The 55,582-nt window shown below is 71.0% G+C and carries 53 protein-coding genes and 2 tRNA genes (2 of these 55 only partly in view); 24 read left to right on the top strand and 31 right to left on the bottom strand.

Translation table 11 applies throughout. The features are described 5' to 3' along the window. The 3 genes from AC59HU_RS12985 to AC59HU_RS12975 form a co-directional block, all read left to right on the top strand. Window positions 1-503, top strand: partial view of a nitroreductase family protein gene (locus tag AC59HU_RS12985; protein ID WP_497223844.1) — the 3' portion only. Its footprint begins 292 nt before the window's first position; the window shows 503 of its 795 coding nt (coding positions 293-795); its start codon lies beyond the left edge, outside the window; the stop codon is at window positions 501-503. A gap of 64 nt (window positions 504-567) precedes the next feature. Further along, on the top strand, window positions 568-1,041 hold the full coding sequence (locus tag AC59HU_RS12980; protein ID WP_497223843.1) for a hypothetical protein: 474 nt from the start codon (window positions 568-570) through the stop codon (window positions 1,039-1,041). A gap of 73 nt (window positions 1,042-1,114) precedes the next feature. Next, window positions 1,115-1,600 carry a Dps family protein gene (locus tag AC59HU_RS12975; protein ID WP_497223842.1) on the top strand — a complete coding sequence of 162 codons (486 nt, stop codon included), beginning with the start codon at window positions 1,115-1,117 and terminating at the stop codon, window positions 1,598-1,600. Window positions 1,601-1,687: 87 nt separating this feature from the next. Here the strand turns inward: AC59HU_RS12975 and AC59HU_RS12970 are convergent, their stop codons facing one another. From AC59HU_RS12970 to AC59HU_RS12955, 4 genes are read right to left on the bottom strand one after another with little or no spacing between them, the layout of a single operon-like run. Next, on the bottom strand, window positions 1,688-3,292 hold the full coding sequence (locus AC59HU_RS12970) for an amidohydrolase (RefSeq protein ID WP_497223841.1): 1,605 nt from the start codon (window positions 3,290-3,292) through the stop codon (window positions 1,688-1,690). Then, window positions 3,289-3,951 carry an FMN-binding negative transcriptional regulator gene (locus tag AC59HU_RS12965; RefSeq protein WP_497223840.1) on the bottom strand — a complete coding sequence of 221 codons (663 nt, stop codon included), beginning with the start codon at window positions 3,949-3,951 and terminating at the stop codon, window positions 3,289-3,291. Before AC59HU_RS12965 ends, AC59HU_RS12970 begins: the two co-directional genes overlap by 4 nt. 14 nt (window positions 3,952-3,965) lie before the next feature. Beyond that, window positions 3,966-5,024, bottom strand: coding sequence for an Fpg/Nei family DNA glycosylase (locus AC59HU_RS12960; RefSeq protein ID WP_497223839.1), 1,059 nt, complete (start codon window positions 5,022-5,024; stop codon window positions 3,966-3,968). A gap of 11 nt (window positions 5,025-5,035) precedes the next feature. Further along, window positions 5,036-5,524, bottom strand: a complete 489-nt coding sequence (locus AC59HU_RS12955; RefSeq protein WP_497223838.1) for a ribose-5-phosphate isomerase — start codon at window positions 5,522-5,524, stop codon at window positions 5,036-5,038. Window positions 5,525-5,561: 37 nt separating this feature from the next. Between AC59HU_RS12955 and AC59HU_RS12950 the strand changes: the two genes are divergently transcribed. After that, complete coding sequence (locus AC59HU_RS12950; RefSeq protein ID WP_497223837.1) at window positions 5,562-6,266, top strand: DUF4184 family protein; 705 nt, start codon at window positions 5,562-5,564, stop codon at window positions 6,264-6,266. Between the two features lie 8 nt (window positions 6,267-6,274). Here AC59HU_RS12950 and AC59HU_RS12945 read toward each other — a convergent pair whose 3' ends face one another. Continuing rightward, window positions 6,275-6,886 (bottom strand): mycothiol-dependent nitroreductase Rv2466c family protein, encoded by a 612-nt coding sequence (locus AC59HU_RS12945; RefSeq protein WP_497223836.1) that lies wholly within the window; start codon window positions 6,884-6,886, stop codon window positions 6,275-6,277. A 73-nt stretch (window positions 6,887-6,959) separates the two neighbouring features. Here AC59HU_RS12945 and pepN point away from each other — a divergent pair, with 73 nt between their 5' ends. From pepN to AC59HU_RS12925, 4 genes are all read left to right on the top strand, one after another. Further along, window positions 6,960-9,506: an aminopeptidase N gene (pepN, locus tag AC59HU_RS12940; protein WP_497223835.1), complete on the top strand. Its 2,547-nt coding sequence runs from the start codon at window positions 6,960-6,962 to the stop codon at window positions 9,504-9,506. Between the two features lie 146 nt (window positions 9,507-9,652). Beyond that, complete coding sequence (locus AC59HU_RS12935) at window positions 9,653-10,603, top strand: mechanosensitive ion channel family protein (protein ID WP_497223834.1); 951 nt, start codon at window positions 9,653-9,655, stop codon at window positions 10,601-10,603. A gap of 17 nt (window positions 10,604-10,620) precedes the next feature. Further along, on the top strand, window positions 10,621-11,028 hold the full coding sequence (locus tag AC59HU_RS12930; protein ID WP_497223833.1) for a globin: 408 nt from the start codon (window positions 10,621-10,623) through the stop codon (window positions 11,026-11,028). A gap of 18 nt (window positions 11,029-11,046) precedes the next feature. Further along, on the top strand, window positions 11,047-12,753 hold the full coding sequence (locus AC59HU_RS12925; protein WP_497223832.1) for an FAD-binding dehydrogenase: 1,707 nt from the start codon (window positions 11,047-11,049) through the stop codon (window positions 12,751-12,753). A gap of 67 nt (window positions 12,754-12,820) precedes the next feature. On the opposite strand, the gene AC59HU_RS12920 is transcribed toward AC59HU_RS12925, so the two are convergent. After that, window positions 12,821-13,489 carry a DUF8185 domain-containing protein gene (locus AC59HU_RS12920; protein WP_497223831.1) on the bottom strand — a complete coding sequence of 223 codons (669 nt, stop codon included), beginning with the start codon at window positions 13,487-13,489 and terminating at the stop codon, window positions 12,821-12,823. An 80-nt stretch (window positions 13,490-13,569) separates the two neighbouring features. Between AC59HU_RS12920 and AC59HU_RS12915 the strand changes: the two genes are divergently transcribed. Further along, window positions 13,570-14,439 (top strand): acyl-CoA thioesterase, encoded by an 870-nt coding sequence (locus AC59HU_RS12915; RefSeq protein ID WP_497223830.1) that lies wholly within the window; start codon window positions 13,570-13,572, stop codon window positions 14,437-14,439. A 91-nt stretch (window positions 14,440-14,530) separates the two neighbouring features. Here the strand turns inward: AC59HU_RS12915 and AC59HU_RS12910 are convergent, their stop codons facing one another. The 5 genes from AC59HU_RS12910 to msrA all read right to left on the bottom strand — a co-directional run bounded on the left by AC59HU_RS12910 (window position 14,531) and on the right by msrA (window position 18,599). Beyond that, window positions 14,531-15,046, bottom strand: a complete 516-nt coding sequence (locus AC59HU_RS12910) for an acyl-CoA thioesterase (protein WP_497223829.1) — start codon at window positions 15,044-15,046, stop codon at window positions 14,531-14,533. A 7-nt stretch (window positions 15,047-15,053) separates the two neighbouring features. Beyond that, the gene (ettA, locus tag AC59HU_RS12905; RefSeq protein WP_497223828.1) at window positions 15,054-16,736 is read right to left on the bottom strand and encodes an energy-dependent translational throttle protein EttA; all 1,683 of its coding nucleotides are present in this window, start codon (window positions 16,734-16,736) and stop codon (window positions 15,054-15,056) included. Window positions 16,737-16,738: 2 nt separating this feature from the next. Next, a complete protein-coding gene (locus AC59HU_RS12900; protein WP_497223827.1) occupies window positions 16,739-17,257 on the bottom strand; it encodes a DUF6993 domain-containing protein in 519 nt (172 codons plus the stop codon). 116 nt (window positions 17,258-17,373) lie between these two features. Next, entirely contained in the window at window positions 17,374-17,925 is a 552-nt protein-coding gene (locus AC59HU_RS12895; protein WP_497223826.1) for a single-stranded DNA-binding protein, read from the bottom strand. A gap of 146 nt (window positions 17,926-18,071) precedes the next feature. After that, complete coding sequence (gene msrA, locus AC59HU_RS12890; RefSeq protein WP_497223825.1) at window positions 18,072-18,599, bottom strand: peptide-methionine (S)-S-oxide reductase MsrA; 528 nt, start codon at window positions 18,597-18,599, stop codon at window positions 18,072-18,074. Between the two features lie 52 nt (window positions 18,600-18,651). On the opposite strand from msrA, the gene AC59HU_RS12885 reads away from it, so the two are divergent. The 3 genes from AC59HU_RS12885 (at window position 18,652) to AC59HU_RS12875 (ending at window position 20,009) form a co-directional block, all read left to right on the top strand. Continuing rightward, on the top strand, window positions 18,652-18,876 hold the full coding sequence (locus AC59HU_RS12885) for a hypothetical protein (protein ID WP_497223824.1): 225 nt from the start codon (window positions 18,652-18,654) through the stop codon (window positions 18,874-18,876). A 66-nt stretch (window positions 18,877-18,942) separates the two neighbouring features. Then, the gene (locus tag AC59HU_RS12880) at window positions 18,943-19,905 is read left to right on the top strand and encodes a hypothetical protein (protein ID WP_497223823.1); all 963 of its coding nucleotides are present in this window, start codon (window positions 18,943-18,945) and stop codon (window positions 19,903-19,905) included. A gap of 28 nt (window positions 19,906-19,933) precedes the next feature. Beyond that, window positions 19,934-20,009: transfer RNA gene (locus AC59HU_RS12875), tRNA-Arg, on the top strand. A gap of 50 nt (window positions 20,010-20,059) precedes the next feature. Here the strand turns inward: AC59HU_RS12875 and AC59HU_RS12870 are convergent. Next, window positions 20,060-20,278, bottom strand: coding sequence for an SCO4848 family membrane protein (locus AC59HU_RS12870; RefSeq protein ID WP_497223822.1), 219 nt, complete (start codon window positions 20,276-20,278; stop codon window positions 20,060-20,062). 71 nt (window positions 20,279-20,349) lie between these two features. Between AC59HU_RS12870 and orn the strand changes: the two genes are divergently transcribed. The 4 genes from orn to AC59HU_RS12850 all read left to right on the top strand — a co-directional run bounded on the left by orn (window position 20,350) and on the right by AC59HU_RS12850 (window position 22,832). Further along, on the top strand, window positions 20,350-20,970 hold the full coding sequence (gene orn / locus AC59HU_RS12865) for an oligoribonuclease (RefSeq protein ID WP_497223821.1): 621 nt from the start codon (window positions 20,350-20,352) through the stop codon (window positions 20,968-20,970). 48 nt (window positions 20,971-21,018) lie between these two features. Next, window positions 21,019-21,094, top strand: a tRNA-His gene (locus tag AC59HU_RS12860). 88 nt (window positions 21,095-21,182) lie between these two features. Then, a complete protein-coding gene (locus tag AC59HU_RS12855; RefSeq protein ID WP_497223820.1) occupies window positions 21,183-21,533 on the top strand; it encodes a metallopeptidase family protein in 351 nt (116 codons plus the stop codon). A 48-nt stretch (window positions 21,534-21,581) separates the two neighbouring features. Continuing rightward, the gene (locus AC59HU_RS12850; RefSeq protein WP_497223819.1) at window positions 21,582-22,832 is read left to right on the top strand and encodes a D-alanyl-D-alanine carboxypeptidase family protein; all 1,251 of its coding nucleotides are present in this window, start codon (window positions 21,582-21,584) and stop codon (window positions 22,830-22,832) included. Between the two features lie 152 nt (window positions 22,833-22,984). Here AC59HU_RS12850 and AC59HU_RS12845 read toward each other — a convergent pair whose 3' ends face one another. The 5 genes from AC59HU_RS12845 to AC59HU_RS12825 form a co-directional block, all read right to left on the bottom strand. Next, complete coding sequence (locus AC59HU_RS12845) at window positions 22,985-23,497, bottom strand: nucleoside/nucleotide kinase family protein (protein ID WP_497223818.1); 513 nt, start codon at window positions 23,495-23,497, stop codon at window positions 22,985-22,987. Between the two features lie 3 nt (window positions 23,498-23,500). Continuing rightward, window positions 23,501-24,298, bottom strand: coding sequence for an energy-coupling factor transporter transmembrane component T family protein (locus AC59HU_RS12840; RefSeq protein WP_497223817.1), 798 nt, complete (start codon window positions 24,296-24,298; stop codon window positions 23,501-23,503). Then, the gene (locus tag AC59HU_RS12835; protein ID WP_497223816.1) at window positions 24,295-25,875 is read right to left on the bottom strand and encodes an ABC transporter ATP-binding protein; all 1,581 of its coding nucleotides are present in this window, start codon (window positions 25,873-25,875) and stop codon (window positions 24,295-24,297) included. The genes AC59HU_RS12840 and AC59HU_RS12835 overlap by 4 nt, the downstream gene beginning before the upstream one ends. A 3-nt stretch (window positions 25,876-25,878) precedes the next feature. Beyond that, a complete protein-coding gene (locus tag AC59HU_RS12830; RefSeq protein ID WP_497223815.1) occupies window positions 25,879-26,517 on the bottom strand; it encodes an ECF transporter S component in 639 nt (212 codons plus the stop codon). A 222-nt stretch (window positions 26,518-26,739) separates the two neighbouring features. After that, window positions 26,740-27,105, bottom strand: a complete 366-nt coding sequence (locus AC59HU_RS12825) for a hypothetical protein (RefSeq protein WP_497223814.1) — start codon at window positions 27,103-27,105, stop codon at window positions 26,740-26,742. Window positions 27,106-27,193: 88 nt separating this feature from the next. Here AC59HU_RS12825 and glgX point away from each other — a divergent pair, with 88 nt between their 5' ends. The 4 genes from glgX to AC59HU_RS12805 all read left to right on the top strand — a co-directional run bounded on the left by glgX (window position 27,194) and on the right by AC59HU_RS12805 (window position 34,754). Further along, the gene (gene glgX / locus AC59HU_RS12820) at window positions 27,194-29,419 is read left to right on the top strand and encodes a glycogen debranching protein GlgX (protein WP_497223813.1); all 2,226 of its coding nucleotides are present in this window, start codon (window positions 27,194-27,196) and stop codon (window positions 29,417-29,419) included. A 48-nt stretch (window positions 29,420-29,467) separates the two neighbouring features. Beyond that, entirely contained in the window at window positions 29,468-31,825 is a 2,358-nt protein-coding gene (treY, locus tag AC59HU_RS12815) for a malto-oligosyltrehalose synthase (RefSeq protein ID WP_497223812.1), read from the top strand. A gap of 73 nt (window positions 31,826-31,898) precedes the next feature. Then, the gene (gene treZ / locus AC59HU_RS12810; protein ID WP_497223811.1) at window positions 31,899-33,683 is read left to right on the top strand and encodes a malto-oligosyltrehalose trehalohydrolase; all 1,785 of its coding nucleotides are present in this window, start codon (window positions 31,899-31,901) and stop codon (window positions 33,681-33,683) included. 93 nt (window positions 33,684-33,776) lie between these two features. Then, window positions 33,777-34,754 (top strand): NAD(P)-dependent oxidoreductase, encoded by a 978-nt coding sequence (locus tag AC59HU_RS12805; protein ID WP_497223810.1) that lies wholly within the window; start codon window positions 33,777-33,779, stop codon window positions 34,752-34,754. Here AC59HU_RS12805 and AC59HU_RS12800 read toward each other — a convergent pair. The 7 genes from AC59HU_RS12800 to dinB form a co-directional block, all read right to left on the bottom strand. Continuing rightward, the gene (locus AC59HU_RS12800) at window positions 34,751-35,641 is read right to left on the bottom strand and encodes an NAD-dependent epimerase/dehydratase family protein (RefSeq protein WP_497223809.1); all 891 of its coding nucleotides are present in this window, start codon (window positions 35,639-35,641) and stop codon (window positions 34,751-34,753) included. The two genes, AC59HU_RS12805 and AC59HU_RS12800, sit on opposite strands and share 4 nt — an antisense overlap. Then, a complete protein-coding gene (locus tag AC59HU_RS12795) occupies window positions 35,629-36,762 on the bottom strand; it encodes a mandelate racemase/muconate lactonizing enzyme family protein (protein ID WP_497223808.1) in 1,134 nt (377 codons plus the stop codon). Before AC59HU_RS12795 ends, AC59HU_RS12800 begins: the two co-directional genes overlap by 13 nt. Further along, a complete protein-coding gene (locus AC59HU_RS12790; protein ID WP_497223807.1) occupies window positions 36,759-37,916 on the bottom strand; it encodes a hypothetical protein in 1,158 nt (385 codons plus the stop codon). Before AC59HU_RS12790 ends, AC59HU_RS12795 begins: the two co-directional genes overlap by 4 nt. A gap of 121 nt (window positions 37,917-38,037) precedes the next feature. Next, the gene (locus AC59HU_RS12785; protein ID WP_497223806.1) at window positions 38,038-38,865 is read right to left on the bottom strand and encodes an ABC transporter permease; all 828 of its coding nucleotides are present in this window, start codon (window positions 38,863-38,865) and stop codon (window positions 38,038-38,040) included. Beyond that, the gene (locus AC59HU_RS12780) at window positions 38,862-39,599 is read right to left on the bottom strand and encodes an ABC transporter ATP-binding protein (protein ID WP_497223805.1); all 738 of its coding nucleotides are present in this window, start codon (window positions 39,597-39,599) and stop codon (window positions 38,862-38,864) included. The genes AC59HU_RS12785 and AC59HU_RS12780 overlap by 4 nt, the downstream gene beginning before the upstream one ends. A gap of 100 nt (window positions 39,600-39,699) precedes the next feature. Next, window positions 39,700-40,329: a helix-turn-helix domain-containing protein gene (locus AC59HU_RS12775; RefSeq protein ID WP_497223804.1), complete on the bottom strand. Its 630-nt coding sequence runs from the start codon at window positions 40,327-40,329 to the stop codon at window positions 39,700-39,702. 150 nt (window positions 40,330-40,479) lie between these two features. Continuing rightward, window positions 40,480-41,739 carry a DNA polymerase IV gene (dinB, locus tag AC59HU_RS12770; RefSeq protein ID WP_497223803.1) on the bottom strand — a complete coding sequence of 420 codons (1,260 nt, stop codon included), beginning with the start codon at window positions 41,737-41,739 and terminating at the stop codon, window positions 40,480-40,482. A gap of 139 nt (window positions 41,740-41,878) precedes the next feature. Here dinB and AC59HU_RS12765 point away from each other — a divergent pair, with 139 nt between their 5' ends. Beyond that, on the top strand, window positions 41,879-43,189 hold the full coding sequence (locus tag AC59HU_RS12765) for an alpha/beta hydrolase (RefSeq protein ID WP_497223802.1): 1,311 nt from the start codon (window positions 41,879-41,881) through the stop codon (window positions 43,187-43,189). A 4-nt stretch (window positions 43,190-43,193) separates the two neighbouring features. After that, window positions 43,194-45,701, top strand: coding sequence for a bifunctional lysylphosphatidylglycerol flippase/synthetase MprF (locus tag AC59HU_RS12760; protein WP_497223801.1), 2,508 nt, complete (start codon window positions 43,194-43,196; stop codon window positions 45,699-45,701). 39 nt (window positions 45,702-45,740) lie between these two features. On the opposite strand, the gene AC59HU_RS12755 is transcribed toward AC59HU_RS12760, so the two are convergent. Beyond that, window positions 45,741-46,262, bottom strand: a complete 522-nt coding sequence (locus AC59HU_RS12755; protein ID WP_497223800.1) for a GNAT family N-acetyltransferase — start codon at window positions 46,260-46,262, stop codon at window positions 45,741-45,743. Between the two features lie 123 nt (window positions 46,263-46,385). On the opposite strand from AC59HU_RS12755, the gene AC59HU_RS12750 reads away from it, so the two are divergent. Further along, on the top strand, window positions 46,386-46,985 hold the full coding sequence (locus AC59HU_RS12750; protein WP_497223799.1) for a TIGR03086 family metal-binding protein: 600 nt from the start codon (window positions 46,386-46,388) through the stop codon (window positions 46,983-46,985). 70 nt (window positions 46,986-47,055) lie between these two features. Here the strand turns inward: AC59HU_RS12750 and AC59HU_RS12745 are convergent, their stop codons facing one another. The 6 genes from AC59HU_RS12745 to mnmA form a co-directional block, all read right to left on the bottom strand. Then, complete coding sequence (locus AC59HU_RS12745) at window positions 47,056-47,571, bottom strand: hypothetical protein (protein ID WP_497223798.1); 516 nt, start codon at window positions 47,569-47,571, stop codon at window positions 47,056-47,058. A gap of 102 nt (window positions 47,572-47,673) precedes the next feature. Further along, entirely contained in the window at window positions 47,674-49,191 is a 1,518-nt protein-coding gene (gene gatB / locus AC59HU_RS12740; protein WP_497223797.1) for an Asp-tRNA(Asn)/Glu-tRNA(Gln) amidotransferase subunit GatB, read from the bottom strand. After that, the gene (gene gatA / locus AC59HU_RS12735) at window positions 49,191-50,705 is read right to left on the bottom strand and encodes an Asp-tRNA(Asn)/Glu-tRNA(Gln) amidotransferase subunit GatA (protein WP_497223934.1); all 1,515 of its coding nucleotides are present in this window, start codon (window positions 50,703-50,705) and stop codon (window positions 49,191-49,193) included. The genes gatB and gatA overlap by 1 nt, the downstream gene beginning before the upstream one ends. Window positions 50,706-50,731: 26 nt before the next feature. Further along, window positions 50,732-51,031 carry an Asp-tRNA(Asn)/Glu-tRNA(Gln) amidotransferase subunit GatC gene (gene gatC, locus AC59HU_RS12730; RefSeq protein WP_497223796.1) on the bottom strand — a complete coding sequence of 100 codons (300 nt, stop codon included), beginning with the start codon at window positions 51,029-51,031 and terminating at the stop codon, window positions 50,732-50,734. 40 nt (window positions 51,032-51,071) lie between these two features. After that, window positions 51,072-53,516, bottom strand: a complete 2,445-nt coding sequence (ligA, locus tag AC59HU_RS12725) for an NAD-dependent DNA ligase LigA (RefSeq protein ID WP_497223795.1) — start codon at window positions 53,514-53,516, stop codon at window positions 51,072-51,074. Then, the gene (gene mnmA, locus AC59HU_RS12720; protein ID WP_497223794.1) at window positions 53,516-54,694 is read right to left on the bottom strand and encodes a tRNA 2-thiouridine(34) synthase MnmA; all 1,179 of its coding nucleotides are present in this window, start codon (window positions 54,692-54,694) and stop codon (window positions 53,516-53,518) included. The genes ligA and mnmA overlap by 1 nt, the downstream gene beginning before the upstream one ends. A gap of 98 nt (window positions 54,695-54,792) precedes the next feature. Between mnmA and AC59HU_RS12715 the strand changes: the two genes are divergently transcribed. Beyond that, window positions 54,793-55,582, top strand: partial view of an endonuclease/exonuclease/phosphatase family protein gene (locus AC59HU_RS12715; protein WP_497223793.1) — the 5' portion only. The gene runs 191 nt beyond the window's last position; only the first 790 of its 981 coding nucleotides appear in the window; the start codon lies at window positions 54,793-54,795; its stop codon lies off the right edge, out of view.

Below are 55,582 nucleotides of genomic sequence, written 5' to 3'. Positions count from 1 at the left end.
GGATGCTCTTCGACAAGCTCCCGGCGCCGCTCCGCCCCTTCACCAAGCAGGTCTTCACCCCGCGCGGCCAGAAGCTGATGAACACCTTCCGCGTGCCGCAGACCCTCGGCGAGGAGAACCGCAAGCTCGTCGCCGGCTCACCCCTGCTGCTCGGAGTGATGCTCGACCGCTCCGAGTACCGGCCGGGCGAGCTCAGCTCCTTCTATTCCGTCTTCAGCATGGGCGCCGCGATGGAGAACGTCTGGCTCGCGACGGTCGAACTCGGGATGGGCATCCAGTTCGTCTCGTTCCCGATGGAGGTGCCCGGTCGCTGGGCCGAGATCGAGCGGCTTCTGGCGGTGCCCGACGACCTCGAGCTGATGGCGGTGTACCGGCTCGGCTACCTCCCCGCCGACCAGCAGCGGCCGGCGATCGACTGGTCGAGCCACGAGCGGAAGCGCCCCTCGCAGTACGTGTTCCGCGACAGCTGCGCGACCCCCGAGACGGATTGGGACGGGCAATAGGCCCCACGACGACCGCCCCGTCGATAGTGTCGACCTGACTCCGCTCGACGAAAGGCGCCGAACCATGTCCGACACCGCACTCTCCGGTCCTGAATTCACGGGCGAGACCGCCCTCCAGGCCGCTCCCTGGGAGGTGAAGCTCTCGTTCGGCCTCTGGCTGGCCGAGGCGATCCTGTCGATCCTCAGCGGCATCCTCGTGATCGCGGCCGGCGTGCTCGTCACGGTCGTCGTCGGCACCGAGGACGCGGCGGCCGTGGGAACCGTCGTCATCTTCGTGATCATCGGCATCCTGATCGCCCTGGTCGCGGTGTTCCGCATCATCGCGGCGGTGTTCATGCTCCGCGGGCGACCCTGGGCGCGCAACACGCTCACCATCCTCGGGGTGATCGGGCTGATCGGGCTGACGGTCGAGTTCCAGACCAACGTGCCGGTGGCCATCGCCCACGCCCTGGTCACCGTCGTCGCGATCGTGACCATGTACCTGCCGAACTCCAACGCCTACTTCCGGGCTCCGTACCCCGCCGTCGCGCCGGATTAGCCCAGCCTCAGCTTGCTTGCGGAAGTTTTTCGCCTGAGTAGCGTTGAGGCACAGGGAATCGGAAGGACACACCATGACCGAGTTGATCACCACCCCCACCAGCACCACGAGCCCGGATGTCGCAGCCGCGGCAGCCCAGTTCCTGAGCCCCGTCGTCATCGAGCTGCAGGCGCTCGCCGTCAACGGCAAGCAGGCGCACTGGCACGTGCGCGGCGCGAACTTCATCGGTGTGCACGAGCTGCTCGACCTCGTCGTCGACCACGCCCAGGAGTACGCCGACACCGCCGCCGAGCGCGTCGTCGCCCTGGGCCTGCCGATCGACGCGCGCATCCAGACCGTCGCCGCGAAGACCGGCACCGAGGCGATGCCCGCCGGCTTCCAGAAGTCCGACGCCACGATCGCGACGATCATCTCGCAGATCGACGTCGCCCTGGCCGTCGTCAACAAGGCCGTCAAGGAGCTCGGCGAGATCGACGCCTCGTCTCAGGATGTCGCGATCGAGATCGCGCGCGGCCTCGATAAGGACCGCTGGTTCCTCTTCGCGCACATCGCCGCGTAGTCCTTCCCTCCGCGAAAGGCGGGCTCACCCCTCGGGTGGGTCCGCCTTTCGCGTTCTCCGCGCGTCGGCGCCCGGCCAGGCAGGGCCTCAGAGCCCCGAGTAGGTCGCCCGCCCGGCCAGGAGCGTGAGCGCCACCCCCATCGCCCGCAGCTCCTCCGAGCTCGCGGCGAACGGGTCGCGCTCGACGGCGGCCAGGTCGGCGACCTCGCCGACGTGCAACGCGCGACGCCCCCGGGCCGACGCCGCCAGTGCCTCGGTGATCGGGATGCGCTGCTCCGGATGCCACGGAGTCCGCCCGTCGCGGTCGCGCCCGACCGCCGCCGACATCGTGATCCACGGATCCAGCGGGGCGACCGGCGCATCCGACCCCATCGCGAGCGTCGCCCCGGCCTCGAGCAGGCTCGCCAGCGCGAAGGCCCGGCCGGTGCGGCCGGCCCAGAACAGGTCGGCGACGTCTCGGTCGTCCATCGCGTGCTCGGGCTGCACGCCGGCGACGACCCCCGCGGCGGCGAACCGCCCGAAGTCGGCGTCGGAGACGAGCTGGGCGTGCTCGACCGACCCGCCGCAGCCGAGCTGCTCGAGGGTCTCCAGCACGAGGCGGTTGGCATGGTCGCCGATGGCGTGCACGGCCGGCACGAAACCGGCCCCGGTCGCGCGGTCGAGCAGAGCGCGCAGCTCGGCGGGCGGCACCGTGAGGAGCCCGCGCGAGTCCGCCCGGCCCTCCAGCCCCGGGTACTCGTCGAAGCAGTAGGCGGTGCGGGTGTTCAGCGAGCCGTCCGTGATGACCTTGAACGGCCCGACGTGCACGAGCGACCGGCCGGTCGCGTCGACCGCGCCGCCGACCGCATCCCCCGTCGACAGCCCCGCGGCGATCGCCCGTTCCAGGTGTTGCGGGTACACGCCGAACTCGACCCGCAGCAGGTCGTGGCCGGCCGCGGTGCGCCGGGACCAGTCGTCTGCGTTCCAGGCCATCTCGAGATCGACGATCCCGACGACTCCCCGCGCGGCCGCCGCCCGGGCGGCGTCGTGGGCCCACTCGTCGACGGTCTCGGGCGGCACCTCGTCGAGCGCCCGGTGCACCGCGAACGCGTCCTCCTCGCGGAGCACGCCATCCGGATGCCCGGCCCGGCCGAACCGAGCGAGCGCCGCCGAGTTCAGCCAGCAGCAGTGCAGGTCGCCGCTGATCAGCACGACCGGATGCGGGCCGGTCACCGCATCCAGCAGCGCCGCCGTCGGCCGGTCGGGCCAGAGGCCGTCGCGGAATCCCGTTCCCACCAGCAGCTCGCCCGACGCGGCACCCGCCAGCGCGTTCCGCACGATGGCCGCGGTGCCGGCGGCCGAGTCGGCACCTGAGACATTCAGCCGTCGCGATGCCCCGGCCCACTGGCCGAAGTGCACGTGGTTGTCCCAGAGGCCTGGCACGAGCCAGCGCCCGTCGAGCCCGGTTCGGGATGCTCCGCTCGCCACGAGGCGATCGGCGAACGGTGCCGAGCCGGTCGGCTCGAGCGCCGCGATCAGGCCGTCGACGATCGAGACGTCGACCGGCCAGTCGACGCCGGGGAGACGGGCGCCGACGAGGACCAGGGCCGCGCCGGCAGTGGCACCGGCACCGGAAGCGGCATCAGCACCTGAATCCGCACCGGCAGCACCAGCGGCACCGGCACCAGTCCCGGCACCGTCACGGGCGCTCATCGGCCCACCGCACTCGCGCCCCCTGCACCACCGAAGACACCGGGATTGGCCGACCGCACCTCCCCGGCGAGCTCCGCCGAGGAGTACGGCCCGCTGCCCTCCAGCTCCGCGACGATCCGCTCGATCGTCTCGGGCGGCCGGTTCTGACTCATCTTGCGCTTGGCCACGAACCGGCCGACCGGCAGACGGAAGCCGACGGTGCCGGCGCTGATGCGGTCGGCGTAGGCGGAGTCCTCGAGCGTGCCGCGCATCCGTCTCGGGGCGGGCATGGCGTCTTCGAAGTGGTCGACGAGCCGCTCGAGCACGCGCAGGTTCTCGGCCGGGTCGAGGATCTCGGGCACGCCGTACAGGTGCGCGCTGATGAAGTTCCAGGTCGGCACGGCGGGGGCGGCGTCGTACCAGCCGGGCGAGATGTAGCCGTGCGGGCCCTGGATCACGACCATCACCTCGTGGTCACCCCACTCGTGCAGCTGCTCGTCCGGCCGGCCGACGTGACTGACGATCGCGAGTCCGTCGCCGCTGTCGTCGAGGAGCACCGGGTAGTGCGAGGCGACGAGTCCGGTCGAGGTGGCGGAGACGATCGTGGCCCACGGGTTCTCGCGGATCAGCCGCTCGATCTCGGCGCGGTCGGTGAGGTCGAAGACGGGGGTGTGGCGCATGAGGCGACGCTACCTCAGGCCTGATCCTTCGGGCACCAGTAGAGCTTGCGGCCGCCGAACTCCTCGAGCACGATGTGCGTGCCGCAGATGCGGCAGGGCAGGCCCTCGCGCTTGTAGACCCAGTGCCGGTCGGCGCGGTCGGCCATCGCGGCGGCGTAGGCGGCCTGATCGAGGCCGTCCATCGTCATCATCTGCCCGGTGCGCACGCCGAGGTCGAGGAGGTAGGCCCAGTCGCGCCAGAGGGCGCGGGCGGTGTCGGTCGGCACGAGCTTGCCCGGGGTGTGCGGGTTGAGGCGGGCACGGAAGAGCATCTCGGCGCGGTAGACGTTGCCGATCCCGCTGACCACCGACTGATCCATCAGCAGCAGCCCGATCGGGGTGGCCTTCTTGGCGACGGCGTCGACGAAGCGCTGCTCGGCGGCCTCGGAGTCGTCCAGCAGCGGATCGGGCCCGAGCTTCGCGATCACCGCGTCGACCTGCGCGGCGTCGAGCACCTCGCACGCGGTGGGGCCGCGGAGGTCGGCGACCGCGGTCTCGGTGAGCAGCCGAACGCGAACCGCACCGACGGGCTCGGGCGGGAAGTCGCCCGTCTCCTCCCCCACCTTCTCCTGCTCGGCCATCCGGATGCGGGAGCGACGCGGGGCGCCGATCGAGCGCACCGAGTCCTCGCCGGCCGCGTCATCCAGGGAGGTGTCGCCGAGGGAGGTGTCGCCCGCGCGCTCGCCCAGGGCGATCTCGTCGAGGGTGCCCTCGACCTGCTCCCCCAGCACGGTTCCGCGCTGGTTGGTCTGGCCCATCCGGCCACCGGCAGAGCGGATCGTCTCGTCGGTCGTGATCTCGCCCGCGAAGTCCCAGGCGCCGTAGATGCCGAGGTGCACCCGCAGCCAGAGGATGCCGTCGAACTCGAGGAACATCTGCTTGCCGACGGCCCGCGACGCCGTCATGGTCTTGCCGTCGAGCTGCGCGGCTCCCTCGGCGAAGCGGCCCTGCGGCGAGCTCGCCGCGACCGGGTGGCCGACGAAGTTGCGGGCGAACTGACGCGCGATGCGATGGACGGAATGGCCCTCGGGCATGTCGTTCCCGCCTAGGCGTCGACGTCGTGGCCGGCGATCGCGCCGGTGGCCTCGAACTCGGCCAGCTGGGCGATCCGGCGCACGTGCCGTTCCTCGAACGAGAAGGGCTCGGCGATGAACCAGTCGATCAGGGCGATCGCCTCCTCGACGGTGTGCTGGCGGGCGCCGATCGCCACGACGTTGGCGTCGTTGTGCTCGCGGGCGAGCTTGGCGGTGGCCTCGTTCCAGGCCAGCGCGGCGCGGGCGCCCGGCACCTTGTTGGCGGCGATCTGCTCGCCGTTGCCTGATCCGCCGAACACGACGGCGAGCGCCTCGACGCCCGCGGCCTGGTCGCGCACGACGCCCTTGGCCGCGTTGATGCAGAAGGAGGGGTAGTCGTCGATGGGGTCGTAGCTGGTGGGCCCGTGGTCGACCACCTCGTGGCCGGCGGCCGTCAGGTGCTCGTTGATGGTCGTGCTGAACTCGAGGCCGGCGTGATCGGTGCCGAGGTGGATGCGCATGACGCCCAGTTTATGACGCACCCGTTAAGCTCGGCCGATGCCGTTCACCCTGAGTCACGCGATCGTCGCCGCGCCCTTCGCGCGCACGCCGTTGCCGGTGGCTGCGGTCGCGATCGGGGCGATGATCCCGGATGCGCCGCTGTTCGTCACGGGCGGGGCCGGCTACGTCTTCCTGCACTCGATCGTCGGGGCGCTGCTGGTCGACCTGCCGGCGGCGTTCCTGGTCTTCGTGCTGTGGCGCGCCCTCCTCCGGCCGGTGCTCCGGGGCGTCGTACCACGATCCCTCGGCGAACGGCTCCCGGCCGAGTGGGAGACCAGAATCGCCGGGGGCCTGAGGAGCGTCTGGCTGGAGCCCGGTCCGCGGTCGCTCGGGCGCGGGACGCCGTCGCTCGGGCGCGGGCCGGTCGCGACCGTGCTGCTCCTGGTCGCGGCGCTCGTCGTCGGGGTGCTCAGCCATCTGCTCTGGGACGGCTTCACGCATCCGGACACCTGGCTGACGCCGTTCATCCCCGTGCTCGACGAGGTCGTGGGCGGGGTGATCGTCGCGACCTGGGCGCACTACCTGAGTTCGGCCCTCGGCATCGTCGGCCTGGCCGCCTACGCGCTGTGGTGGTTCTGGCACGCCCCCGTCACCCCGGTCCGGCACCCCGCACCCCTGGCGCTCCGCGCCCTGTCCTGGCTGGTTGCGCTCGCGGCCGCCGCTTACGTCGTCTGGGTCACCCTCAGCATCCTGGCCGGGTGAACCAGCCTCTAGAACTGCGGTTCGCGCGTACGGGAGCGCTTCAGCTCGAAGAAGCCGTCGTAGGAGGCCGCGGCGACCACGCCGTCCCAGAGGGTCAGCGCCATCTCGCCCGTGGGGGCGGGGCTGATCACGGGGCCGAAGAACGCGACGCCGTTCACCGCGATGACGGGTGTGCCCACATCCTGACCGACCCGCTGGATGCCGTCGAAGTGCGAGGCCCGCATCTGCGGGTCGAACTCCTCCGAGTCGGCATAGGCCGCGAACGACTCCGGCAGGCCGACCTCGGCGAGCGCCTCGGCGATCACGGTGTCCGAGTCGGTCGAGCCGCCGGGGTGGATGCGGGTGCCGAGCGCGTCGTACAGCGGCTTCACGATCTGCTGCCCGTGCAGCTCGGCCGCGGCCGCGACCAGCCGCGTGTAGCGGAGCGCCCGCGGGAAGAACGCCTTGTAGGAGTCCGAGATGTCGTCGTTGTCCTCGTTCAGCACCGCCAGGCTCATGATGTGCCAGGTCACGTCGAGGTCGCGGTGCTGCGCCACCTCGTCGACCCATCGCGACGTCATCCACGCCCAGGGGCAGGACGGGTCGAACCAGAAATCCACCACGGTCTTCGTCTCAGTCATCCCGCCATCTTGTCACCCTCTCCGGGGAGCCCGATCGAACTAGGCTGGACGCGCAATCGACAAGGAGCAAACAGTGCCTGGAGAAAACCTCACCCGCGCAGAAGCTCGCGAACGCGCCTCAGTGGTCGACGTCACGAGCTACGACGTCGTCCTGGACCTCACCACCGGTCCCGAGACGTTCCGCAGCACCACCACCGTCGTCTTCACCGCCACGGAGGGGGCATCGACGTTCATCGACGCGATCACCCGCACCGTGCACGCGGTGACGCTGAACGGCGTCTCGCTCGACCCGGCGGCGGTGAGCGACGGCGTGCGCATCCAGCTCGACGGTCTCGCCGCCTCGAACACGCTGGTGGTCGACGCCGACATGATCTACACCAACACCGGCGAGGGCCTGCACCGCTTCGTCGACCCGGTCGACGACGAGGTCTACCTCTACAGCCAGTTCGAGGTGCCCGACTCGCGGCGCATGTTCGCCGTGTTCGAGCAGCCCGACCTGAAGGCCGTCTTCACCTTCACCGTCACGGCGCCCGACTACTGGGAGGTCGTCTCCAACTCCCCCACCCCCGAGCCCGTCACGGCGGTCGAGGGCCACTCGGCGACCTGGGCCTTCGAGCCCACCCCGCGCATCTCGAGCTACATCACCGCGCTGGTCGCGGGCCCCTACATCGTCGAGCGCAGCGAGCTGACCAGCGCCGACGGCCGCACCATCCCGCTCGGTGTCTTCTCGCGTGCCTCGCTGTCGCAGTACATGGATGCCGACTACATCTTCGAGAAGACCCGCGAGGGCTTCGAGTTCTACGAGAAGCAGTACGACTTCCCGTACCCCTTCGCCAAGTACGACCAGCTGTTCGTGCCCGAGTTCAACGCCGGGGCGATGGAGAACGCAGGCGCTGTCACGTTCACCGAGACCTACGTGTTCCGCTCGAAGGTGACGGATGCGGTGCGCGAGCGCCGGGTGGTCACGATCCTGCACGAGCTCGCCCACATGTGGTTCGGCGACCTGGTCACCATGCGCTGGTGGAACGACCTGTGGCTGAACGAGTCGTTCGCCGAGTACATGTCGACCCTCGCGACCGCCGAGGCCACGGAGTGGAAGGAGGCCTGGACCACCTTCGCCGCGATGGAGAAGAGCTGGGCCTACCGTCAGGACCAGCTGCCCTCGACCCACCCGATCGTCGCGGCCATCAACGACCTCGAGGACGTGCAGGTCAACTTCGACGGCATCACCTACGCCAAGGGCGCCTCGGTGCTGAAGCAGCTGGTGGCCTGGGTCGGCCAGACCGAGTTCATGGCCGGCGTCGCCGCGTACGTGAACAAGCACCAGTTCGCCAACACCGAGCTGACCGACCTGCTGGTCGAGCTCGAGAAGACGAGCGGCCGCGACCTCACCGAGTGGTCGCAGCTGTGGCTGGAGACGGCGGGCGTCAACACGCTGCGCCCCGAGATCAGCTACGACTCCGACGACGTGATCACCGCCTTCGCCGTGAAGCAGGAGGCGCCGCTGGACTACCCGACCATCCGCCCGCACCGCCTGGCGATCGGCGTCTACGACTTCGAGGGCGACGCCCTGGTGCGCCGCTACCGCGTCGAGCTCGACGTCGACGGCGAGCGCACCGAGGTGCCCGAGCTCGTCGGCCGCTCGCGCCCCGCGCTCGTGCTGCTGAACGACGACGACCTGGCCTACGCCAAGATCCGGCTCGACGGCTACTCGCTCGACACCGCGATCGAGAACCTCGCCGCGATCCGGAGCCCGCTGGCCCGCTCGATCGTCTGGGGTTCGGTGTGGGATGCGACACGCGACGCCGAGATGTCGGGTCGCGACTTCGTGCGCCTGGTGCTCGGCAACATCGCCACCGAGACTGAGTCGACCACCCTGCGCACGGTGCTCGGCCAGCTGGTGCTGACCGCGTCCAGCTACGTGGCCCCGGAGTTCCGGCACGAGACCATCGAGTCGGCGGCCGACGCGCTCTGGCACCTGGCTCTGGATGCGGAGCCCGGGTCGGACGCGCAGTTCCAGTTCGTGAAGTTCTTCGCCGCGCTGGCCGGCACGGAGGAGCAGCTCGAGAACGTCGCGCACCTGCACGACGGCACCGTGGTGCTCGAGGGGCTGGACATCGACACCGACCTCACCTGGGAGCTGCTCATCTCGCTGGTCGCCGGCGGCAAGGCCGGGCAGGCCGAGATCGACGCGACGCTCGCCGAGGACAACACGGCCTCGGGCCAGCAGTCCGCGGCGCACGCCCGGGCCGCCATCCCGACCCCCGAGGGCAAGGCGGCGGCGTTCGCGTCGCTGGTCGACACCGACGCGGCGCCCAACGCGATCGTGCGGGCCACCGGGCTCGGCTTCCAGCGCGGCACCGACCCCGCCCTGTTCGAGCCGCTCGTGCCGACGTACTTCGCCGCGCTGCAGAACCTGTGGGAGACCCGCAGCTACGCGATCGCCAGCTCGGTGATCAACGGGCTGTACCCGGCCGCTCTGGCGGACCAGTCGCTCCGCGACGCGACGCAGGCCTGGCTCGACGCCAACGCCGAGCCGCCCGCGCTCCGCCGCATCATCGTCGAGAACCTGGCCGGGGTCGACCGCGCCTTGGCGGCGCAGTCCCGCGACCGGCGCTAGCTCACCCCCGACTGCCCTCGATCCGTCACTTCTTGTCGCTATTTGAGACTCATGGCGACCACAAGTGACGGATCGGGGACAGCAGGGAAGGCGTGGAGGGGGCGTTGAGGCGGGCGACCTAGGGTTGGGGGGATATGGATTGGAACATGTTCTGGACGAACCTCGGTTCGTTCTTCGATACCTACCAGGTGCCCATCGGCATCCTCATCATCATCGTCGCCGCCCTGGTCATCCGGGCCATCCTGCTCTTCTCGGTGCGACGACTCGTCGACCAGGTCGTCAACGGCGTCAAGAAGAAGCAGAACGTCACCGACACCCAGGCGCTGACGGCCTCCCCGCTGGCCGCGGTGCGGATCGTGCAGCGCACCCGCACCCTCGGCTCGGTGCTGACCAACGTCATCAACGTCACCGTGGTGGTCGTGTCGATCATCATGATCATCACCCGGATCGACCCGAACGCCCTCGGTTCGCTGGCGCTGCTGACCGCGGCCCTCGGCGCCGGCCTCGGTTTCGGCGCGCAGAACATCGTGAAAGACGTGCTGAACGGCCTGTTCATGGTCTTCGAGGATCAGCTCGGCGTCGGTGACGTGGTCGACCTGGGCCCGGCCACCGGCGTGGTCGAGGGGGTCGGCATCCGGGTCACCCAGGTGCGCGACGTGAACGGCACGCTCTGGTTCGTGCGCAACGGCGAGATCCTCCGGGTCGGCAACATGTCGCAGGGCTGGGCCCGGGTGATCCTCGACCTCGCGATCCCCTACGACTCCGACATCGACCTGGTGCAGGACGCGATGCTCGCCACCGCCGTCGGCATGTCCACCGAGCCCAAGTGGCGCTCGCGGATCGTCGAGCGCCCCGAGATCTGGGGCCTGGAGTCGATCTCGGCCGAGGCCCTGGTCATCCGGCTCGTCGTCAAGACCCGCACCTCCGCCAAGGACGACGTGGCCCGGGAGCTGCGGATCCGGCTGAAGCGCGCCCTCGACGAGATGGGCGTGACCCTGCCGTCGCTGAACACCGTCGTGCTCACGGGCTTCGAGGGCGCCAACAGCGTCAAGGGCGCCCGCCCGCCGCGCACCAAGCCCATCCCCAAGCAGGACTAGCGAAGGCGACCACGGTCATGGAACTCACCCCGAAGCGGTCCGAGCCCGCGAACACGCTCTACGAGCAGATCGGCGGGCACGACACCTTCGTCGCGCTCGTGTCGCGCTTCTACGAGGGCGTCGCCACCGACCCGGTGCTGAAGCCGATGTACCCCGCCGACGACTGGCAGGGCGCGATCGACCGGCTGACGATGTTCCTCGAGCAGTACTGGGGCGGGCCCGGCACCTACAGCGAGCAGCGCGGGCACCCGCGGCTCCGGATGCGCCACAACCCGTTCAAGGTCAACCCCGACGCGCGCGACCGCTGGCTCGCACACATGCGGGAGGCCGTGGACTCCCTCGGGTTGTCGCCGCTCGACAGAGAAGTGCTGTGGGACTATCTCGAGCGCGCGGCGCATGCCATGGTGAATACGTTCGACCAGTAGCGCGACGAAGGAGTCCCCGTGCCCCGAGCCGAAGACGCAGCCTCTTCCCCTTCCGCTTCTGCATCCTCCTCCGAATCCGACGTGCTCGTCGTGGGGGCCGGGCTCGCCGGGCTGGTGGCCGCCTGCGAGGTGATCGAGGCCGGCCGCACGGTGACGGTCCTCGACCAGGAGCCGGCGGCATCCCTCGGCGGTCAGGCGTGGTGGTCGTTCGGCGGCATCTTCCTGATCGACTCCCCCGAGCAGCGACGGATGCGGGTGAAGGACACCCTCGACCTCGCCCGCCAGGACTGGTTCGGCACCGCCGGGTTCGACCGCGACGAGGATGCGTGGGGCCGGGCCTGGGCAGAGGCGTACCTGCAGTTCGCCGCCGGGGAGAAGCGCGCGTGGCTGCACTCGCTGGGCGTGCGGTTCTTCCCCGTGGTCGGCTGGGCCGAGCGCGGCGGCCAGACCGCGACCGGGCCCGGCAACTCGGTGCCGCGCTTCCACATCACCTGGGGCACCGGCCCCGGCATCCTGGCCCCGTTCGTCGCCCGCTTCCAGGAGGCCGTGTCGACGGGCCGGGCGCGCATCCTGCACCGTCATCGGGTCAACGAGCTGGTGACCACGGGCGGCGAGACGCCCCGGGTGACCGGTGTGCGCGGCAGCGTGCTTGCCCCGAGCCCGGTCGGCCGCGGCGAGACCAGCTCGCGCGAGGTCGCGGGCTCGTTCGAGTTCTCGGCGGGTGCCGTGATCGTCGCGAGCGGGGGCATCGGCGGCAACCACGACCTGGTGCGGGAGCTCTGGCCCGCACGGCTCGGCGCCCCTCCGGCGACCATGCTCTCGGGCGTGCCCGCGCACGTCGACGGGCGGATGCTCGCCATCAGCGAGCGCGCCGGTGCGCACGTGGTGAACACCGACCGGATGTGGCACTACACCGAGGGCATCACCAACTTCGACCCGGTCTGGCCGCTGCACGGCATCCGCATCCTGCCGGGCCCCTCGTCGCTGTGGCTGGACGCCACGGGCCGCCGGCTGCCCGGCCCGTTCTTCCCGGGCTTCGACACGCTCGGAACCCTGGAGCACATCCTCGGCACCGGCCACGACTACAGCTGGTTCGTGCTCACCCAGGCGATCATCGAGAAGGAGTTCGCCCTCTCGGGCAGCGAGCAGAACCCCGACCTGACGGGGAAGGACCTGCGGTTGCTGGCCCAGCGCATCCGCCCCGGCGCCCCGGGCCCGGTCGAGGCGTTCAAGGAGCGCGGCGTCGACTTCGTGGTGGCCGACACCCTGCCCGAACTGGTGCGCGGGATGCGCGACCTCGAGCCCGACGGACCGCTCGACGCCGCGACGGTCACCCGCGAGGTGTTCGCCCGCGACCGGGAGCTGGCGAACAGCTTCTCGAAGGATGCGCAGGTCACGGCCCTCCGCGGCGCCCGTCGCTACCTCGGCGACAAGCTCATCCGGGTGGCCAAGCCGCACCGGCTGCTGGATCCCGCCGCCGGGCCCCTGATCGCGGTGAAGCTGCACGTGCTCACCCGCAAGTCGCTCGGCGGGATCGAGACCGATCTGAGCGGGCGGGCGCTCTCGCCGGCCGGCACCCCGGTGGCGGGACTCTTCGCGGCCGGTGAGGTCAGCGGGTTCGGCGGCGGCGGCGTGCACGGGTACCGGGCGCTGGAGGGCACGTTCCTCGGCGGCTGCCTGTTCTCGGGGCGGCAGGCCGGGCGCGCGGCCGCGGCGTCGGTGTAGCGGAGGGAAGAGGGGGCGGGCGCGGGCGTGTGCGGGCGCGGGTCAGCGCCGCCGGAGCAGGCCCGGGTCAGCGGCGCACGAGCACGTGCCCTCGCTTCAGCGTGAGCCTCAACCACTGGCCGGTGTGGAAGACCGCCACGTCGTCGACGCCCTTGACGAAGCCGAGGCTGACGGCGCAGAACGCGGCACCGGCCGGCACTCGCGGCGAGAGCCCGGGGAGGACGTCGAGATCCCGGCCCCACACCTCGGAGCGGACCTTGTGCACGAGCTGCTCGCCGGTGTTGTCGGGCACCGCTTCGGCCACCTCGGCGATGCCCGCGCGGGCGGCGGTCTCGAGGATGTCGGAGCTGAAGGAGCCGGCGCGCTCCCACCCACCCCGGGGCGGGCTGATGCCGGCCCAGGCGATGCCCTGCTCGGCCGGGGGCAGCGGGATCTCGAGCGGGCCCGAGGCGGAGTTGTTCTGCACCGAGACCTGGGCCAGGCGGTCCAGCAGCGCGCGGATCGGCACGACGACGTCGAAGGGTTCCGGGCTCGCGAGCGCGAAGGTGCGGAGCCCGAGGACGGTCGGCGTGCGGTCGAGCAGCCCCTTGGCCGTGAGGGTCGCCGTGTAGGCGGCGAGCACCCCGAAGCCGCCGATCAGGCGCACGGCCCCGTTCTCGACCCGGGCCGCACGGCCGAGGTACACCTTGAGGTCGCCGAGCGACGCCGCGTCGATGAGGGTGAAGTACTGGACCATCTGTGCTGTCTAAACTACTTCACAGTGGGCGGGTGCGTGTGCCTCTCGCCCCGGCCGCGTCCAGAACCACCGGAGGAACCATGTCCGACCCTCTCGCGGGATTCCTGACCACGCTCGACCTCGTCGACACCGGCGCGCGCACGAGCGAGGACATCTTCACCGGCCCCTCGCAGTGGATGCCGAACGGCCGGGTCTTCGGCGGGCAGGTGCTCGCGCAGTCGATCATCGCCGCCGCACGGACGGTCGACGGCGACCGACCGGTGCACTCGCTCCACGGCTACTTCCTCCGCCCCGGCGACGCGGCGAAGTCGATCACCTTCGCCGTCGACCGGCTGCACGACGGGCGGTCGTTCTCGACCCGGCGCGCGCAGGCCTATCAGGACGGTGTGCCGATCCTCTCGGCGATCCTGTCGTTCCAGACCCAGGACCAGGGTTTCGACCACCAGATCGACCTGCCGACCGAGCTCCCCGGCCCCGACGAGGTGCCGAGCGCCTTCGACCTGCTCTCGAGGATCGACCACCCGATGGCGCAGTCGTGGGCGCGGGAGCGGGCCTTCGACATGCGGCACGTGCCCGACCCGGTCTACCTCACGGTCGAGGGCGAGCCGACGCCGTACCAGGCCGTCTGGATCAAGGCGCTGGGCCGGCTGCCCGACGATCCCGACCTGCACCGGGCCTCCCTCGCCTTCGCGAGCGACTACTCGATCCTTGAGCCCGTGCTCCGCCGTCACGGGGTGCCGTGGGCGAGCCCGGGCCTGAAGATGGCGAGCCTGGATCACGCGATGTGGTGGCACCGCTTCGCCCGGGCCGACGAGTGGCTGCTCTACACGCAGGAGTCGCCCAGCGCCTCGGGCGGGCGGGGGCTCAGCCTCGGACGGATGTACGACCTCGACGGGCGGCTGATCGCCTCGGTCGCGCAGGAGGGCATGGTGCGGCTGGCGCGCAGCTGAGCCGCGGGCGCGTCGGGCCCTGCGGTCAGCTGCGGCCACGCCGGGCCCTGCGGCCGGCTGCGGGCGCGCCAGGCCCCGCGATCGGCTGTGGTCAGCTGCGGCGGCGGAAGGTGAGCGGGGGCTCGAGGTACGGCTCCCACGCCTGGCGCTCGTGCGTCACCATGCGGCGCGGTGCGTCGGTCTCGGCGTCGATGAGCACCAGGGTGGTCGCGGCCTTGACGTAGACCGTCTGCGGCGGCGCCTCGCTCTCCACCGCACCCTCGGCCGCGCTCTCGTCGCGCGGGCTCTTGATCTCGTAGTAGACGTCGAGGCTCGCGCCGCCCAGGTGACCGATCCACATCTCGACGTCGATCGGGCGCCGGAGGTACGGCATCTGGGCGAGGTACTCGATCTCCTGACGCGAGATGACGAGCTTGGTGCGCGTCTCCAGGCTCATGTCGATCACCGCGGTCGGCCACTCCGAGGCGTTCGGATCGGGCAGGCCGCCGTCGACCCAGAACGCGAAGACCCGCGCCTCCTCCAGGATCTTCAGCACGGAGGCGTTGTTGACGTGCCCGTACGCATCCAGATCCGACCAGCGGAGCTGGATCGGGACGTTCAGCCGCATCGGCCGGTCAGTCTCTCGTCAGCTTGCGGTACGTCGCGCGGGACGGCTTCGCCGCATCGGCGCCGAGGCGCTCGATCTTGTTCTCCTCGTAGGCCTCGAAGTTGCCCTCGAACCAGTACCAGTTCGCCGGGTCGTCGGCCGTGCCCTCGTAGGCCAGGATGTGCGTGGCGATGCGGTCGAGGAACCACCGGTCGTGAGTGATGACCACGGCGCAGCCCGGATACTCCAGGAGGGCGTTCTCGAGGCTCGACAGGGTCTCGACGTCGAGGTCGTTGGTGGGCTCGTCGAGCAGGAGCAGGTTGCCGCCCTGCTTCAGGGTCAGCGCGAGGTTCAACCGGTTGCGCTCACCACCGGAGAGCACGCCCGCCTTCTTCTGCTGGTCGGGGCCCTTGAAGCCGAAGGTCGACACGTAGGCGCGCGCCGGCACCTCGGTCTTGCCGACCTGGATGTAGTCGAGCCCGTCGGAGACGACCTCGAACAGGGTCTTGTTCGGGTCGATGCCGCCGCGGGTCTGGTCGACGTAGGAGATGTCGACCGTCTCGCCGATCTTGAGGTCTCCGCCGTCGAGCGGCTCGAAGCCGACGATCGTCTTGAACAGCGTCGACTTGCCGACGCCGTTCGGGCCGATGACGCCGACGATGCCGTTGCGCGGCAGGGTGAACGACAGGTCGTCGATCAGGATGCGCTCGCCGAAGCCCTTGCGGAGCTTCTTGGCCTCGATCACCTGGGCGCCCAGGCGCGGGCCGACCGGGATCTGGATCTCCTCGAAGTCGAGCTTGCGGGTGCGCTCGGCCTCGCTCACCATCTCCTCGTAGCGGGCGAGACGGGCCTTGGACTTGGCCTGCCGGCCCTTGGCGTTGCTCCGCACCCAGTCGAGCTCTTCACCCAGTCGCTTGGCGAGCTTCGCATCCTTCTTGCCCTGCACCTCGAGGCGCTCGCGCTTCTTCTCGAGGTAGGTCGAGTAGTTGCCCTCGTAGGGGTAGAGGCGCCCGCGGTCGACCTCGGCGATCCACTCGGCCACGTGGTCGAGGAAGTACCGGTCGTGGGTGACGGCGAGCACGGCGCCGTGGTACTGCGAGAGGTGCTGCTCGAGCCAGAGCACGCTCTCGGCGTCGAGGTGGTTGGTGGGCTCGTCGAGCAGCAGCAGATCGGGCTTCTGGAGCAGGAGCTTGGTGAGGGCGACGCGCCGCTTCTCACCACCGGAGAGGTTGGCGACCGGGGCGTCGGCGGGCGGGGTGCGCAACGCATCCATCGCCTGCTCGAGCTGGGAGTCGAGGTCCCACGCATCCGCCGCGTCGATCTCTTCCTGGAGGGTGCCCATCTCGGCCAGCAGGGTGTCGAAGTCGGCGTCGGGCTCGGCCATCTCGGCGCTGATCTCGTTGAACCGGTCGAGCTTGGCCTTGATCGGGCCGACGCCCTCCTGCACGTTCTCGAGGACGGTCTTGTTCTCGTCGAGCTCGGGCTCCTGCATCAGGATGCCGACGGTGAATCCGGGGGTCAGTTTGGCTTCGCCGTTGGAGGGCGTGTCCAGCCCCGCCATGATCTTCAGGATCGTCGACTTGCCCGCGCCGTTGGGGCCGACCACTCCGATTTTCGCGCCCGGGAGGAACGCCATGGTGACGTCGTCGAGGATCAGCTTGTCGCCCACCGCTTTGCGGGCGCGCACCATCGAGTAAATGTATTCGGCCATGATTACCAGTCTATTGGGCGGGTCTGACCCACGAGGCACGCCCCGGTGCCGAGGGCCGGCGCCACGAGGCTGGAGTACTGCCCGTGGCCGTACTGCCCGATCAGGCAGTCGTTGCCCATCTTCACCGAGAACTGCACCGAGTCGGCGGCCACGCCGACGGTCGTGATGTCGGGGGTCACCTGCATCGCGTTCGTGTCAAAGCCGTTCGTGCGGAGGTTGGTCGTGATCTCCACGCCGCCCGCTGCCGGGTTGCTCGCGATCAGGCCCTGGTTCACCGAGTCGAAGAACGCCTTGTTGTCGGCGGCGGTGCCGTTCACGTCGATGCCAGCCGTGGCCGTGGGAGCGGTGGTCGGCGCCGCGGACGCGCTCGGCGCCGCGGACGGGGCCGGAGCGGTCGTGGGCGCCGGATCGGCGGTGCAGCCCGCCAGCACGACGGCGAGCAGCACCGGCGCCAGCCCGGCGGCCGCCATCGTCCACGGCGACCGACGACGGGGGACGCGGTCGATCTGGGTGGTCTGCATCGGTGGCACAAATCCTCTCGGCCGCGGTCTCCCGGGCTGGGCTCGAAACTGCTGCGAGTTTATTCGGTGACGGCCTCCGCCGCCTGGGAGACTGCCGGGGCGGCGGATCACGTGGATCAGAACGGCACGAGCTGATCCTGCCGGTCGGCCTCGCTCCGGCTCCCTGCATCCACTTCTCCGCCGTGCAGCCCCGCCGGCTCTCGAGCCGCCGGCTCGTCCGGACCCGCGAGCGCCCAGGCGCCCTCACCGCCCGCACCCCCGCCGCCGCCGGCCGGGCCGCCCAGGCCGCTGAGGTCTCCCCCGCCCGATCCGCTGACCGACCGGGCGAAGACCGAGGTGCCCCAGCTGAGGTCGTGCCCCACCGCATCCGCCTCGATCTCGACGCTCGTGCCGGACTTCTCGCCGTTCTCCCACGCCCGGATGCGCAGACGCCCGGCGACCACGACGTGCTGCCCGCGTTCGAGCGAGGCCGCGAGGTTCTGCGCGAGCTGCCGGAAGGCGGTCACCGTGTACCAGTTCGTGTCGGTGTCGACCCACTTCTGCTTCTCGCGGTCGAACCGCCGCTGGGCCGAGGCGAGACGGAAGCTCGTGATCTCGAGCCCGCTGTTGGTCGTGATGTGTCGGGGCGGGGTCGCGACGATCCCGGTGACGGAGGTGAGGTCGGGCATGGGCTGCTCCTTGCAGTCGTGCCGCACGTGGCGGCGTCGTTCGTGTGGACGCACCGAGTCTCGGCGAGGTCGTACGACGACGGAGGACCGGGGCCCGATCTGTGGAAAGGGCCCCGGTCCTCGGGGGGTGTGCAGGAGCGGGTGGGTCAAGCCGCCTTGATGTACTTCGCGTAGGCCTTGCGGACCTTCGTCACCTTCGGCACCGCGACCGCCATGCAGTACCCCTGGCCGGGGTTCTTGGCGAAGAAGTCCTGGTGGTACTCCTCGGCGCGGTAGAACTCGCCGAGCGGTTCGAGCTGGGTGACGATCCCGCCGTCCCACAGCTCGGCGGCGCGCTCGAGGGCCGCTTCGAACAGCGCCTTCTGCTCGTCGCCGTCGTAGAACATCGCCGAGCGGTACTGGGTACCGACGTCGTTGCCCTGGCGGTTCAGCTGGCGCGGGTCGTGGAGGGTGAAGAACACGTCGAGGATGACGTCGGCCGGGATGACCGCGGGGTCGAAGGTGACCGCGACGGCCTCGGCCTGACCGGTCGTCCCGGTGCAGACCTGCTCGTAGGTGGGGTTCGGCACGTCGCCGCCCGTGTACCCGGACACCACGTCCTGCACGCCCTCGAGCGTGCGGTAGACCGCGTCCAGGCACCAGAAGCAGCCGCCGGCGAGTACGAAGGTTTCCATGCCCCGATCCTACGTCGGCGTGGATGTCGGAGGGTCGCCGTAGCGTCGGATCATGACCACCACGAACAGCACCACGACCGGCCCGGCCCTCCGCCGCATCCGCGACGGCTACTGGCGCGTGACCGCCGCATCCGGGCTCGTGCTCGGCTACGTCGAGCAGATCGACGACGACGGCGAGCAGCGCTTCGCCGCGTCGCGACTGCTCCCCTCCTCCCACCGTGTCGTCGGCATCGGCGAGTTCCGCCGGCGCGACGAGGCCGCGGAGTGCCTGCGATGAGCGCGTGCGCTGACGCACCGGCCCGGCTCCCCGGCATCCCCCGCGACCGGGGGTAATCTGCGGCTCATGGAATGGTGGAATGGATTTACCGGCTGGCTCACTTCGTCGAGCGGGGCGTACGTCGTCTCCGACATCGTCCTCCCGGCGGCCGCCATCATCGTGGCCGGCCTGCTCGCGGCCTGGATCGCGAGTTCGGCCGTCAAGCGACTGCTCGCCAAGCACGACCGCGAGCTCAAGATCTCGGCGATCGCCTCGCTGATCGACGCCGCCGAGCAGGCCTCGGTCTGGAACTCGCTCACCCCCCAGGAGCAGATCCTCGCCGACCGATCCACCGGCCAGGCCGACATCCAGGTGCGCCTGCTGCCGATCAAGGGCGCCGATGTCGCGGCCAACTGGGCGGCGCACGCTCTGGCCGAGATGAAGCGCAACTCGGCCACCTTCGGCTACCAGGTCGAGCCCGCCGTGTTCGAGTTCCGCGACCGCCTCATCGAGTGGCAGCAGCGACCGGGCCGCGCCAAGCGCGTCTTCCAGAGCGACCTCGAGCGCTGGGAGACCGAAGACGCCTCGAGCGAGAGCGAGCTCGCCGCGCAGCAGGATGCCTGGGTCGCCCAGCAGCACCACGCGCAGTACGGCACGCCGTCCGGCACCGCGAACGCCTCCGCGGGTGCGACGTCGTCGGCCGCCGGATCGGCCGGATCGGCGCAGCCCTCGTCGGCCTACGATCGTCCGAACGCCTTCGACCGGCCGAACGCGACCACGCCCGCGGCGTCCGCTCGCCCCGACTACACCGACGTGCCGACGCAGGCCACGCCGATCGCGCCCTCCGCGCCGCTGCCCCCGACGCACGAGCCGCGGCCGACCGTGCAGCAGGTCGCCTCGGGCACCGGCAGCCGCGGTCTCGGCGGGCGCTCGCAGACCCCGTCGTTCAGCGATCTGGAGACGACGACGGATCCGGGCGAGGCCCGGGCCGCCGGCGAGATCCCGCCGCCCGTGCACGCGTTCCCGCCCCGCGCCGGCAGCAACGACTGACTCCGGCGGGTAGTACGCTTTTCGGGTCGCCCCTGTAGCTCAGTGGATAGAGCACCGGCCTTCTAATCCGTTTGTCGCTGGTTCGAATCCAGCCAGGGGCACCACGAGCCCGGCCTCGACCCGCTCGAGGACGACTGACTCAGGCGCGACCCGCTCAGGCCGAGACGAGCGCCACGATCGCCACCAGGAGCGACACCGCCGCGATCAGCAGCGAGATGCCGATCAGCACCGCGTGCACGATCAGGAAGCGCGTGGGCCGGCCCGTCGCATCCCGCGCCCGCTCGTCGCGGCTGACGCGCTTGTAGAACTGGGGCCAGACGATGGCGTTCCAGACGGCGTTGACGAGGAGCAGGATGGCGAGCGCGATGATCATCGCCCCCATTCTACGAGCGGCTTCGGGCGCCCCGCGGGCCGGTGTCGCCGGGCCGGAATAGACTTCCCTGCATGAGTTCCTCCTCCGACCGTCTCGTGTGGATCGACTGCGAGATGACGGGGCTCGATCTCGAGCTCGACGAACTGGTCGAGGTCGCGGTGGTCATCACCGACTTCGACCTCAACCTCGTCGACCCCGGGTTCAGCATCGTCATCAAGCCCGACGACTCCGCCCTGGCGCACATGAACGACTTCGTCACCGCGATGCACGAGTCCTCGGGCCTGCTCGAGGAGATCCCGCTCGGGGTCACCCTCGCCGACGCCGAGTACCAGGTGCTCGAGTACATCCTGGCCCACGTGCCCACCGCCCAGACGGCGCCGCTCGCGGGCAACACGATCGGCACCGACCGCGCGTTCCTGGCCAAGTTCATGCCCCGGGTCGACGGCCACCTGCACTACCGCAGCATCGACGTCTCCTCGATCAAGGAGCTGGCCCGGCGTTGGTTCCCCCGGGTGTACTTCAACGCGCCCGAGAAGGCCGGCGGCCACCGGGCGCTCGCCGACATCCTGGAGTCCATCCGCGAGCTCGAGTACTACCGCAAGGCGGTCTTCATCGCCGAGCCCGGGCCGACCTCCGCGGAGCTCAAAGTCGTGTCCGCCGACGTCGTGCGCGAATTCACGTCGCGTTTGTAATAGAATGTTTTCTCGTTGCCCCGCAATCACGGTTGCGAGGTGAACATGGTGGATATAGCTCAGTTGGTAGAGCGCTGGCTTGTGGTGCCGGATGTCGCGGGTTCGAGTCCCGTTATTCACCCCACTCGTACGATGGCCCGGAGGAATCCGGGCCATCGTCGTCTCCGGCGGTCTGCACCTCGGGGCGTCGTCGCACCAGCAGGGAGCAGACCGTGATCGACCTCGACGCCGACGCCTTCGAGGAGCTGGTCTCCGACGAGCTCGACGAGCTGCCCGACGACATGCTCGACGGCCTCGACAACGTGGTCTTCGTGGTCGAGGACTGGCCGGAGGACGGCACGCTCGACCTCCTCGGCCTCTACGACGGCGTGGCCCTGACCGAACGCGGGCAGTACGGCTTGGGCGAGATGCCGGACCGGATCATCCTCTACCGCGAGCCCCTGCTCGCGATCTGCGAGGACCTCGACGAGCTCCGCGACCAGGTCCACGTGACCCTCGTGCACGAGATCGCCCACTTCTACGGCATCGACGACGAGAAGCTGCACGAACTCGGCTGGGCCTGAGGCGCGTTGCTCCCCGACGGTGTCCGAGGGTCCGCTTAGCCTGGACCCATGGCGAGGACAGCGGGTCAGAAGGCGGTGCGGGCGATCGTCGTCGTCGTGGGTGTCTTCGTGATCCTCGGCATCGGGCTGTACGGCCCCGCGACGCTGGTGGGTCCGCTGCCGCCCGCCACCGCATCCGTCGACCAGGCACCCGCCGAGTCGGCCGCGAGCGGCGCCCCCACGGTGCCCGCGACCGGCGCGAGTGCGATCGTGGTCGACGGCACGGGGCCCGTGCTCGCCTCCGGCGGCAGCACCGAGGCGGTGCCGATCGGGGGCTCGGCGAAGGTGATCACCGCGCTCGTCGTGCTCGACGCGAAGCCGATGGAGGCCGGGGCGCCGGGCGAGACCATCACGGTCACCGCGGAGGACTACCAGAGCTACGTCACCTACATCTCCGAGAGCGCCCGGGCCGTCTCCTTCATCACCGGAGAGACCTGGACCCAGCGCGAGATGCTGCAGGCCATGCTGCTCGGCTCGAGCAACAACCACGCCGACTCGCTCGCCCGCTGGGCCTTCGGCTCGATGGACGGCTACCTCGCGGCGGCGAAGGCCTGGTTGGCGAAGAACGGCCTGACCAGCGTCTCGCTCGTGGATGCGACCGGCCTCGACGAGGGCGACGTCGGCTCGGCGACCGACCTGGCTCGGATCAGCGCCCTCGCCTTCGCCGATCCGGCCGTGTCGGAGATCGTCCGCAGCGACGGCGCCGCGGTGAACGGCCGCCGGGCCGTCGACAACCTCGCCCGCTACGCCGCCGACGAGGGATACGTCGGCCTGTCGCGCAGCTACACCGATCAGGCCGGCATCTGCTTCCTCTTCGCCCTCGACGTCACGGTCGACTCCGGCACGCAGACGCTCTACGGGGCCTTCCTCCGCGAGCCCGACTGGGACACGGTCGACGCCGACCTGACCGCACTCTCCGCCTCCGCGGCCGCGACGGTGAAGCAGACCCCGGTCGTGACCGAGGGCGAGACCTTCGTCACCTACACGACCCCGTGGGGCGAGACCGCGCACGGGGTGGCGAAATCGACCGAGAGCCGGATGCTGTGGGTCACGTCCCCGCTGAGCTACACGGTCGACGCGCAGCCGCTGACCACCGGCAGCAAGGGTCAGCAGGTCGGCACGGTGACGGTGGGAACGCCCGACGGCGACATCACGGTCATGCTGGTGCTCGACCAGCGGATCAGCGACCCCGGGCCGATGTGGCGACTCGGCAACCCCGTGCCGGTGATCAGCGCGTTCATCGACTCGCGCACCCACTGAGCCGAGCCGCGGGCGCGCTCAGCCCCGGGCCGAGCCGCAGGCGCGCTCAGCTCTGACGCGAGCCGCAAGCGCCCTCAGCTCCGACCCGAGCCGCAGGCGCGCTCAGCTCCGACCCAAGCCGAGCCTCCGGCGCTCTCAGGGCCACACGACCCTCAGGTCTCCACGACCATCGTCGCGAGCGACCGCGGATCCTCCCGCGCGACGAAGCCCCGCCACTGCGCCTCCCAGCGGTCCCACTCCCGCGCGTAGAGGTCGCCGTCGCGGGCGAGGGCGCGGCGCTTGCGCTCCCGGTCGTCGGCCTCGACCCACACGGTCAGGTCGGCGAGCTCCGCGTTCGCACGACTGAGCGCCCCGCAGCCCTCGACGATCAGCGGCCGGGAGGGGTCGACCGCGTGCCACTCGGCCGGGCGCCTGGACTCCCAGTCGTACCGGCGCCAGCGCGGGCCCGGGCCGCCACCGGCCGTTCCCGGCCGTGCGGCCCGGAACGGCCGCAGCACGTCCTCCGTCAGCTCCCGACTCGCCGCCTCGAGGCCGTCCCAGCCCGGGTAGACGTCGTCGAGGTGGATGAGGGTGGGCACGTCGGCCCCGACCCAGCCCGCCTGCATCCGGAGCGCCAGCGCGGTCTTGCCCGAGCCGCTCGGGCCGTCGATCAGGATCACCGTCATCCGTCAGCCGATCACGGGTGTGAACGAGCCGGTGAGGAGGGAGGCCGCGAGGGCTGCGGCGCCGATGGCCGCGCCGATCGCGACCAGCAGCCACTCGCGGGCCCCGAAGGTCGAGGGCCGGGCCCAGGTGCGCACGGTGCTGCCGCCGAAACCGCGCGCCTCCATCGCGGTCGCCAGCTTGCTGCCGCGGCGGATGGAGATGACCAGGAGCGCGAAGGCCTGGTTGGCGAAGCGGCGGATGCGCCCGGTGTCGCCGATCCCCCGCGCCCGCCGGGCGAGCTCGAGCTGGCGCCAGTCGTCGAGGAAGAGCCCGGCGAGTCGGATGCCCGCCAGCGCGCCGAGCACGAAGCGGCTCGGCAGGCGCCAGACCTGGGCGAGCCCGTCGGCGAGGTCGGTCGGGTCGACCGTCGCGAAGAGCACCACGGCCGGCAGCCCGATGGCGAGGATGCGGAGCACCGTCGCGACGGCCAGCGCGATCGAGCCGTCGGTGATGTGCACGACCCCGAACTGCAGGTAGGTCTGCCCGCTCGCGACGCCGTAGAGCAGCGTCGAGACGCCCGCGACCGGGGCGGCGATCCAGATCGGGGCGGTGCGGCGGAAGAACGTGCGCGGCGGCAAGCCCGCCCACGCGAAGAGCACCGACTCCAGCGCCAGCGCGACCGCGGCCGAGACCCAGTCGATCGTGACGAGCAGCAGCACCCCGAGCACGAGGGCGGCGGCGAGCTTGGCGACGGGATTGACGGCGTGGATGCGGCCCTCGCCGCCGACCGCACCGATCAGCGACAGCCCGGTCGCGCTCACGAGAGCCGCTCTCGGGAGCCGACGGTGGCGCCGATCACCAGTTCCTGATCGGCCAGGGCGGAGATGAAGTCGCGGTCATGGGTGACCGCGACCACCGCGGTGCCCCGATCGAGCTGTTCGCCGAGGAGGAGGACGAGTTCGGCCCAGGTGCGGGAGTCCTGCCCGAAGGTGGGTTCGTCGAGCACCAGGACGCGTGGTCGGGCGACGAGCACCGAAGCGACCGACAAGCGGCGCTTCTCGCCGCCGGAGAGCGTGTAGGGGTTCGCGTCGAGCAAGCCGTCCAGGCGCAGGCGGCCCGCGACCTCGGTCACCCGGGCGGCGACCTCGTCGCCGGGCAGACCGAGGGCCTTGAGCGCCACCTCGAGCTCGCCGCGCACCGATCCGGTCACGAACTGGTGCTCCGGATCCTGGAACACGGTGCCGATCCGCGTGAGCAGGTCGCGCGACGCCCAGCCGAACGGATCGCGGGGGTCGAGCGCGCGGTGGCGCCGCCGGGCCGCACGGCTGCGCCGCCGCGGGACGACCCCGGAGGCGAGGCCCTCGCTCGCCGTGACGGAGCCCTCCTCGATCGGGAGGAGCCCGGCCATCGTCAGCGCCAGCGTCGACTTGCCGGCCCCGTTCGGGCCAGTGACCGCCGTCGCCCCGCCGGCGCGCACGGTCGCGTCGATCCCGCGGGCCACGACGCTGCCGGGCACGCGGCCCACCCCGGCGTCCCGGACCACGATCAATTCCTCGCCCGCCGGCCGGGACGCCGGCGCCGCGGGCACAGCCGGCGCCGCCGGCACCGCCCGCACCCGCCGCCCGCCGAGCGGATCGTGCCCGGGTACCCAGACGCCGTCCCGGGCGAGTTCCGCCCCCCGCTCCCGCAGCACCGCATCCGGCGTGCCGTCGGCGAGCACCCCGCCGCCCGGCGCGAGCACCACGACGCGGTCGACGACGTCGAGCCACACCTCGACCCGGTGCTCGATCACCACGAAGGTCGACGGGTGGTGCTCGAGCAGTCGCGCGACCGCATCCCGCACCTCGACGACCCCGTCGGGGTCGAGGTTCGCCGTCGGCTCGTCGAGCAGCACGACCCCCGGCCGCATCGCGATGATGCCCGCCAGGGCGACGCGCTGCTTCTGCCCGCCGGACAGCGCGGAGGTCGACCGGTCCAGGGGCAGGGCGAGCCCGACGGCGGCGAGCGCCTCCTCGACCCGGGGCCAGATCTGCTCGCGGGGCACGGCGAGGTTCTCGCAGCCGAAGGCCACGTCGTCGCCCACCCGGTCGAGCACGATCTGCGAGTCCGGATCCTGCTGCAGCAGCCCGACGGCGCCGCGTCGGTCGGTCGGATGACGGCTGCCGACGGTCAGCGAGCCCTCCTCCTCCCCCTCCTCCGAGCCGCCCAGCACGCCGGCGAACGCCTGCACGAGCGTGGACTTGCCCGCGCCCGAGGCGCCCAGCAGGAGCACGCGCTCCCCCGGGCGGATGACGAGATCCAGCCCCCGCAGGGCCCAGCCGGGGCGACCGGCGTGCCGCCAGCCCCAGCCCGCGGCCTCGAGCCCCAGGGGGCCGGGATCACCCGTCTCGAACGTCACGGCCTAGGCCCGGGCCGCGACCCCGCGGCCGGCCGCGAACCGGCTGAGCGCCCCCGTGCGGGCCAGGCCGCGCATGACCAGGAACGACAGCAGGCCGGCGATGATCGCACCGCTCACGACCCCGGCGATCGCGTAGACGACCTTGAACTCGACCGCGTAACCGGGGTACCAGGTGATCAGGTCGTTGACGACCATCCCGACACCGGCGCCGGCGCCGGCGAGCACGGCGACGTAGGCCCGGTAGTTGCCGTAGAGGAAGAGCGCGAAGACGATCTCGGCGCCGAGCCCCTGAGCCAGGCCCGAGAGGATCGTGAGCGCGCCGCCCCACTGGGTGCCGACGAGTGCCGAGACCACCGCGGCCACGAGCTCGGTGTAGACGGCGGCTCCCGGCTTCCGGATGATCAGGCCGCCGAGCACGCCGGCGAACAGCCAGACGCCGTACAGCAGCGCCTGCGCGCCCGGGGCGACGAACTCGAGCGGGCTGCTGAGCGGCGAGTAGACGAGGTTCCAGATCCAGAAGATCAGGCCCGCCGCGACGCCGATGACGCTGGCGACGACGATGTCGACCACGCGCCAGCGGAACCGGCCGCGGCGCGCGATCGAGGTGGGGACGGTGGACGGGTTTCCGGTGGTGGTCTGCACTGTCGTGCCCTTTCAGTCGGTGGAAGGGGCACGGGTCGCCCGCGATCACCACCGACCGCGCACGCGATGGTGGTCCCGCGGGTCAGAGATGCCTCCCTGCGCTGGCATGATCCAGATCAGGTTCGACGGTCGAAGGTTGAGAACCTTCCTCTCAGCCCGGCTCACCGGACTCCCGTGTTCGGCTAGAGCATACTCCCCACCACCGGCCGAAGCCGGAACCGGCTACTTCTTCAGCGCCCTGACGAACCGGGCGAGCGCCCATCCCGAGGTCACGATCACCGGGATCGAGACCGCGAGCAGCGCGATCAGGTTGGGCTCGAAGGTCGCCTTGCCGTTCTCGGTGACGTACGCCCCGATCGGGATGCTCACCCCGCCGCCGCCGAAACCCTCGCCGCCGGCGTCGCCCGCACCGATCTTCTGGCTCGACGCACCCGGCGAGGAGGCGGTGCCGTTGCCGCCGCCGAAACCGGACCACACCAGGGCCACCGGTACGAGGGATGCGCCGTCGATCTCGACGGGTGCGCCGTACGACGCGCCCACCCCGATCTGCTTGGTCGCGTCTGTCAGAGTCTCCACGAGGTTCGCCATGGGGCCACGCTATCGCGGCGGGCGCCCTCGGAGACAGCCCCAATGGCCGGGACCGGGTAGCGTGAAACCACAATCGACAGGAGAACACATGCAGTCCTGGCCAGGATCGGCCTACCCACTCGGCGCGACCTTCGACGGGAGCGGCACCAACTTCGCGCTCTTCAGCGAAGCTGCCGCCCGGGTCGTGCTGTGCCTCTTCGACGACGACCCGGCCTCGCCGGGTGCTTTGGTCGAGACCCAGGTCGAGATGACCGAGGTCGACGCCTACGTCTGGCACGCCTACCTCCCGCAGGTGCAGCCGGGCCAGCGCTACGGCTACCGGGTGCACGGCGAGTACGACCCGGAGACCGGGCAGCGCTGCAACCCGAACAAGCTGCTGCTCGACCCCTACGCCAAGGCGACCAGCGGCGAGATCGACTGGGACCAGTCGCTCTTCTCCTACACCTTCGGCGACCCGGATTCCCGCAACGACGAGGACAGCGCCGCGCACATGATGCTCGGCGTGGTGATCAACCCGTTCTTCGACTGGTCCGGCGATCGCAACCTCCGCATCCCGTACAGCGAGTCGGTGATCTACGAGGCCCACGTGAAGGGCCTGACCGAGCTGCACCCGGCCGTGCCCGAGGAGCAGCGGGGCACCTACGCGGGCGTCGCGCATCCCGCCGTCATCGAGCACCTGCTGAAACTCGGCGTGAGCGCCATCGAGCTGATGCCGGTGCACCAGTTCGTCAACGACAGCACCCTGATCGAGAAGGGCCTCAGCAACTACTGGGGCTACAACACGATCGGCTTCTTCGCGCCCCAGGGCGCCTACGCCTCCGCGGGCGACCGCGGGCAGCAGGTGCAGGAGTTCAAAGGCATGGTCAAGTCGCTGCACGCGGCGGGGATCGAGGTCATCCTCGACGTGGTCTACAACCACACCGCCGAGGGCAACCACCTCGGCCCGACCCTGAGCTTCCGCGGCATCGACAACGCCGCGTACTACCGACTGGTGGAGGACGACCAGCGGTACTACATGGACTACACCGGCACCGGGAACACGCTGAACGTGCGGCACCCGCACTCCCTGCAGCTGATCATGGACTCGCTGCGCTACTGGGTCACCGAGATGCACGTCGACGGCTTCCGGTTCGACCTCGCCAGCGCCCTGGCCCGGGAGTTCTACGACGTCGACCGGCTGTCGACCTTCTTCGAGCTCGTGCAGCAGGATCCGGTGGTCTCGCAGGTGAAGCTGATCGCCGAGCCCTGGGATGTCGGTCCCGGCGGCTACCAGGTCGGAAACTTCCCGCCCCAGTGGACGGAGTGGAACGGGAAGTACCGTGACACCGTCCGCGACTTCTGGCGCGGCGAGCCCAGCACCCTGGGCGAGTTCGCGAGCCGGGTCACCGGTTCGGCCGACCTCTACGAGCACTCGGGCCGCCGCCCGGTGGCGAGCATCAACTTCGTCACCGCGCACGACGGCTTCACCCTCCGCGACCTGGTCTCGTACAACGAGAAGCACAACGAGGCGAACGGGGAGGACAACAACGACGGGGAGTCGCACAACCGCTCCTGGAACTGCGGCGTCGAGGGCCCGACCGACGATCCGAAGGTGCTCACCCTCCGCGCCCGCCAGCAGCGCAACTTCATCGCCACGTTGCTGCTCTCGCAGGGCGTGCCGATGCTGCTGCACGGCGACGAGCTCGGCCGCACCCAGCTCGGCAACAACAACACCTACGCGCAGGACTCGCCGCTGACCTGGATCCACTGGGATGCCGAGGACCAGCCGCTGATCGAGTTCACCGCCGCCGTGCTGCGCCTGCGCAAGGAGCACCCCACGTTCCGCCGCAGCCGGTTCTTCGACGGCCGGCCCGTCAAGCGCGCCGAGGGCGAGCCACTGCCGGACATCGTGTGGCTGAACACGGATGCCGGCGAGATGCAGCCCGAGGACTGGGACTCCCCGCTCTCCCGCTCGATCGGCGTCTTCCTGAACGGAGAGGGCATCCGGGCCCGCGACACCCGCGGCCAGGCACTCAGCGACGTGCACTTCCTGATGTACTTCAACGCGCACGACGAGCGCGAGGAGTTCGCCCTGCCCTCGGACGAGTACGCCGCGGCCTGGGACGTCGTGATCGACACGGCGGGCGAGGCGGCGGATTCCCAGGTGCTGAAGGCTGGCGGATCGATGACGGTCGAGGCACGATCGATGGTGGTGCTCAGAGTGCACGTCGAGAACGAGGTCGAACCGGATCATTCGGTGGCGGCGTCGCTCACGGCGCAGGCCGACGTGAGTCTCCAGACCGCCCAGATCCCGACCACACCCTCCACGGCCTAGCCGGGAGCGGGGCGGTCGCAGCCGAACTATCGACCAGAAAGAATCCGGATGCGCACGCCCCGCTCCACCTACCGCTTCCAGCTCACCCCCGACTTCCGGCTCCAGGACGCCGCGCGGCTGGTGCCCTACCTCGCGCGCCTCGGCGTCGACTGGGTCTACCTCTCGCCGATCCTGCAGGCGGAGGAGGGATCCCAGCACGGTTACGACGTGACCGACCACTCGCGGATCGACGTCTCCCGCGGCGGCCCCGAGGGGCTCCGCGAGCTGGCCGACGCCGCGCACGACGCCGGCCTCGGCGTGCTGGTCGACATCGTGCCGAACCACGTCGGGGTCGCGACGCCCGCCCAGAACCCCTGGTGGTGGGATCTCCTGAAGCTCGGCCGCGGATCTCGGTACGCCGATGCCTTCGACGTCGACTGGGAGGCCGGGGACGGGCGCATCCGCATCCCGGTGCTCGGCGACGACTCGCTCGAGGCCCTGACGCTCGAGAAGGACGACGCGGGCGAGACGGTCCTCGCCTACTACGACAACCGCTACCCGGTCGCCCCGGGCACGGCCGACGACGGCGCCGACCCCGTCACCGTGCACGGTCGCCAGAACTACGAGCTGGTGAACTGGCGCCGCGAGAGCACCGACCTCAACTACCGCCGGTTCTTCGCCGTGAGCTCGCTCGCCGCGATCCGCGTCGAGGAGCCGTGGGTCTTCGACGAGTCGCACGCCGAGATCGCCCGCTGGTTCCGCGAGGGACTGGTCGACGGACTGCGGGTCGACCACCCGGACGGCCTCGCCGACCCGGGCGGCTACATCGAGCGGCTCTCGGCCCTCACCGACGGCGCCTACATCCTGATCGAGAAGATCCTCGAGGGTGACGAGCCGCTCGAGCCGGACTGGCCCTCGGCCGGCACCACCGGGTACGACGCTCTCGCCGTGATCGACCGGGTCTTCGTCGATCCGGCCGGCGAGGCGCCGCTGGACGCCCTCGACGCCCGCCTCCGCGAGGCCGACGGGCGGCCGCTGCAGAGCTACCACTCCCTCATCCACGACACCAAGCGGGCCGTCGCCGACGGCATCCTGCAGGCCGAGGCCCGCCGGCTCACGCGCGACATCGAGCGCGCCGGCGGCCTGCCGACCCCGACGCCGGCCGCCGCGGTGACGGATGCGGTCTCCGAGCTGCTGACCTGCTTCCCGGTCTACCGCTCCTACCTGCCCGCCGGCCGCGAGCACCTCGAGCACGCGCTGGCCCTCGCCGTGGAGAACCGACCCGAGATCGCCGAGGTGCTGCGGGAGACCGCGGAGGTGCTCGGGCATACCGGGACGGCCCCGAGCATCCGGTTCCAGCAGACCTCGGGCATGGTGATGGCCAAGGGTGTGGAGGACTGCGCGTTCTACCGGTACACCCGCCTGACCAGCCTCACCGAGGTGGGGGCCGACCCCGACCACTTCGCGATCGGCCCGGAGCTCTTCCACGCCGACCAGCAGCGTCGGCTGACCGCCCTGCCCGATTCGATGACCACCCTGTCGACCCACGACACGAAGCGCTCGGAGGACACGCGGGCGCGGATCTCGGTGCTGGCCGAGATCGGCGACGGCTGGTCGGGCACCCTGGCGAAGCTGCGCTCGCTGCAGCCGCTCGGCGACGGCCCGTTCGAGAACCTGCTCTGGCAGGCGATGGTGGGCGCCTGGCCGCTCTCGCGCGAGCGCGCCCACGCCTACGCCGAGAAGGCCTCCCGGGAGGCCGGCGACTCCACCGCCTGGCTCGACGTCGACGAGGCCTTCGAAGAGCGGATGCACGCGGCCGTCGACGCGGCCTTCGACGACCCGACGGTGCGGGGTCTGGTCGAGGGCGAGGTCGCCGCGGTCGAGGCCGCGGGCCGCAGCAACTCGCTCGGCGAGAAGCTGGTGCAGCTCACCGCCGTCGGCGTGCCGGACGTGTACCAGGGCACCGAGCTGTGGGACCGGTCGCTCGTCGATCCCGACAACCGCCGCCCCGTCGACTACGACCTGCGCTCGGACCTGCTCGAGGCGCAGGACGCGGGAGAGCTGCCCCAGCTCGTCCCCGGCCCCGACGACACCGGAGCGGTCAAGCTGCTCGTCACCTCGACCGCGCTGCGGCTGCGCCGCGACCGCCCCGAGCTGTTCACGACCTACCACGGGCTGGAGGCGCGGGGCTCGGCGGCCGAGCACGTCGTCGCGTTCGACCGCGGCGGGGCGGTGACGATCGCCACCCGCCTGCCGATCGGCCTCGCCCGCCGGGGCGGCTGGGACGACACCACCGTCGAGCTCGCGCCCGCCCGCAACGGGTACGTCGACACCTTCACCGGGCGGCTGTACTCGGCGGGCTCGGTTCGGCTCGCCGACCTGCTCCCGATCCACCCCGTCGCGCTCCTGCAGCGCATCGACGACTGAGACCCGCGACCGAGACCCGCCCGAGAACCGCCGACGAGACCCGCGACCGACACCTGCGAATGAGGAACCACCGATGACCGAGAACGACTTCCGCGTCTGGGCCCCCCGTGCGAAGCGGGTCGAGCTCGTGCTCGGCGACCGCACGCATCCGATGACCCGGGAGGCGGGCGACTGGTTCGCCCCCGACCCCGCCGTGTCGTGGGAGGCCGGCCTGGACTACGGCTACCTGCTCGACGGTGAGGGCCCCTACCCCGACCCGCGGTCGCGCCGCCAGCCCGAGGGCGTGCACGGGCTCTCCCGCACCGACGACCCGGGGAGCTTCGACTGGAGCGACGCGGAGTGGTCGGGGGCGCCGGTCGACCGCGCCGAGATCTACGAGCTGCACATCGGCACCTTCACCCCCGAGGGCACCCTCGAGGCCGCCCTCGGCCGCCTCGACCACCTGCTCTCGATCGGCGTGACCCACGTCGAACTGCTGCCGGTCAACGACTTCAACGGCGAGTACAACTGGGGCTACGACGGCGTCGACTGGTTCGCGGTGCACGAGCAGTACGGCGGCCCCGAGGGCTACCGACGTTTCGTCGACGCCTGCCACGCGGCCGGCCTCGCCGTCATCCAGGACGTCGTGTACAACCACCTCGGCCCGAGCGGCAACTACCTGCCGCTGTTCGGCCCCTACCTCGACGACCAGTCGCGGAACACCTGGGGCACCACGGTCAACCTCTCCCACGAGGGCTCGGCCGAGGTGCGCCGGTTCATCCTCGACAACGCCCTGATGTGGCTGCGCGACTACCACGTCGACGGGCTGCGACTGGATGCGGTGCACGCGCTGGTCGACGAGTCCCCGGTGCACCTGTTGGCCGAGCTCTCGGCCGAGGTCGAGGAGCTCTCCGCCGCCACGGGCGTGCGCCGGCTGCTCATCGCCGAGTCGGACCTCAACGACCCGGTCATGTTCACCACCCGCGACGACGGCTACGGCCTGGACGGCCAGTGGAGCGACGACTTCCACCACGCGGTGCACGTCAACCTGACCGGCGAGACGACGGGCTACTACGCCGACTTCGACTCGATCGCGGCGCTCGCGAAGGTGCTGACCAAGGGCTTCTTCCACGACGGCACGTACTCCTCGTTCCGCGAGCGAAACCATGGTGTGGAGCTCGATCGCCGGGCGACCGCACCCTGGCGGCTCGTCGTCGCCTCGCAGAACCACGACCAGATCGGCAACCGGGCGGTAGGCGACCGGCTGACCGCGACGCTGGATCCGGACCGCCTCGCGATCGCGGCGACCCTGACGATGCTCGGGCCGTTCACGCCGATGCTGTTCATGGGCGAGGAGTGGGCCGCGTCGACGCCGTGGCAGTTCTTCACCTCGCATCCCGAGCCCGAGCTCGGCAAGGCGACCGCCGAGGGCCGGATCGCCGAGTTCGAGAAGATGGGCTGGGATCCCGCGGTCGTGCCGGACCCGCAGGATCCGGCGACCTTCGAGAACTCCAAGCTCGACTGGTCCGAGATCGACGACGAGGCCCATCCGGAGCACGCGTCGATGCTCGCGCTCTACCGCGAGCTCGGGGCCCTCCGGCGCGGGCTCCCGGCGGGCGAGGAGGTGCGGCTCTCGCAGATCCACGTCGAGTTCGACGAGGCCGCCCGCTGGCTCGTGCTCCGGCGGCCCGGGATCGCGCTCGTGGTCAACTTCGGCGACACGCCGTTGGGGCTCGCGACGACCGTGCGGCCCGCCGTGCCCGACCTGGAGTTCGGCGAGGTGCTGCTCGACTCGCACGCCCTGCTGACGGATGAGCCCGCCGCGACCGTGGCCTCGATGCTCGCCCCCCACTCGGTGCTCGTCACCCGCCAGGCCTGACCGTCACGCCGCCCTGGCTCGGCGGGCGCTGCCCGAGCTCGCGCGCCGAGCGAGTAATATTGACCTGATCTATATTCTCGAGAAGGGCGGCCGATGAGCGGCGACACGGTTGCGGTACTGGGTCTGGGCACGATGGGGCGCGCATTCGCGGTGAATCTCGCGGCAGCAGGCTTCACGGTCGCCGGGTACAACCGCACCCGGCGGGTCGAGCTCGACCACCTCGGCTTCCCCGTCACCACCGAGGCGGCGACCGCGGTGTCCGGGGCACAGATCGTGGTCGTGATGCTCACGGACGCCCCGGTGACCTCGGCGGTACTCCTCTCCCCCGATACCCTCGAGGCTCTCGAGCAGGGGGCGATCGTCGTGAACGCGGGCACGATCGGCGTCGCCGAGGTCGGTGCGCTGGCGAGCGCGCTGGCCGCGAGCCGACCGGACGTGACCTTCGTCGACGCCCCCGTCTCCGGCAGCAAGGTGCCGGCCGAGCAGGGCACGCTCACGATCCTCGCGTCGACCGACGCCGACGACGAGCCGCTCCGCGAGCGCCTCTCCCCCGTCTTCGACGCGATCGGCCGACGCACCGTCTGGCTCGGGCCCACGGGCGCCGGCAGCGCGATGAAGATCGTCGTCAACACCTGGCTCGTGCACGTGATGCAGGGCATCGCCGAGACGGCCCTGCTCGCCGAGAAACTCGGCATCGGCACCGACGCGATCGCCGAGACGCTGAGCGGAGGCCCGCTCGACGCGCCGTACGCGGCGGCGAAGCTCCGCAAGATCGGCTCGGGCGACTACTCGACCGAGATGGCACTGAGCCTCGGCGCCAAGGACGCCCGCCTGGCCGTCGCGGCCGGGGCCGGGCTCGACCTGCCCGTCTCGGAGCTCATCGCGGTGCTCTGGAGCGAGGTCGGCGCATCCGGGACCGCCCTCGCGGGGCAGGACCTCTCGGCGATCTACACCGCGCTCCGGGATTCGGACCCGCGCGGCACCGAGCCGCGGCACGCTGCCGGGCCCGACATCGCAGATGCTGCCCGCACCGGGCCCGACAGCGCCAACCCTGCGGGCTCCGCCGGCTAGGCCCCCAGCGCCCGCCCGCTCTCGTCGAGGTGATCGCGCCACGACCGCGTCGGGTGCCAGCCGAACAGCTCACGGGCCTTCCGCGAGCTGATGCCCGAGGCGTCCACGCGGTCCAGCGGCCCCACCGGAACCTCGGGGTGCAGCCGGGCCATCGAGGCCGCGAGGTCGCGCCCGCCGATGTTGTCGGCCGCGGCCGCGTACACGACCTCATGGCCCGCGGACTCCGCCTCCACCGCGAGCACGATCAGGTCGGCGAGGTCGGCCACGTCGATGTAGGCCCAGAAGACCGCGGTCGTCAGCTCCGGATCCTCGAAGAACGGGCGCAGGTTCGACTCGTAGCTCGAGGGGGTCAGCACCCAGGTCGGCCGGATCGACACGGCCGTAGCGTCCGACCGGCCGACGAGACCGTCGCAGAGCACCTCGGAGACCCGTTTTGAGAGCCCGTAGGCGTCGTGCGCGAGGTCCGGATGCGTCTCGTCGATCGGGCAGGCGAGTCCGGTGAACGGCCGCGAGGCCCAGGTCATCCCGGAGACCGAGTCGCTCGAGAGGTTGACGAACCGGCGCACCCCCGAGTGGGCCGCCGCCTCCACGACATTGAATGCCGCCGTGACGTTGGTGAGGAAGACGGTGTTCGGAGTGTTCTTCGAGGGCTCCGGGATGCCGGCCGCGTGCACGACCGCATCCATCCCCCGCACCACCGCGAAGGCATCCGCCCCGTTCGTGAGGTCGGCCTGCACGTAGGGCACGGCGTTCGACTCGTCGGCGTCGTAGACGGGGCGCATGATGTCGGTCGCGCGCACTTCGTGCCCGGCGGCGACGAGCGCGGCCACGGCGGCGCGACCGACCTTGCCACGCGCTCCGGTGACGAGGACTCTCAGGCCTGCCATGCGCGATGCGCCTCCTCGATGACGGTCTCGTCGACCTCGATGCCGAGGCCGGGCCCCGATGGTACCGCGATGCGGCCGTCGACGATCGCATCGATGCCGAAGCCCGCCTCGGCCGCGACCCTGTTCATCACCGGCGACAGGTGGAACGGGTACTCGATCACGTCGACGCCGGGCACCGAGGCCGCGACGTGCAGGTTGGCGGCGAAGGAGATCGGGCCACCGTGCAGATGCATCACCACCCGCGCCCCCTTCAGCCGCGCGGTGCGGGCGAACAGGTGCGCCTCGGCGATGCCGCCGCAGATCGAGGCGTCGGGCTGGATCACCGAGATGCCGGTGAGCTCCATCGCGTCGAGCGCGTACTCGGTGCCGAAGAAGTGCTCGCCGTAGGCCACCGGCACGGGCGAGGCCCGCACGACCTGGGCGATCGCGCCGAGGCGGTAGCTCTGCACCGGCTCCTCGAACCAGCCCACGCGGAGATCGCCGAGCCGGGCCGCGATCTCGATCGACTCGGCGACGGTGAAGAACTCGCTGCCGTCGACGGTGATCTCGATCGTCTCGTCGATGCGGTCGAGCTCGCGGCGGAGGTCGCGGAGCACCCGGAGGGAGTTGCGCCAGTCCGCGCCGATCCGCAGCTTGATGATCGAGACCCCGCGGGCGAGCAGCGGCGACAGGAGGGACAGGTGCTCCGACGCATCCCGGGAGTCCAGGAAGTGGCTGTTGCCGGCATAGATCCGCACCGAATCCTTCACCCGGCCGAGCATGCCCGAGACGGAGAGACCGCGCGAGCGCCCCTCGAGGTCCCGCAGCGCGATGTCGATCGCGCTGCGGGCCTGCGAGGCGCTGAACTGGTCGCCGAGGGTGCGCCGGGTCGCCCAGTGCACCTCCTCGAGCGCGGTCATCGCCTCCCCGAGCTCCTTGCCGAGCACGGCCGGCGCGTAGACATCATCGACGATCGCCCGGAGGATCGAGGGGTGCGAGATGCCGAAGCAGTCGCAGCTCTCGCCCCAGCCGACCAGGCCGTCGTCGGTCTCGATCCTGACCACGAAGTACGACATCGACGAGTAGTCGGTCGTCATCCGGAGCGGGAGCGGGGTGAGGGAGGTGATGCGCACGGTCGTCACTTGCCTTCTGCGTAGCTGATCGAGGTGTCGAGGAATTCGTTGGTGTAGATGTCGTCCGCGGTGAGGCCGTCGGCGACCTCCACGTCGGTGCCGGCGTAGATGCCCTTCAGCAGATCGGTCATCCGCGTCATCCGGTCGGCATCGAAGGAGCCGAAGACCCCGTCGGTGCCGTCGGTCACGAGGGCGTCGTCCTTCATGACGTCGTGCACGTAGGCGGCGGCCTCGGGCGAGATCTGGAAGAACTGGTCGATCGCGACGAGGTAGTCCGAGATCGCCTGGTTCACCGCATCCGGCGACTCCATGTAGTCGATCTGGGCGGTCTGCATGGCCGGCACGAGCTGCGCGAGGCAGGCGGACTGAGCGTCGACGACATCGGGCTTGCCCGACCAGGCGGCGGGGTAGATGTCGTAGCCGGAGTCGGCGATCAGGAGCGAGTCCACATCGCGGCCGTAGTCGGTGAACTCGTGCTTGAGCCGGTAGGGCTCCTGGGTGATGTAGCCCTGCAGCACCACGGGCTCCCCGGCGACCAGGCGGGTGACGGAGCCGTCGAACGAGCCGTCGACCTGGTCGGCGCGCACGTCGCCCTGCGAGATCAGGTAGTCCATGTAGGTCGCGCCCTGGAAGTAGAGCACGGTCGCGTCGCCCTTCCCCACCGCGGCGAGGTCGGCGAAATCGTACTTCGTCGGGTCCCAGAGCAGGATCTGCGGGTTCTTCTGCAGCGGGGTAAAGACGGCCTTGGTCGGCTGGTCCTTCGAGAGCTTGACCGACTCGTCGGTGTCGATCATCGCGAGCATGATCGAGTCGTCCGAGTAGAGCAGCGCGGTCGACTGCTGGAAGCCGATGAACGGTCCGCCGGCGCGCACCTCGATGGTGATGTTCGGGTCGGCGATCGCGGGCCCGGAGTAGATGCCGGAGTCGGCGTCGACCGTAGCGGTCGCCGGGTCGATCAGGGCGTAGGCGGCCGAGTGCTCGGGCTCCGGGAACCAGTTGGTCTGGAGCACGACGGTGGAGGGGCAGGCGCTGAGGGCGCCGTCTCCTCCGGCGGCCTGGGCGTCCTGCGCTGTGGGGGCGGAGCTGCTGCAGGCGGAGAGCAGCAGCAGGCCGGATGCGGCGGTGGCGACCGCGACGGTGCGCAGGCGGGTGCGGTGGGACATAGGGGTCTCCTCAGAGGGGTCGGATTGCAGGGGAAAGGGAGGCGGTGCGGGGTGGGGGGGTGGCGCAGTGGTGCGGGAAGGACGCGGTGTACGGATGCGCGATCCGCGCCGAGGGAGAGCTCTAGCGGCCGTCGGGCCGGTACCACGAGCCGACGAACAGCCGACCGAGCAGCCCGAAGACCCAGAACGCCACGAGTCCGAGCAGCGAGGCCAGGATGATCGCGCCGTAGAGCATCTCGCCGTTCAGCTGGTTGCGGTACGTGTCGATCACGAGGCCGATGCCCGAGTCGCCCTTGCGGAAGAAGAAGTCCGCGACGATCGAGCCCACCACGGCCATCCCGGCCGAGATGCGGAGGCCGGTGAACAGCGCCGGGAGAGCGGCCGGGAACTGCAATTTCGTCAGTACGGTCCACCGGCTCGCGCGCTTGAGCGTGAACAGCTCCCGCATCTGCGGGCTGGTCGACTGCAGCCCGAACAGGGTGTTCGTGATGATCGGGAACAGGCTGATCAGCACGACGACGAGGATGCGGCTCTCGAACCCGTACCCGATCGCGAAGGCGATCAGCGGCACGATCGCGAGGATCGGGATGCTCTGCAGTGCCACCGCGTACGGGAACAGCGTGATCTCGACCCACTTGGCCTGACTCATCAGCACCGCGGTCAGGATGCCGATCGCTGTGGCGATCGCGAGACCGACCATCGCGATCACGGTCGAGGTCCAGAGCGGGCCGAGCAGGGCCAGCAGGTTCTTCGGCGTGAGGAAGGCGTCGATCAGCACCTCGTGCGGCATCGGCAGGATGAACTGCCTGGTCGGCGAGAGCAGGAAGGCGCTCGTGACGTACCAGAGCCCGATGAAGACGACCGCGAAGGCGATCGGCAGGATGATCGTGAGCGACCGGCGGCTCGTGCGCGGCCGACGCGGCACGGGGGTCCCGACTCCGGCGGTCATGCCATCGCTCCCCTCAGGCAGTGGGAGATCTCGGCTGCCAGCTCGGCGAACTCGCTCGAGTAGCGCACCTCTTCGCCGCGCTCGTCACCGAAGGGCACGGCGAACTCGCCGATCACCCGGCCGGGTCGTGCGCCCATCACGATCACGCGGGTCGCCATGTAGACGGCCTCCGGGATGGAGTGGGTGACGAAGACGCCGGTGAACCGCTCGCGCACGAACAGGCCGCGCACGTCGTCGTTCAGCCGCTCGCGGGTGAACTCGTCCAGAGCGCCGAAGGGCTCGTCGAACAGGAAGAGCTCGGGCCGGTTGACCAGCGCGCGGGCGAGCGAGACGCGCATCTTCATTCCGCCTGAGAGCTGGTGCGGGCGGTGGTCCTCGAACGCGGCGAGACCGACGACGCCGAGTGCGTGATCGACGCGGGTACGGGTCTCGTCGGCGCCGAGGTGGTCGAGCTCGGCGAAGAGGGAGACGTTCTTCCGTACCGTGCGCCAGGGAAGGAGAGTCGCATCCTGGAACACGTAGCCGATCTGCCGGGTGTCGACCTGGGTGCGGCCGCCCGTGGAGGTCTCGAGGCCCGACGCGAGGCGGAGGAGGGTCGACTTGCCGCAGCCGGAGGGGCCGAGCAGCGCGATGAACTCGCCGCGGTCGATCGCGATGTCGACGTCGCTCAGCGCGACGGTCCCGTCGGGGAACGCCATGGAGACGTCGTCGAAGGTGACGAGGGGTTGGGGCACAGATCCTCCGCAGAAATATTGATGTGCTCAATACTCTGCGGGCAGCGTGTTACTGCGGTGTTACGTCAGCGTGAAGAAATATTGCCCGCGCGAATATCCGCTACGGCGTGTCGCGGTGCAGGTCGGGCATGGCACCGGCCTGCGTGACCAGCAGGCGGGCGGGCCACAGGCCTCGGACGCGCCAGCGGTGCCTCACCCCGCCGGCGAAGTAGAGCGTGTCCGCGGGGCCGAGCACGTGCATCCCCTGGTCGCCGAGGTCGACCTCGATCGAACCGGCGATCACGTAGATGAACTCCGGATGCGGATGCTCGTAGTACTCCTCGAACTCCGGCAGCCGGGTCACGAACTCCATCGGGTACATCGCACGTGCGCCGGCGACGAGCGCCTTCGCCTGCCCGGTGTCCTGGCTGACCATCGCGCCCTCATCGGCGCGGACCAGACTCACCCGCTCGGACTCGATCTCGGCGTGCTGCACCTGGTCGGTGGCGCCGGCCGGCGAGGAGAGCAGCACCGGGGTCGCCGTCTCCAGCGCCTGAGCGATGCGGTGCAGCGACGCCATGCTCGGCCGGGCGCGCCCGCGCTCGATTTGGCTGAGGAAGGGCTGCGACAACCCGGTCAGGCTCGCCAGCTTCACGAGCGTGAGGCCGTGCTCCTTGCGGCGGGCGCTGATCGTGCGGCCGAGCTCGGCCATCATGCCGGCGTCGGCGGCATCCGGGTCGATTTCGGCCATGACGCCACGATATCGGACCGGCCAGGTGCGCCCGGCACCCCGGTGCGGCGGCGACGACGGAGTCTCGCGGCGGATGACGCGAACGACGGATGCTCGGTCCGGCCCGGCCCGCAACCTCCGTCGTTGCCAATGCGGTGGGGACCGGGCGCGTTACTGGCGGGTGCCGTTCTGCTCGGCCGTCTCGCCCGATCGCGGGGCGCGGACGAGCGAGGCGGGGCGCACGGAGTCGAGACCGAACCGGGCCGAGACCCGGTCGATCGTGCGCTCGGCGTCGCGCCAGCCCTCGGAGGGCGCGGTCTCGTCGGCCCAGAGGGCGGGCTGGTGCAGCGACCCGTCGGCCGCGCTCAACTGCTCGACCCGCACCCCGATCAGACGGATGGCCTCGCCGCGCGCGCCGACGGCCTCGTAGACGGCCGTCACCTCCTCGAAGATGCGGCGACCGAGATCCGTCGGCTCGGCGAGCGTGCGTGACCGCGAGATCGTGGTGAAGTCGGCGAACCGCAGCTTGAGGGCGACCGTGCGGCCGACCAGCCCGGCGGCCCGAAGCCGAGCGGCCACCCGGTTCGACTGGGCGAGCAGCTCGCGCCGCAGCACCTCCGGCGAGCGCTCGTCGATCTCGAAGGTGCGCTCGTGCCCGACGCTCTTCTCCTGACTCGTCGGCACCACCTCGCGGGTGTCGATCCCGTTCGCCAGCTCGTGCAGCTTGCCGCCCGCGGCCTCCCCCACCGCGCGGACGAGCGTGTCGAGCGGGGTGTCGGCGATGTCACCGACGGTGCGCAGGCCGAAGCGCTCGAGCTGCTCGGCCGTCTTCGCCCCGACGCCCCACAGCGCCCGCACGGGCAGGGGATGCAGGTAGGCGAGCACCTCGGAGGGACGGATCACGAGCATCCCGTCCGGCTTCGCCCGGCCTGACGCGAGCTTGGCCATGAACTTGGTGGGCGCGACGCCGACCGAGCACGGCAGCCCCGTCTCGGCGAACACCCGCTCGCGGAGCCGCTGGGCGATCACGTCGGACTCGCCGAGCAGGCGACGCGCGCCGGCCACGTCGAGGAACGCCTCGTCGATGCTGAGCGGCTCGACCAGCGGGGTCACCTCGCGGAACAGCGCCATCACGACCTTCGAGGCCGCCCGGTACTTCTCCATGTGCGGCTCGAGCACGACCGCCTTCGGGCACAGGCGCAGGGCCGCCCCGACCGGCATCGCCGAGTGCACGCCGAAGGCGCGGGCCTCGTAGGTGGCGCTGGTCACGACCGAGCGCGCCGACCGGCCGCCGATGATCACCGGCCGACCGACGAGTTCGGGATGCTCGAGCAGTTCGACCGAGGCGAAGAACGCGTCCATGTCGACGTGCAGGATGGGCGGACTCGGCTCGGCGGAGACTCCCCCGCCACCCGCTCCGCCGTTCGTCACAGGACGAGCCTAGGCGCGTCCACCGACACGCGGGAGGCCGGCGCCCGGCGTTCTCCCAGAGATCACTCAGAGCAGGGGAAAATACTGATCGACGCCCTTGCCATCGCCGGGTGCCCCGGAAGACGACAGGGATCGCCGCGTGAACCTCATCCTCGACATCGACATCATCGCCGGCCCGTTCGTGATCGCCGTCTACGCGGTCGCGCTCGTGGCCGCGGTGCTGCTCATCGTCATCCGCCCCAGCCGCCGCTGGAGCCGCGGCCGCTGGCTCGTGACGGCGCTCGCCTCGGCCGTCGTCGGCGGTCTGGTCGGCATCGGGCTCACCTGGCTGCTCAACGACCAGCTCGACCTGTTCGGGGCCCCGCTGTCGATCGTGGCCCGCAGCTGGATCGCGGTCGGCTTCGCCGGCTTCGGACTCGCGATCGCCTCGCTCTGGCGGGCGACCTGGAAGCGGGTGATCGCCTCGATCCTCGCCCTCCTGCTGTTCGCCGGCACCACCGCGATGTCGATCAACATCGATTTCGGCCAGTACCCCACGGTGCGCAGCGCCCTCGGCATCAGCCAGTTCAGCGACAGCGGACTGCCCCCGGTCGTACCGACCGACGAGCCCTCCCGGCCGACCATCGCCACCTGGACCCCGCCGGCCGACATGCCCACCGCGGGCAAGGTCTCGACCGTGACGATCCCCGCGACGCAGTCCGGCTTCCCGGCGCGCCCAGGCGTGGTCTACCTCCCCCCGGCCGCGCAGGTCGCGAACCCGCCCCAGCTCCCGGTGCTGATCATGCTCTCCGGCCAGCCCGGCAGCCCCGAGGATCCGCTGGTCTCCTCCAAGCTCCAGCAGAGCCTCGACGAGTACGCCTCGGCCCATCAGGGCCTCGCGCCGATCGTCGTCTCGCCGGACCAGCTCGGCGATCCGGCCGCCAACCCGATGTGCATCGACTCGAACCTCGGCAACTCCGCGACCTATCTCACGGTCGACGTGCCGAACTGGATCACCGGCCACCTCAACGTGCTGCAGGGCCCGCACTTCTGGGGCATCGGCGGGCTCTCGCAGGGCGGCACCTGCTCGATCCAGCTCGCCGCGGCCTACCCCCAGCTGTTCGGCGCGATCCTCGACGCCTCCGGCGAGGAGACCCCGCGGGTCGGCGACGTGCAGACCACGGCCAATGCGGCCTTCGGCGGCGACGTGGCGAAGTACGAGGCCGCCTACCCCGAGAACATCATGAAGGCGCACGCCCCGTACACCGACATGTTCGCGGTCTTCGGCGTCGGCTCGAACGACAGCTACTACATCGACGGGGTCAAGAAGATCTACTCCGACGCCCAGGCCGCCGGCATGACGGCGACCTACATCGAGGCGCCGGGCAGCGCCCACGACACGACCACCTGGTCGTACGTGTTCAAGCAGGGGCTCGGCCTGATCTCGGACCACTGGGGCCTGAACCGGTGACCTCATGACCCGAGTCAGGCGGATCGCCCGCGCCGTGCTCTCCCGGGCTCGCTCCATCCCGGTCACCTGGGTGATCGTGGTGCTCGTGCTCGCGGCGAGCATCGTGCGGATGGCGATGCACCCGGGCCGCACCCGCGGCGGCATCGACGCCTTCGTCTCGACCGGCTTCGACGCCGTGTTCCTGCACCACGACTGGGTCTCGACGCTGACCTCGGTGTTCTTCGTCTGGAACCCGGCCGTGCTCGTCTTCGCCCTCGTCGCCATCGTCGTCGGCATCGGCTGGGCCGAGCGCCGGATGGGGCACCTGCGCACCGCGATCGCCTTCGTGGTCGTGACGGTCACCGGCATCGTGCTCGGGCTCGCGACCGAGGGCTTCGGCCTGGTGCTCGACCTCTACTCCGCCGAGATCACCCGCACCTACCGCACCGTCGACCCGATCATCGCGGTCGCCGGGGTGGTGATGGCCGCGAGCGCCTTCACCGGGCCCCTGGTCAAACGCCGGGTGCGGATCGTCGGCTTCGCGGTGCTGCTGGTCTTCGTGCTCTACTCCGGCCAGCCCTCCGACCTGTTCCGGCTCTTCGCCGCGATCGTCGGCCTCCTGCTCGGGATGCTGATGGCCAGGAGACCGGTGCGCCTGCGTCGACCTCGGGCCACCCGCCGCGAGACCAGGACCCTGCTGGCCGGCCTCGTCGCCGTCACTGCCCTCGGCCCGCTCGTCACGATCGTCTCGCCGTCGGGTTCCGGCGTGCTGAACCCGCTCGGCCTGCTCTTCCGCGATCCGCTCCGCGACTACGCGACGATCGCGGCCCGCTGTCAGACCGGCGACTACTCCCGGCGCTGCGTCGAGGCCCTCGCCCTGTCGCGGCTCGACGGGCCCGGTGCCGTGCTGCTCACGCTGCTGCCGCTCCTGGCACTGCTGGTGGCCGCCTGGGGCATCCGTCAGGGGCGTCGGGTGGCGCTCCTGCTCGCCGTGTCGATCAACCTCGCCCTCACCGTTCTGGCGGCGGTGTACTTCGGCTTCATCCCGTTCCTCTCCGACGACGAGTACACGGCGTTCCAGACCACCGCCGCCGAGGACTACCGGCCGTTCGAACTGGTCTCGATGCTCGTGCCGCTCCTGATCGCCGTACTGCTGATCGCCTCGGTCCGGCTGTTTCCGCCGACCGTCGGGCGCAGCTCGGTGCTCCGTTTCGGCGGTGTCGTCGCGGCGCTGTTCGTCGGCATCTCGGCGGTCTACCTCGCCGTGGTCACGGCGTTCGCCGACCAGTTCACCCCGCAGGCCTCCCTCGGCGACCTGCTCCTGGATCTGCCGGAGCGCTTCGTGCCGGTCGGCTTCCTCTCGTTCGAGCCCGCCGACATCTTCCCCACCGGGCCGGTCGCCGTCGTCGCCTCCCAGTGGGTCGGCCCGGTGTTCTGGGGCGCGGTGATCGTCGCCGCGGTGATCGGGATGCGCCTGCCGCACCCGGTCGGGCCGACCGGATCCGGCGGCGCGCCCACCGACCTGGCGCGGGTGCGCGAGCTGCTGTCCGCCGGCTCCGGCGGGACGCTGTCCTGGATGACGACCTGGAGCGGCAACCGCTACTGGTTCTCCGAGAGCGGCCAGGCCGTCGCCTACCGGGTCGTGAACGGCGTGGCGCTGACGACGGGCGATCCGCTCGGACCGGTGGCGACGCATCCGGAGACCGCGCGGGCGTTCATCGTCTTCTGCACCGACCACGGCTGGACCCCGGCGTTCTACTCGGTCACCGAGTCGCTGCGGGAGAGCCTCGACCAGGACGGCTGGTCGCACCTGCAGGTGGCCGAGGAGACGATCGTGCGGCCGGCGGGCTGGTCGCTGGACGGCAAGAAGATGCAGGACATCCGCACCTCGATCAATCGCGCCGCGAAGGAGGGCGTGCGGGCCGAGTGGACCACCCATGCGCAGCTCGGGCCCGCGTACGCGGCGCAGATCCGCGACATCTCCGAGCTCTGGGTGGCCGAGAAGGACCTGCCCGAGATGGGCTTCACGCTCGGCGGCGTCGACGAGCTCATGGCGCCGGAGGTTCGCCTGATGGTCGCGATCGACGCCGAGGAGCGCGTGCAGGGCGTGACCAGCTGGCTGCCGACCTACGAGGACGGCGTGGTCGTCGGCTGGACCCTCGACTTCATGCGCCGCGGGCCGGTGAGCATGAACGGGCTGATGGAGTTCCTGATCGCGCAGACCATCCTGCGGGCGCGGGAGGACGGGGTGCGGTTCGTGAGCCTCTCCGGGGCGCCGCTCGCCACGACGGGCGACGGCACCGGCGAGCCGGCCTCGGGCATCCTGCCGTTCCTCAGCCGCACGCTGGAGCCGGTCTATGGCTTCCGGTCGCTGCTGCGGTTCAAGATGAAGTTCCGGCCCGAGTTCGAGCAGCTGTACCTCTGCTACCAGGATCCGCTGACCCTGCCCGCGATCGGGATCGCGCTGGCGCGGGCGTACCTGCCGACGCTCTCCGCGCGTCAGGCGATGCGGACCCTGCGCAGCCGGGACTGACGGCGCCGGCGCCGCGGTCGCGCGCCTCGGAAGCCGCTCTCAGTGGGTGATCGGGCGGGCCAGCAGCGCCACCACGACCTCGCCGCCCTTGGTCGCCTGGCGGCCGACCTCGTCGAAGCCGAGTCGACCGTGGAACGCCAGCGACCCCGGGTTCGGCGGCTCGACGTTGACCTCGCAGTCGACCTCGTCAGCGCCCGCCTCGGCGGCCGCGAGGAAGACGGCGTCGTACAGCAGCGCCCCGAAGCCGTGGGATCGCTGGCCGTCGGCGACCACGATCCGGTCGACGTAGAGGAACCGGTCGCCGCGGGCGCTGAACCAGCGGTAGTTCTCGCTCTGGTAGTCCAGCCCCGGGGGCAGCGCCAGCACGAAGCCGAGCACGAGCTCCGGATGCGCGGGGTCGACCACGCCGACGGCGAGCCCGGCCGACTCGACCAGGGCGCGCAGCTCGTCCTCCTCGATCAGGTTCACCGCGGGCACCGAGGCGGTGTTGAGCTCGAGCAGCCTCGGCAGGTCGGCGTCGGTGAGCGGTCGGACGATCGGGGACGAGGGCACGGATTCCACCCGCCGAGACTACCGCGGCCGGTGCCGTGTTCGCTCTCCGCGGATCGCCGGTCGATCCCGGGTCTCGACGGAATGCGCGTCCGGATGCGGGAATTGACACTAGTGATCTCAAGGAGCCCCGCAATGACCCCTCGACCCCTTCTCGCCGACGACACCGCCACCTGGCTCCGACTGCAGGAACGCGCGCACCGCGAGTTCGCCGTGCGGGTCGCCGCCGTGAGCGACTGGGATGCACCGACGCCCGACACCGAGTGGCGGGTGCGCGACCTGGTCAGCCACGTGATCGAGGAGCAGCAGTGGGTGCCGTGGCTCCTCCAGGGCCTCAGCACGCGCCAGGCCAAGAGCAGGCTCCGCCCGCTGGAGGCCGACCTGCACCACGAGTGGCACCGCTACTCGCTGGCGGCGACCACGGCCTGGCACGACGCCGACCCGGAGGCGCTCGTGAACCTCGCGTCGGACACCGTGCCGGCGACCGAGTACCTCAAGGAGCAGGTGTCGGACGTGACGATCCACAGCTGGGACCTGGCCCGCGCGGTCGGCGCCGAGGAGCGCCTCGACGAGGAGCTGATCGCCGCGGTGTGGACGGTCTTCGAACCGCAGCGGGATGCGCTGGAGGCCAGCGGCCTGTTCGCCTCGCCCGTTCCGGTGCCGGACGACGCGCCGCTGCAGTCGCGGCTGCTCGCGCTGACCGGTCGCGACGACCGGGCGGCCTGGCCGGCCTGAGCCGCTGTGAACTGGTTTGCTGCCCGTCTGGGCCGGCGAGTGCCGACGCGTGCCGGCCGCCGCGGGCTCGTCAGGCGGTGAAGCGCGCCGCCGGCCGTCGGTAGGCCGCCGACCCCGCACCCTGGAACTCGAGCTCCGGATGCACGGCGCAGACCTCGCCGAGCAGCAGGTCGAGATCGCTGCGCAGCAGCTCGAGCTCGGCCGCGATGCGCCGGGGCTCCTCCTCCACACCCTCGATGAAGACGTTGCAGGTGGCGACCATGGCATTGAGGGGAGCCCACGCGCCCGAGCGGGGGCGCAGCGACCGCCTGGCCGTGCGGATGTCTTTCCGCAACAGCACGACCGACCGCATCACCCGGTTGAACCCGGAGTCGGGATCAGCGCGGTCGAGCGTGATCGGACCGCTGGTCTGCTCGGCCGCGAGTGCTCGCCGCGAGGCGATCTCGGCGATCAGCAGCCGAAGCGCGTTGACCTCGGCCAGTCGCTCGGTGCGCCGGGACTTGCCGCGGTCGATCAGCAGCGCCAGCAGCGCCCCACCGGTGACGCTGATGGTGGTGACGACGAGCTGGGCGAGAAGAACCTCCATGACCCCACTCTAGGAACAGCCACCGACACCGCCCGGAGTCCCGGGCGGTGTCGGACGACCATTCGGGCACCGCCCGGGATACCGGACAGTGTCGGCGAAGACCTACTCGGCGGCCGCGCGCTCCAGTACGAGTTCGCGGACGCGTGCCGCATCCGCCTGCCCCTTCATCGCCTTCATGACCGCACCGATCACCGCACCGGCCGCCTGCACCTTGCCGTCCTTGATCTTGGCGAGCACGTCGGGCTGGGCGGCGAGGGCCTCGTCGATCGCGGCGATCAGCGCGCCGTCGTCGGAGACCACGGCGAGCCCGCGGGCGTCCACGACCTCCTGAGGCGTTCCTTCGCCGTCGATGACGCCCTCGAGCACCTGGCGGGCCAGGCGGTCGTTGAGTGCTCCGCTCTCGACGAGGGCGACCAGCGCCGCGACGTCGGCGGGCGAGACGAGCGAGGAGGCCTCGGCCTCGCGTGCGTTCGCGAGTCGGGAGATCTCACCCGACCACCACTTGCGCGCGGCCTGCGGGCTCGCGCCGGCGGCGACGGTCTCGGCGACCTCGACCAGGAGACCGGCGTTCTGCACGTCCTGGAACTCGAGGTCGGTGAAGCCCCACTCCTGCTTCAGCCGGCGACGACGGGCGGCGGGCGGCTCGGGGAGCGCGGCGCGGAGCTCTTCGATCAGCTCGGCGGAGGGCACGACGGGCAGCAGGTCGGGCTCGGGGAAGTAGCGGTAGTCGTCGGCATCCGACTTCGGGCGGCCGGCCGAGGTCGTGCCGGTGTCTTCGTGCCAGTGCCGGGTCTCCTGGATGATGGTGCCGCCGTCGGCGAGGATCTGCGCCTGGCGCTGGATCTCGTAGCGGATGGCGCGCTCGACCGAACGCAGCGAGTTCACGTTCTTGGTCTCGGTGCGGGTGCCGAGCTTCGCCTGCGGCTCGCCCGGGGCGGTGCGGGGGCGCAGCGAGATGTTGGCGTCGCAGCGCAGGTTGCCGCGCTCCATCCGCGCATCCGAGATGCCGAGCGCGACGACGATGTCCCGGATCGTCGCGACGTAGGCCTTCGCGAGCTCCGGGGCGTCCTTCTCGGCGCCGTAGATGATGTCGGTCACGATCTCGACCAGGGGCACGCCCGCACGGTTGTAGTCGACGAGCGAGTACTCGGCGCCCTGGATGCGGCCGGTGGCGCCGCCGACGTGCGTGAGCTTGCCGGCGTCCTCCTCCATGTGGGCGCGCTCGATCGGCACCGTGAACATCCGGCCGTCGGGCAGCTCGACCTCGACCGATCCGCCGAAGGCGATCGGCTCGTCGAACTGCGAGATCTGGTAGTTCTTCGCCAGGTCGGGGTAGAAATAGTTCTTCCGCGCGAAGCGGCTCGACGGGGCGATCGAGCAGCCCAGCGCCAGGCCCAGGCTGATGCTGTACCGCACGGCCTCGCCGTTGACGACCGGCAGCGAGCCCGGGAGCCCGAGGTCGACGGGGGTGATGTTCGTGTTCGGCTCGCCGCCGAAGTAGTTCGGTGCGTCAGAGAACATCTTGGTCTTGGTGTTCAGCTCGACGTGCACCTCGAATCCGAGGACGGGCTCGAACAGTTCGAGCGCCTTGTCGAAGTCCATCAACTGCGCCTTGGCCATCAGACGGCCCCTTCTTCTGCGGCGGTCATCTCGCCGGGGGCGAGATCCGGTGCCTGGCTGATCAGGGTGTGACCCCACTTCTCCTCGAGCAGACGCTCGAGCACGCCGCCGACCCCGTAGAGCCGGGCGTCTTCGCGGGCGGGGGCGAGGAACTGGATGCCGACGGGCAGCCCGTCCTCCTTCGCCAGGCCGACGGGCAGCGAGATGCCCGGGATGCCCGCGAGGTTCGCCGGGATCGTCGCGATGTCGTTGAGGTACATCGCCATCGGGTCGCCGTCGTTCTGGCCGAGCTTGAACGCCGTGGTCGGCGCGGTCGGCGAGACCAGCACGTCGACGCCGGCGAACGCGGCGGCGAAGTCGCGCTGCACCAGCGTGCGCACCTTCTGCGCGCTGCCGTAGTAGGCGTCGTAGTAGCCGGCGCTGAGCGCGTAGGTGCCGAGGATGATGCGGCGCTTCGCCTCGGCGCCGAAACCGACCTCGCGGGTGGCCGACATGACGTCTTCGACCGTGCCGCCGCCGGGCGGGTTGACGCGCAGGCCGAAGCGCACCGAGTCGAACTTGGCGAGGTTCGAGGAGGCCTCGGCGGGCATGATCAGGTAGTAGGCCGAGATGGCGTACTCGAGGCTCGGCAGGCTGACGTCGACGATCTCGGCGCCCGCGGCCGCGAGGAGGTCGAGGGCTTCGCGGAAGCGCTCGAGCACGCCGGGCTGGAACCCGTCGCCGTCGAGCTCGGTGATGACACCGATCCGCAGGCCCGTGACGTCGGCACGGCGCACGGCCTCGGCCATGCTCGGCCATTCGTCGGTCAGCGAGGTGGAATCGCGCGGGTCGTGACCGCCGATGACGTCGTGGAGCAGCGCCGAGTCGAGCACGGTGCGGCTGACCGGGCCGATCTGGTCGAGGCTGGAGGCGAGCGCGATGGCGCCGTACCGGCTCACGCCGCCGTAGGTGGGCTTCACGCCGACCGTTCCCGTGACGTGCGCGGGCTGGCGGATCGAGCCGCCCGTGTCGCTGCCGAGCGCGAGCGGCGCCTCGAAGCTCGCCACGGCGGCGGCCGAGCCACCGCCGGAGCCGCCGGGGATGCGCTCCAGGTCCCACGGGTTGTGGGTGGGGCCGTAGGCGGAGTGCTCGGTGGAGGAGCCCATCGCGAACTCGTCCATGTTCGTCTTGCCGATCGGCACGAGGCCCGCGGCCCGCAGCTTCTGCATGACGGTGGCGTCGTACGGCGGAACCCAGCCCTCGAGGATCTTCGAGCCGCTGGTGGTCGGCATGTCGTTGGTGACGATGACGTCCTTGATCGCGATCGGCACGCCGGCGAGCGGATGCAGCGACTCCCCCGCCGCCCGCCGCTGGTCGATCGACTCGGCCGCCTTCAGGCTGAGCGCGGGGTCGGTGTGCAGGAAGGCGTGCACCTCGCCGTCGACCGCACCGATGCGGTCGAGGTGGGCCCGGGTCGCCTCGACGCTGGAGACCTCGCCGGAGCCGAGCTTGTCGGCCAGGGCCGAGGCCGACATCCTGATCAGTTCGTGGTCGTGGTTCGTCACTGCTCCTCCCCCAGGATCGCGGTCACGCGGAAGCGCGAGCCGTCGTGGTCGGGAGCGCCCGCCAGGGCCTGCTCGGTGGTGAGGGTCGCGCCGGGCACGTCGGGGCGGTAGACGTTCTGCAGCGGGATCGGGTGGCTGGTGGCCGGCACGTCGGCCGTGGCCACCTCGGACACCTTCGCGACGTTGTCGACGATCGAGCCGAGCTCAGTCGTGAGGCTGGCGATCTCCTGGGGTGTCAGGGCGATCCGGGCGAGGTTCGCGAGATGCGCGACCTGCTCCTGTGTGATTTCGGACATGGTGCTCCGGTGTTCTGTTCGCGAAGGGTGTGAGGGAATTCTATTCGGTCGGCCCGGACGCGGTCTCGGCGTCCGTCGCCTCGGTGCCGGACGCATCAGCGTCGGCAGCGTCGGTGTCGGCCGCGTCGGTGTCGGGCGCGTCAGCGGCGGCGGCTTCCGCCTCGGCCTCGGCGTCGGCAACCTCGGCGTCGGCCGCCTCGGGCTCGGCCAGTGCGGAGGGCCCCTCGGTCACCAGCAGCGCGAACTGGGCCGCGTCGATGATCCGGAGGCCCAGGGCCTCCGCCTTGGTCAGCTTCGAGCCGGCGCCCGGGCCGGCCGCGACGAAGTCGGTCTTCTTGCTCACGCTCGACGCCGCCTTGCCGCCGGCGGCGATGATCGCCTCGAGCGCGCCCTCGCGGCTGAACCCCTCGAGCGATCCGGTGGCCACCACGGTGACCCCCTCGAGCACTCCGCCGCTGCCACCCGCGGCACCCGGGCCCGGATGACCAGGCGTGCTGAACTGCACGCCCGCATCGGCCCAGCGGTCGAGGATCTCGACGTGCCAGTCGACCGAGAACCAGTCGATCAGGGCGTCGGCGATGATGCCGCCCACGCCGTCGACCGCCGCCAGCTCGTCGCGGGTCGCGGCCCGGATCGCATCCAGAGAACCGAAGTAGTCGGCCAGGGCGCGTGCCGCGACCGGCCCGACGTGACGGATGCTGAGCGAGACGAGGATGCGCCAGAGCGGCTTGGTCTTCGCCTTCCCGATCTCGTCGAGCAGCTTGATCGCGTTGGCGTTTGGCACGAAACCCTCGTCGCCGTCGAACTCGCCGCGGGACGCGGCCTCGGGGTCGAAGGGCGGGTCGGTCTTCTTGCGCTGCCGCCGGAACGGCGCGACGACCTTCGGCGACGAGCCGTCCCGGTCGAGCTTGGGCATGCCGGTCTCGGAGTCGCGGACGATCACGCGGATGGGGAAGAGGTCTTCCATCTTGAGCGAGAACAGGCCCGCCTCGGTGACCAGCGGAGGCTCTGCCGGTTCGAGCGGCTGGGTCAGCGCCGAGGCGCTCACCTCGCCGAGCACCTCGATGTCGAGAGCACCGCGCGAGCCGACGTGCTCGACGCGACCGCGCACCTGGGCGGGGCAGCTGCGCGCGTTCGGGCAGCGGAGGTCGATGTCGCCCTCCTTGGCCGGGGCGAGCTTCGTGCCGCACTCGGGGCAGAACTCGGGCATCACGAAGGCGCGCTCGCTGCCGTCGCGGAGCTCGACGACCGGGCCGAGCACCTCGGGGATGACGTCGCCCGCCTTGCGGAGCACCACGGTGTCGCCGATCAGCACGCCCTTGGCCTTCACGACGTCTTGGTTGTGCAGGGTCGCCTGCCGCACCTCGGAGCCGGCGACCTCGACCTTCTCCATGACCGCGAACGGGGTCGCCCGGCCGGTGCGGCCGACGCTGACCACGATGTCGAGCAGCTTGGTGTTGACCTCTTCGGGCGGGTACTTGTAGGCCGTGGCCCAGCGGGGGGCGCGGCTGGTCGCGCCGAGCTCGGCGTGCAGCGCGAGATCGTCGACCTTCACGACGATGCCGTCGATCTGGTGCTCGACGCTGGCCCGGTGGATGCCGTAGTAGCGGATGAACTCGGCGACCTCGCCGATCGTGTCGAACACGCGGTAGTGGGTCGAGGTCGGCAGCCCCCAGGTCGCCAGCAGCTCGTAGACCTCGGACTGGGCGGAGACGGGAGGATCGGGCCAGGCGCCGATGCCGTGCACCAGCATCCGGAGCGCCTTGAGCCGGCCGGTCACCAGCGCCAGCTGCCGTTCGGTCTTGCCCTCGGACTTCTGGCGCAGCGAGCCTGCCGCCGCGTTGCGCGGGTTCGCGAAGACCCGCTCGCCGGCGGCCTCCTGGGCCGCGTTCAGGTCGTCGAAGGCGGCGACCGGGAAGAAGATCTCGCCGCGCACCTCGACCAGGGGCGGATGCCCCGTGCCCTTCAGCCGGGCCGGGATGGTCTCGATCTGGAGGACGTTCTCGGTCACGTCCTCCCCCACGACGCCGTCGCCGCGGGTGGCCGCCGTGACGAGCACGCCGTTCTCGTAGCGGAGGTTGATGGCCAGCCCGTCGATCTTGAGTTCGCTGAGGAAGCGCACGCGGGCGCGCCCGGCATCCCGCTCGACCTTCGCGGCCCACTCGTCGAGCTCGTCCTCGCTGAAGACGTTGTCGAGGCTCAGCATGCGCTCGGCGTGCGTCACCGGCGTGAACATCGTCGTGACGGCCCGGCCGCCGACGGTCTGGGTGGGGCTGTCGGGCGACTGCAGTTCGGGATGCTCGCGCTCGAGCTCGTCGAGGCGCCGGACCAGCTGGTCGTACTCCTGGTCGGAGACGGTCGAGGCGTTCTTCTCGTAGTACTCGTCTCGGAGTTCGAGGATGCGGACGGTCAGCGCGTCGGCCTCGGCCTTCGCCGCTTCGAGCGCCCCCGGCGTCTCGGCCGGCAGGGCCTCCCCGCCCGCCATCAGCGACCCGCGCCCACGACAACCGGAACGGCCCCGGCAACGGGCTCCGGCACGGCCCCGGCAACCGGCACGGCCACCGCACTCACCGTGCGGTCGATCGTGCACTGCCCCAGCACGCGCGTGCCGACGTAGATGACCGCGGTCTGCCCCGGGGCGACGCCGTTGAGCGGGGTCGTCGGGGTGACCACGAGCTCGGGGCCCTCGGCCCCCTCGCGCACCCGGGCGACGGCCTCGACCGGGTCGGCGTGGGCGCGGATCTGCACCTCGCAGGCGAAGTCGAGTTCAGGATGCTCGGGCGCCAGGCCCGCCCAGGTGAACCGGGAGCCGGCGATCTCGGCGATGTCGAGCGCCTCCTTCGGGCCGACCACCACCGTGTTCTCCTTCGGCCGCACCTCGAGCACGAACCGCGGCTTGCCGTCGGCGGCCGGGGTGCCGAGCTTGAGGCCCCGGCGCTGACCGACCGTGAAGGCGTGGGCGCCCTCGTGCGAGCCGACCACGGCCCCCTCCCGGTCGAGGATCTCGCCGGTCGCCGTGCCGACCCGGTCGGCCAGCCACCCGCTGGTGTCGCCGTCCGGGATGAAGCAGATGTCGTGGCTGTCGGGCTTGTTGGCGACCGAGAAGCCGCGGGCGGCGGCCTCGGCCCGCACCTCGGCCTTGGAGGGCGTGGTGCCGAGGGGGAAGTAGGAGTGGGCGAGCTGCTCGGCGGTGAGCACCCCGAGCACGTAGGACTGGTCTTTGGCCCACGCGGCCGCGCGGTGCAGTTCTCGGTTTCCCGCCGCATCCGTCGTGACCGTCGCGTAGTGGCCGGTGCAGACCGCGTCGAAGCCCAGGTCGAGGGCCTTCTCGAGCAGGGCGGCGAACTTGATGCGCTCGTTGCAGCGCATGCACGGGTTGGGCGTGCGCCCGGCGGAGTACTCGGCGATGAAGTCGTCGACCACGTCGGCCTTGAACCGCTCCGAGAAGTCCCAGACGTAGTAGGGGATGCCGATCTTGTTGGCGGCGCGCTGCGCATCCATCGAATCCTCGATCGTGCAGCAGCCTCGGCTGCCGGTGCGGAGCGTGCCGGGCATGCGGCTGAGGGCCAGGTGCACTCCGACCACCTCGTGACCGGCCTCGACCGCGCGTGCCGCGGCGACGGCGGAGTCGACACCGCCGCTCATAGCTGCCAGAACCTTCATGCCTCCAGCATACGTGCGGCCTCTGACAGCGGAACGGGCGGCCGACTCACACCCTCGCCTGGGTCAATATCCAGTCTGGCGGTGCAGACTTGTCAGCGATGTCAGCACTGCTCGAGGCACCTCGCGACACCGCGCGGCCCACCCCGTCCCGACGCCGATCGCGAACCCGACCCGGGCTCGGCGTCGTCGTCGTGGTGCTCTCCCTCCTCCTCGCCGCATCCCTCGCCCTTCACGCCTTCGTGCCCGAGCTGTTCGGCCTCGCCCTGCTCTTCGAGTCGGCGCTGCCCTGGTTCGGCCTCCTGGTGCCGCTGCTTCTCGTGATCGGCCTGATCAGTCGCAGCAAGGGCGCGATCGGCGCCGCGCTCGTGCCCGCCGTGGTCTGGGGGGTCATGTTCGTCCCGGGCATCGTGCCGCTCGCCTGGAGCGCACCGGCACCCGGCGGCGACAGCCTCACGGTGGCCAGCCAGAACGTCGAGGTCGACTCCGGCACCGCCGGGGCCTCCGCCTCCGCGCTCGCGGCGACGGGCGCCCAGGTGATCGCGCTGCAGGAGATGGACCAGACCGCGCGCGACCAGGCCGCGAGCGTGCTCGACGCCGACTACCCCTACAGCTACGGCATCGGCACGGTCGGCGTCTGGAGCCGCTACCCGATCGAGAACGCCCAGGCGCTCGACCTCGGGCTCGGCTGGCAGCGCGGCCTGGCGGCCGACCTGTCGACCCCGACCGGTCTGGTCAGCATCTACGTCGTGCACGCGGCCTCCGCCCGACCCGACGACCACGCGGCCCGCGACGAGATGCTCGCGAACCTCGCCGACTACGTGCCGCGCGACGAGAACGAGCGCCTGCTCATGGTCGGCGACTTCAACGCCGGGTCGGATGACCGCAACC

Source organism: Herbiconiux sp. 320_LB (genome assembly GCF_059691755.1).
Note: the sequence above shows the minus strand (reverse complement) of the source record. Positions and strands in the feature narration are given on the sequence as shown.

What these genes read in the sequence shown, in the direction of transcription:
- AC59HU_RS12760 (WP_497223801.1), top strand. Translation starts at nt 43,194, where the DNA reads ATGACCCGAGTCAGGCGGATCGCCCGCGCCGTGCTCTCCCGGGCTCGC.
- AC59HU_RS12960 (WP_497223839.1), bottom strand. Translation starts at nt 5,024, where the DNA reads ATGCCCGAGGGCCATTCCGTCCATCGCATCGCGCGTCAGTTCGCCCGC.
- AC59HU_RS12955 (WP_497223838.1), bottom strand. Translation starts at nt 5,524, where the DNA reads ATGCGCATCCACCTCGGCACCGATCACGCCGGCCTCGAGTTCAGCACG.
- msrA (WP_497223825.1), bottom strand. Translation starts at nt 18,599, where the DNA reads ATGGAAACCTTCGTACTCGCCGGCGGCTGCTTCTGGTGCCTGGACGCG.
- AC59HU_RS12970 (WP_497223841.1), bottom strand. Translation starts at nt 3,292, where the DNA reads ATGAGCGCCCGTGACGGTGCCGGGACTGGTGCCGGTGCCGCTGGTGCT.
- gatC (WP_497223796.1), bottom strand. Translation starts at nt 51,031, where the DNA reads ATGTCCGAAATCACACAGGAGCAGGTCGCGCATCTCGCGAACCTCGCC.
- AC59HU_RS12845 (WP_497223818.1), bottom strand. Translation starts at nt 23,497, where the DNA reads ATGACGGTGATCCTGATCGACGGCCCGAGCGGCTCGGGCAAGACCGCG.
- orn (WP_497223821.1), top strand. Translation starts at nt 20,350, where the DNA reads ATGAGTTCCTCCTCCGACCGTCTCGTGTGGATCGACTGCGAGATGACG.
- mnmA (WP_497223794.1), bottom strand. Translation starts at nt 54,694, where the DNA reads ATGAAGGTTCTGGCAGCTATGAGCGGCGGTGTCGACTCCGCCGTCGCC.
- gatB (WP_497223797.1), bottom strand. Translation starts at nt 49,191, where the DNA reads ATGGCCAAGGCGCAGTTGATGGACTTCGACAAGGCGCTCGAACTGTTC.
- AC59HU_RS12915 (WP_497223830.1), top strand. Translation starts at nt 13,570, where the DNA reads ATGTCCGACCCTCTCGCGGGATTCCTGACCACGCTCGACCTCGTCGAC.
- AC59HU_RS12895 (WP_497223826.1), bottom strand. Translation starts at nt 17,925, where the DNA reads ATGCCCGACCTCACCTCCGTCACCGGGATCGTCGCGACCCCGCCCCGA.
- treY (WP_497223812.1), top strand. Translation starts at nt 29,468, where the DNA reads ATGCGCACGCCCCGCTCCACCTACCGCTTCCAGCTCACCCCCGACTTC.
- AC59HU_RS12785 (WP_497223806.1), bottom strand. Translation starts at nt 38,865, where the DNA reads ATGACCGCCGGAGTCGGGACCCCCGTGCCGCGTCGGCCGCGCACGAGC.
- glgX (WP_497223813.1), top strand. Translation starts at nt 27,194, where the DNA reads ATGCAGTCCTGGCCAGGATCGGCCTACCCACTCGGCGCGACCTTCGAC.
- AC59HU_RS12920 (WP_497223831.1), bottom strand. Translation starts at nt 13,489, where the DNA reads ATGGTCCAGTACTTCACCCTCATCGACGCGGCGTCGCTCGGCGACCTC.
- AC59HU_RS12850 (WP_497223819.1), top strand. Translation starts at nt 21,582, where the DNA reads ATGGCGAGGACAGCGGGTCAGAAGGCGGTGCGGGCGATCGTCGTCGTC.
- AC59HU_RS12800 (WP_497223809.1), bottom strand. Translation starts at nt 35,641, where the DNA reads ATGGCAGGCCTGAGAGTCCTCGTCACCGGAGCGCGTGGCAAGGTCGGT.
- ettA (WP_497223828.1), bottom strand. Translation starts at nt 16,736, where the DNA reads ATGGCCGAATACATTTACTCGATGGTGCGCGCCCGCAAAGCGGTGGGC.
- AC59HU_RS12975 (WP_497223842.1), top strand. Translation starts at nt 1,115, where the DNA reads ATGACCGAGTTGATCACCACCCCCACCAGCACCACGAGCCCGGATGTC.
- AC59HU_RS12950 (WP_497223837.1), top strand. Translation starts at nt 5,562, where the DNA reads ATGCCGTTCACCCTGAGTCACGCGATCGTCGCCGCGCCCTTCGCGCGC.
- treZ (WP_497223811.1), top strand. Translation starts at nt 31,899, where the DNA reads ATGACCGAGAACGACTTCCGCGTCTGGGCCCCCCGTGCGAAGCGGGTC.
- AC59HU_RS12965 (WP_497223840.1), bottom strand. Translation starts at nt 3,951, where the DNA reads ATGCGCCACACCCCCGTCTTCGACCTCACCGACCGCGCCGAGATCGAG.
- AC59HU_RS12790 (WP_497223807.1), bottom strand. Translation starts at nt 37,916, where the DNA reads ATGTCCCACCGCACCCGCCTGCGCACCGTCGCGGTCGCCACCGCCGCA.
- AC59HU_RS12750 (WP_497223799.1), top strand. Translation starts at nt 46,386, where the DNA reads ATGACCCCTCGACCCCTTCTCGCCGACGACACCGCCACCTGGCTCCGA.
- AC59HU_RS12885 (WP_497223824.1), top strand. Translation starts at nt 18,652, where the DNA reads ATGACCACCACGAACAGCACCACGACCGGCCCGGCCCTCCGCCGCATC.
- AC59HU_RS12775 (WP_497223804.1), bottom strand. Translation starts at nt 40,329, where the DNA reads ATGGCCGAAATCGACCCGGATGCCGCCGACGCCGGCATGATGGCCGAG.
- AC59HU_RS12825 (WP_497223814.1), bottom strand. Translation starts at nt 27,105, where the DNA reads ATGGCGAACCTCGTGGAGACTCTGACAGACGCGACCAAGCAGATCGGG.
- AC59HU_RS12870 (WP_497223822.1), bottom strand. Translation starts at nt 20,278, where the DNA reads ATGATCATCGCGCTCGCCATCCTGCTCCTCGTCAACGCCGTCTGGAAC.
- AC59HU_RS12805 (WP_497223810.1), top strand. Translation starts at nt 33,777, where the DNA reads ATGAGCGGCGACACGGTTGCGGTACTGGGTCTGGGCACGATGGGGCGC.
- AC59HU_RS12745 (WP_497223798.1), bottom strand. Translation starts at nt 47,571, where the DNA reads ATGGAGGTTCTTCTCGCCCAGCTCGTCGTCACCACCATCAGCGTCACC.
- AC59HU_RS12880 (WP_497223823.1), top strand. Translation starts at nt 18,943, where the DNA reads ATGGAATGGTGGAATGGATTTACCGGCTGGCTCACTTCGTCGAGCGGG.
- AC59HU_RS12945 (WP_497223836.1), bottom strand. Translation starts at nt 6,886, where the DNA reads ATGACTGAGACGAAGACCGTGGTGGATTTCTGGTTCGACCCGTCCTGC.
- AC59HU_RS12935 (WP_497223834.1), top strand. Translation starts at nt 9,653, where the DNA reads ATGTTCTGGACGAACCTCGGTTCGTTCTTCGATACCTACCAGGTGCCC.
- gatA (WP_497223934.1), bottom strand. Translation starts at nt 50,705, where the DNA reads ATGTCGGCCTCGGCCCTGGCCGACAAGCTCGGCTCCGGCGAGGTCTCC.
- AC59HU_RS12930 (WP_497223833.1), top strand. Translation starts at nt 10,621, where the DNA reads ATGGAACTCACCCCGAAGCGGTCCGAGCCCGCGAACACGCTCTACGAG.
- ligA (WP_497223795.1), bottom strand. Translation starts at nt 53,516, where the DNA reads ATGGCGGGCGGGGAGGCCCTGCCGGCCGAGACGCCGGGGGCGCTCGAA.
- AC59HU_RS12910 (WP_497223829.1), bottom strand. Translation starts at nt 15,046, where the DNA reads ATGCGGCTGAACGTCCCGATCCAGCTCCGCTGGTCGGATCTGGATGCG.
- AC59HU_RS12900 (WP_497223827.1), bottom strand. Translation starts at nt 17,257, where the DNA reads ATGCAGACCACCCAGATCGACCGCGTCCCCCGTCGTCGGTCGCCGTGG.
- AC59HU_RS12980 (WP_497223843.1), top strand. Translation starts at nt 568, where the DNA reads ATGTCCGACACCGCACTCTCCGGTCCTGAATTCACGGGCGAGACCGCC.